57 protein-coding genes and 1 pseudogene are annotated in these 57,671 nt (G+C 41.9%); 22 read left to right on the top strand and 36 right to left on the bottom strand.

Annotation, left to right across the window (positions count from 1 at the left end):
* Positions 1–294: 294 nt before the first annotated feature.
* On the bottom strand, positions 295–954 hold the full coding sequence (locus tag ACYTXL_RS28765; protein WP_461927610.1) for an L-threonylcarbamoyladenylate synthase: 660 nt from the start codon (positions 952–954) through the stop codon (positions 295–297).
* Positions 955–1,018: 64 nt separating this feature from the next.
* Here ACYTXL_RS28765 and ACYTXL_RS28760 point away from each other — a divergent pair, with 64 nt between their 5' ends.
* Together ACYTXL_RS28760 and larC are read left to right on the top strand one after the other, a co-directional pair.
* On the top strand, positions 1,019–1,162 hold the full coding sequence (locus ACYTXL_RS28760; protein WP_461927609.1) for a hypothetical protein: 144 nt from the start codon (positions 1,019–1,021) through the stop codon (positions 1,160–1,162).
* Positions 1,163–1,230: 68 nt separating this feature from the next.
* Positions 1,231–2,514 (top strand): nickel pincer cofactor biosynthesis protein LarC, encoded by a 1,284-nt coding sequence (gene larC / locus ACYTXL_RS28755; RefSeq protein WP_461927608.1) that lies wholly within the window; start codon positions 1,231–1,233, stop codon positions 2,512–2,514.
* Between the two features lie 134 nt (positions 2,515–2,648).
* Here the strand turns inward: larC and ACYTXL_RS28750 are convergent, their stop codons facing one another.
* The 6 genes from ACYTXL_RS28750 to ACYTXL_RS28725 all read right to left on the bottom strand — a co-directional run bounded on the left by ACYTXL_RS28750 (position 2,649) and on the right by ACYTXL_RS28725 (position 6,851).
* The gene (locus ACYTXL_RS28750) at positions 2,649–3,092 is read right to left on the bottom strand and encodes a type II toxin-antitoxin system VapC family toxin (protein ID WP_461927607.1); all 444 of its coding nucleotides are present in this window, start codon (positions 3,090–3,092) and stop codon (positions 2,649–2,651) included.
* Positions 3,093–3,398 carry a hypothetical protein gene (locus ACYTXL_RS28745; RefSeq protein WP_461927606.1) on the bottom strand — a complete coding sequence of 102 codons (306 nt, stop codon included), beginning with the start codon at positions 3,396–3,398 and terminating at the stop codon, positions 3,093–3,095.
* A gap of 459 nt (positions 3,399–3,857) precedes the next feature.
* Positions 3,858–5,444 (bottom strand): NAD(P)H-hydrate dehydratase, encoded by a 1,587-nt coding sequence (locus tag ACYTXL_RS28740; protein ID WP_461927605.1) that lies wholly within the window; start codon positions 5,442–5,444, stop codon positions 3,858–3,860.
* 154 nt (positions 5,445–5,598) lie between these two features.
* On the bottom strand, positions 5,599–5,856 hold the full coding sequence (locus ACYTXL_RS28735; protein ID WP_461927604.1) for a hypothetical protein: 258 nt from the start codon (positions 5,854–5,856) through the stop codon (positions 5,599–5,601).
* A gap of 148 nt (positions 5,857–6,004) precedes the next feature.
* A complete protein-coding gene (locus tag ACYTXL_RS28730; RefSeq protein ID WP_461927603.1) occupies positions 6,005–6,367 on the bottom strand; it encodes a Panacea domain-containing protein in 363 nt (120 codons plus the stop codon).
* Positions 6,368–6,698: 331 nt separating this feature from the next.
* Positions 6,699–6,851, bottom strand: a complete 153-nt coding sequence (locus ACYTXL_RS28725; protein ID WP_461927602.1) for a ribbon-helix-helix domain-containing protein — start codon at positions 6,849–6,851, stop codon at positions 6,699–6,701.
* A 159-nt stretch (positions 6,852–7,010) separates the two neighbouring features.
* Here ACYTXL_RS28725 and ACYTXL_RS28720 point away from each other — a divergent pair, with 159 nt between their 5' ends.
* Entirely contained in the window at positions 7,011–7,622 is a 612-nt protein-coding gene (locus ACYTXL_RS28720; RefSeq protein ID WP_461927601.1) for a hypothetical protein, read from the top strand.
* Between the two features lie 155 nt (positions 7,623–7,777).
* Here ACYTXL_RS28720 and ACYTXL_RS28715 read toward each other — a convergent pair whose 3' ends face one another.
* Complete coding sequence (locus tag ACYTXL_RS28715) at positions 7,778–8,146, bottom strand: Dethiobiotin synthetase (RefSeq protein ID WP_461927600.1); 369 nt, start codon at positions 8,144–8,146, stop codon at positions 7,778–7,780.
* 209 nt (positions 8,147–8,355) lie between these two features.
* Between ACYTXL_RS28715 and ACYTXL_RS28710 the strand changes: the two genes are divergently transcribed.
* From ACYTXL_RS28710 to ACYTXL_RS28685, 6 genes are all read left to right on the top strand, one after another.
* The gene (locus ACYTXL_RS28710; RefSeq protein ID WP_461927599.1) at positions 8,356–8,592 is read left to right on the top strand and encodes a hypothetical protein; all 237 of its coding nucleotides are present in this window, start codon (positions 8,356–8,358) and stop codon (positions 8,590–8,592) included.
* Between the two features lie 81 nt (positions 8,593–8,673).
* Positions 8,674–8,847, top strand: a complete 174-nt coding sequence (locus tag ACYTXL_RS28705) for a hypothetical protein (protein WP_461927598.1) — start codon at positions 8,674–8,676, stop codon at positions 8,845–8,847.
* Between the two features lie 370 nt (positions 8,848–9,217).
* Entirely contained in the window at positions 9,218–9,463 is a 246-nt protein-coding gene (gene psaC, locus ACYTXL_RS28700; RefSeq protein ID WP_015196969.1) for a photosystem I iron-sulfur center protein PsaC, read from the top strand.
* 1,193 nt (positions 9,464–10,656) lie between these two features.
* Positions 10,657–12,540 (top strand): glutamine--fructose-6-phosphate transaminase (isomerizing), encoded by a 1,884-nt coding sequence (gene glmS / locus ACYTXL_RS28695; protein WP_461927597.1) that lies wholly within the window; start codon positions 10,657–10,659, stop codon positions 12,538–12,540.
* Positions 12,541–12,609: 69 nt separating this feature from the next.
* Positions 12,610–13,314 carry a DNA cytosine methyltransferase gene (locus ACYTXL_RS28690; RefSeq protein WP_461927596.1) on the top strand — a complete coding sequence of 235 codons (705 nt, stop codon included), beginning with the start codon at positions 12,610–12,612 and terminating at the stop codon, positions 13,312–13,314.
* A gap of 12 nt (positions 13,315–13,326) precedes the next feature.
* Positions 13,327–13,650 (top strand): DNA cytosine methyltransferase, encoded by a 324-nt coding sequence (locus ACYTXL_RS28685; protein WP_461927634.1) that lies wholly within the window; start codon positions 13,327–13,329, stop codon positions 13,648–13,650.
* Between the two features lie 14 nt (positions 13,651–13,664).
* On the opposite strand, the gene ACYTXL_RS28680 is transcribed toward ACYTXL_RS28685, so the two are convergent.
* The 5 genes from ACYTXL_RS28680 to ACYTXL_RS28660 form a co-directional block, all read right to left on the bottom strand.
* Positions 13,665–14,084, bottom strand: coding sequence for an MAE_28990/MAE_18760 family HEPN-like nuclease (locus ACYTXL_RS28680; RefSeq protein WP_461927633.1), 420 nt, complete (start codon positions 14,082–14,084; stop codon positions 13,665–13,667).
* A complete protein-coding gene (locus ACYTXL_RS28675) occupies positions 14,085–14,861 on the bottom strand; it encodes a DUF262 domain-containing protein (RefSeq protein WP_461927595.1) in 777 nt (258 codons plus the stop codon).
* A 411-nt stretch (positions 14,862–15,272) separates the two neighbouring features.
* Positions 15,273–16,193: a 50S ribosomal protein L11 methyltransferase gene (gene prmA, locus ACYTXL_RS28670; RefSeq protein ID WP_461927594.1), complete on the bottom strand. Its 921-nt coding sequence runs from the start codon at positions 16,191–16,193 to the stop codon at positions 15,273–15,275.
* A 315-nt stretch (positions 16,194–16,508) separates the two neighbouring features.
* Positions 16,509–18,089: a phosphoglycerate dehydrogenase gene (gene serA / locus ACYTXL_RS28665; RefSeq protein ID WP_461927593.1), complete on the bottom strand. Its 1,581-nt coding sequence runs from the start codon at positions 18,087–18,089 to the stop codon at positions 16,509–16,511.
* Between the two features lie 746 nt (positions 18,090–18,835).
* A complete protein-coding gene (locus ACYTXL_RS28660; RefSeq protein WP_461927632.1) occupies positions 18,836–19,849 on the bottom strand; it encodes an IS701 family transposase in 1,014 nt (337 codons plus the stop codon).
* 355 nt (positions 19,850–20,204) lie between these two features.
* On the opposite strand from ACYTXL_RS28660, the gene ACYTXL_RS28655 reads away from it, so the two are divergent.
* Entirely contained in the window at positions 20,205–21,530 is a 1,326-nt protein-coding gene (locus tag ACYTXL_RS28655) for a PRC-barrel domain-containing protein (RefSeq protein ID WP_461927592.1), read from the top strand.
* On the top strand, positions 21,455–21,829 hold the full coding sequence (locus ACYTXL_RS28650) for a hypothetical protein (RefSeq protein ID WP_461927591.1): 375 nt from the start codon (positions 21,455–21,457) through the stop codon (positions 21,827–21,829). The genes ACYTXL_RS28655 and ACYTXL_RS28650 overlap by 76 nt, the downstream gene beginning before the upstream one ends.
* 623 nt (positions 21,830–22,452) lie before the next feature.
* On the opposite strand, the gene ACYTXL_RS28645 is transcribed toward ACYTXL_RS28650, so the two are convergent.
* From ACYTXL_RS28645 to ACYTXL_RS28630, 4 genes are all read right to left on the bottom strand, one after another.
* A complete protein-coding gene (locus ACYTXL_RS28645) occupies positions 22,453–23,307 on the bottom strand; it encodes an HIT family protein (RefSeq protein WP_461927590.1) in 855 nt (284 codons plus the stop codon).
* A gap of 137 nt (positions 23,308–23,444) precedes the next feature.
* Positions 23,445–24,170, bottom strand: a complete 726-nt coding sequence (locus ACYTXL_RS28640) for a Uma2 family endonuclease (RefSeq protein WP_461927589.1) — start codon at positions 24,168–24,170, stop codon at positions 23,445–23,447.
* Between the two features lie 138 nt (positions 24,171–24,308).
* Positions 24,309–25,121, bottom strand: a complete 813-nt coding sequence (locus ACYTXL_RS28635) for a type 1 glutamine amidotransferase (RefSeq protein WP_461927588.1) — start codon at positions 25,119–25,121, stop codon at positions 24,309–24,311.
* Positions 25,122–25,448: 327 nt separating this feature from the next.
* On the bottom strand, positions 25,449–26,786 hold the full coding sequence (locus ACYTXL_RS28630) for a MurT ligase domain-containing protein (protein WP_461927587.1): 1,338 nt from the start codon (positions 26,784–26,786) through the stop codon (positions 25,449–25,451).
* Between the two features lie 449 nt (positions 26,787–27,235).
* Here ACYTXL_RS28630 and ACYTXL_RS28625 point away from each other — a divergent pair, with 449 nt between their 5' ends.
* From ACYTXL_RS28625 to ACYTXL_RS28615, 3 genes are all read left to right on the top strand, one after another.
* On the top strand, positions 27,236–27,823 hold the full coding sequence (locus tag ACYTXL_RS28625) for a thylakoid membrane photosystem I accumulation factor (RefSeq protein ID WP_461927586.1): 588 nt from the start codon (positions 27,236–27,238) through the stop codon (positions 27,821–27,823).
* A gap of 139 nt (positions 27,824–27,962) precedes the next feature.
* Positions 27,963–28,175 (top strand): hypothetical protein, encoded by a 213-nt coding sequence (locus ACYTXL_RS28620; protein ID WP_461927585.1) that lies wholly within the window; start codon positions 27,963–27,965, stop codon positions 28,173–28,175.
* Positions 28,176–28,194: 19 nt separating this feature from the next.
* Complete coding sequence (locus ACYTXL_RS28615) at positions 28,195–28,803, top strand: hypothetical protein (protein WP_461927584.1); 609 nt, start codon at positions 28,195–28,197, stop codon at positions 28,801–28,803.
* Positions 28,804–29,030: 227 nt separating this feature from the next.
* On the opposite strand, the gene ACYTXL_RS28610 is transcribed toward ACYTXL_RS28615, so the two are convergent.
* The 4 genes from ACYTXL_RS28610 to ACYTXL_RS28595 all read right to left on the bottom strand — a co-directional run bounded on the left by ACYTXL_RS28610 (position 29,031) and on the right by ACYTXL_RS28595 (position 36,442).
* Complete coding sequence (locus tag ACYTXL_RS28610; RefSeq protein WP_461927583.1) at positions 29,031–33,275, bottom strand: PAS domain S-box protein; 4,245 nt, start codon at positions 33,273–33,275, stop codon at positions 29,031–29,033.
* Positions 33,276–33,713: 438 nt separating this feature from the next.
* Positions 33,714–34,895: an 8-amino-7-oxononanoate synthase gene (gene bioF / locus ACYTXL_RS28605; RefSeq protein WP_461927631.1), complete on the bottom strand. Its 1,182-nt coding sequence runs from the start codon at positions 34,893–34,895 to the stop codon at positions 33,714–33,716.
* Positions 34,896–35,078: 183 nt separating this feature from the next.
* Positions 35,079–36,098, bottom strand: coding sequence for an aldo/keto reductase (locus ACYTXL_RS28600; protein ID WP_461927582.1), 1,020 nt, complete (start codon positions 36,096–36,098; stop codon positions 35,079–35,081).
* Between the two features lie 119 nt (positions 36,099–36,217).
* Positions 36,218–36,442 (bottom strand): hypothetical protein, encoded by a 225-nt coding sequence (locus ACYTXL_RS28595; protein ID WP_292795692.1) that lies wholly within the window; start codon positions 36,440–36,442, stop codon positions 36,218–36,220.
* Between the two features lie 195 nt (positions 36,443–36,637).
* On the opposite strand from ACYTXL_RS28595, the gene ACYTXL_RS28590 reads away from it, so the two are divergent.
* Positions 36,638–37,438, top strand: coding sequence for a histidine kinase (locus ACYTXL_RS28590; protein ID WP_461927581.1), 801 nt, complete (start codon positions 36,638–36,640; stop codon positions 37,436–37,438).
* 208 nt (positions 37,439–37,646) lie between these two features.
* Here ACYTXL_RS28590 and ACYTXL_RS28585 read toward each other — a convergent pair whose 3' ends face one another.
* The 4 genes from ACYTXL_RS28585 to ACYTXL_RS28570 all read right to left on the bottom strand — a co-directional run bounded on the left by ACYTXL_RS28585 (position 37,647) and on the right by ACYTXL_RS28570 (position 41,225).
* Positions 37,647–37,838, bottom strand: coding sequence for a YqaE/Pmp3 family membrane protein (locus tag ACYTXL_RS28585; protein WP_461927580.1), 192 nt, complete (start codon positions 37,836–37,838; stop codon positions 37,647–37,649).
* Positions 37,839–37,965: 127 nt separating this feature from the next.
* On the bottom strand, positions 37,966–38,364 hold the full coding sequence (locus ACYTXL_RS28580) for a phage holin family protein (RefSeq protein WP_461927579.1): 399 nt from the start codon (positions 38,362–38,364) through the stop codon (positions 37,966–37,968).
* Positions 38,365–38,710: 346 nt separating this feature from the next.
* On the bottom strand, positions 38,711–39,052 hold the full coding sequence (locus ACYTXL_RS28575) for a 2Fe-2S iron-sulfur cluster-binding protein (RefSeq protein WP_461927578.1): 342 nt from the start codon (positions 39,050–39,052) through the stop codon (positions 38,711–38,713).
* A 13-nt stretch (positions 39,053–39,065) separates the two neighbouring features.
* Complete coding sequence (locus ACYTXL_RS28570; RefSeq protein ID WP_461927577.1) at positions 39,066–41,225, bottom strand: Tex family protein; 2,160 nt, start codon at positions 41,223–41,225, stop codon at positions 39,066–39,068.
* A gap of 608 nt (positions 41,226–41,833) precedes the next feature.
* Between ACYTXL_RS28570 and ACYTXL_RS28565 the strand changes: the two genes are divergently transcribed.
* From ACYTXL_RS28565 to ACYTXL_RS28545, 5 genes are all read left to right on the top strand, one after another.
* On the top strand, positions 41,834–42,088 hold the full coding sequence (locus tag ACYTXL_RS28565; RefSeq protein WP_461927576.1) for a hypothetical protein: 255 nt from the start codon (positions 41,834–41,836) through the stop codon (positions 42,086–42,088).
* Positions 42,089–43,054: 966 nt separating this feature from the next.
* Positions 43,055–43,432: a glycosyltransferase family protein gene (locus ACYTXL_RS28560; protein WP_461927575.1), complete on the top strand. Its 378-nt coding sequence runs from the start codon at positions 43,055–43,057 to the stop codon at positions 43,430–43,432.
* Positions 43,433–43,650: 218 nt separating this feature from the next.
* Entirely contained in the window at positions 43,651–45,123 is a 1,473-nt protein-coding gene (locus ACYTXL_RS28555) for a TldD/PmbA family protein (RefSeq protein WP_461927574.1), read from the top strand.
* 33 nt (positions 45,124–45,156) lie between these two features.
* Positions 45,157–45,516 carry a four helix bundle protein gene (locus ACYTXL_RS28550; protein WP_461927573.1) on the top strand — a complete coding sequence of 120 codons (360 nt, stop codon included), beginning with the start codon at positions 45,157–45,159 and terminating at the stop codon, positions 45,514–45,516.
* A 79-nt stretch (positions 45,517–45,595) separates the two neighbouring features.
* Positions 45,596–46,936 carry a TldD/PmbA family protein gene (locus ACYTXL_RS28545; RefSeq protein WP_461927572.1) on the top strand — a complete coding sequence of 447 codons (1,341 nt, stop codon included), beginning with the start codon at positions 45,596–45,598 and terminating at the stop codon, positions 46,934–46,936.
* 76 nt (positions 46,937–47,012) lie between these two features.
* Here the strand turns inward: ACYTXL_RS28545 and ACYTXL_RS28540 are convergent, their stop codons facing one another.
* From ACYTXL_RS28540 to ACYTXL_RS28530, 3 genes are all read right to left on the bottom strand, one after another.
* Positions 47,013–48,005, bottom strand: a complete 993-nt coding sequence (locus tag ACYTXL_RS28540) for a pentapeptide repeat-containing protein (RefSeq protein ID WP_461927571.1) — start codon at positions 48,003–48,005, stop codon at positions 47,013–47,015.
* A gap of 69 nt (positions 48,006–48,074) precedes the next feature.
* Entirely contained in the window at positions 48,075–48,959 is an 885-nt protein-coding gene (locus ACYTXL_RS28535) for a hypothetical protein (RefSeq protein ID WP_461927570.1), read from the bottom strand.
* Between the two features lie 335 nt (positions 48,960–49,294).
* Positions 49,295–49,453, bottom strand: coding sequence for a hypothetical protein (locus ACYTXL_RS28530; protein WP_461927569.1), 159 nt, complete (start codon positions 49,451–49,453; stop codon positions 49,295–49,297).
* Between the two features lie 101 nt (positions 49,454–49,554).
* Here ACYTXL_RS28530 and ACYTXL_RS28525 point away from each other — a divergent pair.
* Positions 49,555–49,839: pseudogene (locus tag ACYTXL_RS28525) on the top strand (metallopeptidase TldD-related protein); the annotation flags it as partial.
* A gap of 70 nt (positions 49,840–49,909) precedes the next feature.
* Here ACYTXL_RS28525 and ACYTXL_RS28520 read toward each other — a convergent pair.
* The 4 genes from ACYTXL_RS28520 to mgtE form a co-directional block, all read right to left on the bottom strand.
* Positions 49,910–50,350: a pentapeptide repeat-containing protein gene (locus tag ACYTXL_RS28520; RefSeq protein ID WP_461927568.1), complete on the bottom strand. Its 441-nt coding sequence runs from the start codon at positions 50,348–50,350 to the stop codon at positions 49,910–49,912.
* Between the two features lie 169 nt (positions 50,351–50,519).
* Positions 50,520–51,572, bottom strand: coding sequence for an aspartate carbamoyltransferase catalytic subunit (locus tag ACYTXL_RS28515; protein WP_461927567.1), 1,053 nt, complete (start codon positions 51,570–51,572; stop codon positions 50,520–50,522).
* A gap of 177 nt (positions 51,573–51,749) precedes the next feature.
* A complete protein-coding gene (locus ACYTXL_RS28510; protein ID WP_461927566.1) occupies positions 51,750–52,391 on the bottom strand; it encodes an O-methyltransferase in 642 nt (213 codons plus the stop codon).
* A gap of 7 nt (positions 52,392–52,398) precedes the next feature.
* The gene (gene mgtE, locus ACYTXL_RS28505; RefSeq protein WP_461927565.1) at positions 52,399–53,751 is read right to left on the bottom strand and encodes a magnesium transporter; all 1,353 of its coding nucleotides are present in this window, start codon (positions 53,749–53,751) and stop codon (positions 52,399–52,401) included.
* A gap of 682 nt (positions 53,752–54,433) precedes the next feature.
* Here mgtE and ACYTXL_RS28500 point away from each other — a divergent pair.
* Complete coding sequence (locus ACYTXL_RS28500) at positions 54,434–55,090, top strand: PEP-CTERM sorting domain-containing protein (RefSeq protein ID WP_461927564.1); 657 nt, start codon at positions 54,434–54,436, stop codon at positions 55,088–55,090.
* A gap of 161 nt (positions 55,091–55,251) precedes the next feature.
* Here the strand turns inward: ACYTXL_RS28500 and nblB are convergent, their stop codons facing one another.
* From nblB to mutT, 4 genes are all read right to left on the bottom strand, one after another.
* Complete coding sequence (gene nblB, locus ACYTXL_RS28495) at positions 55,252–55,917, bottom strand: phycobilisome degradation protein NblB (protein WP_461927563.1); 666 nt, start codon at positions 55,915–55,917, stop codon at positions 55,252–55,254.
* 93 nt (positions 55,918–56,010) lie between these two features.
* Positions 56,011–56,475: a CBS domain-containing protein gene (locus tag ACYTXL_RS28490; protein WP_461927562.1), complete on the bottom strand. Its 465-nt coding sequence runs from the start codon at positions 56,473–56,475 to the stop codon at positions 56,011–56,013.
* A 72-nt stretch (positions 56,476–56,547) separates the two neighbouring features.
* Positions 56,548–56,772, bottom strand: a complete 225-nt coding sequence (locus ACYTXL_RS28485) for a hypothetical protein (protein ID WP_461927561.1) — start codon at positions 56,770–56,772, stop codon at positions 56,548–56,550.
* Entirely contained in the window at positions 56,762–57,193 is a 432-nt protein-coding gene (mutT, locus tag ACYTXL_RS28480; protein WP_461927630.1) for an 8-oxo-dGTP diphosphatase MutT, read from the bottom strand. The genes ACYTXL_RS28485 and mutT overlap by 11 nt, the downstream gene beginning before the upstream one ends.
* Positions 57,194–57,671: the final 478 nt, after the last annotated feature.

Here is a 57,671-nt window from a genome sequence, read left to right as displayed (position 1 = left end):
GCTCATATCTAAAGGTCATATATAAAACTGTAGGAAATACGAAAGAGTTACAGTTATGGCAATGTGTCGGTTTTTTTCACAAGCCACTAGATTGAGGCTGGGACACGAGTACCCGCCATTTTCTCAAAGTTGTCAAATACCTTGCTGTGTCAACTGTTGCCACCATTTTGTTATATCCACTGCTTCACCAAACAGCCCGTCGTAGACATCGCCTTTAAATATGACAATTTCAAAACTGGAGTTGTTTTGATCACAATTTCTGAAACAAAGAGGTACGCCTGTGAAGTGGAATTCTTATACCCATGCTGCTGCGGCTTCCCAACCTAAACCCCTCCGTATCATTACTGCTTCGTCTCCGGTCATATCCAAGATGGTAGAGACTTCATATGTAGGTTCCTCGCCAGTGTCTACAATTATGTCTACCAACTTGTCCAAACGGTCAAATAGCTCTACCCGCGACAGAATAGTTTCTGGAACTATCGGAATCATGCCATTATCTGATTCATCTGGTGGCAAATGTGCTGAAGTAGAAATAATCGGATTGCCTAACGCTGCCAGCAACTCCAAACACATAGTATGGTTTGGTACTCTAATTCCAGTAGTTTTCCGTTTGGGGCTTTGCACCAATCGCGGTACTAACTTAGTCGCTGGGAGCAAAAACGTGTATGGACCTGGAATCAGCCGCTTCATAATTCGATAGCCTGTGTCACTTACGAAGGCATAAGTTGCCACATTTGAAAGCGAGGGACATAAAAATGTCAGTGGTTTATCATTTGCTAGCTGTTTAATTTGCCGCACTCGTTCTACCGCCGATTTAGCATTCAAATCACAACCGATCGCATAGACTGTATCAGTAGGGTAAAGCATGACTGCGCCACTTAAAAGCGCCGACTTTATTTCCTCTATTCGGCGAATTTGAGGATTATCCGGATGAACTAAGAAAATTTTTGCCATAGGACGGGGAGTGGAGGATGAGGGAGATGAGGGAGATGAGGGGGACAAGGAGAATAACCTACCTATGCCCAATGCCCAATACTTCTCTAGGAGAGGCTGCGCCAACGACGTCGCTCAGTACAAGTGCCCAATGCCCAATACTTCTCTAGGAGAGGCTGCGCCAACGACGTCGCTCAGTACAAGTGCCCAATGCCCAATACTTCTCTAGGAGAGGCTGCGCCAACGACGTCGCTCAGTACAAGTGCCCAATGACTAATAATTAATGACTAATAACTAATGACTAAAATAGCTTATCTTCAATGTCCGACAGGAATTTCTGGTGATATGTGCCTCGGTGCTTTGGTAAGTTTGGGTGTTCCTGTGGAGTATTTAATTGAAAAACTCAATGGGTTGGGTATTGAACAGGAATATCAGTTAAGGGCAGAGTTTGTCCAACGTAATGGTCAACAGGCGACTAAAGTTCATGTGGATTTAGTAGAGGATCACTATCACCACGATCGCGAACACAGTCACGATCGCACACGCCATCTGCCAGAGATAGAGCGGATGATTCTCAAAGCGGGGTTGCCATCACGGGCAGAAGCTTGGAGTTTGGCGGTATTCCGGCAGCTAGCAGTCGCAGAAGGGGCGGTGCATGGTATTTCCCCTGAAAAAGTTCATTTTCATGAGGTGGGTGCTGTAGATGCGATCGTCGATATCGTGGGTACTTGCCTGGGGTTGGATTGGTTGGGGATTGAGAGCAATCAGGAAGGATGGCCTTTACTTTACTGCTCGGCGTTCCCGACTGGTGGCGGCACTGTTCGGGCTGCACATGGTCAGATGGCAGTACCAGTACCAGCAGTATTAAAGCTGTGGGAAATGCGGGGTTGTCCAGTTTATAGTAATGGCATTGAACGAGAACTGGTGACACCAACCGGAGCCGCGATCGCCACTACTTTGGCAAGAGATTTTGGTTCACCACCGGCGATCGCTATTAAGCAGATAGGACTAGGAGCAGGAACCATAAATTTACCCATTCCCAATATTCTACGCCTCTGGTTGGGCGAAAGCGCAAGTTTACAGTCTAATTTCAGTGATTCTGAAGATAGCAGCCAAAATTTAGAAACCATCTCAGTATTAGAAACCCAAGTTGATGATTTAAATCCGCAAGCGATCGGCTATGTGTTTGAGGCGTTGTTTGCGGCTGGTGCGCTGGATGTTTTTACCCAAGCGATCGGCATGAAAAAGTCCCGTCTAGGGATTTTGCTGACTGTGATTTGTCATCCAGAAAATTTACTCAGTTGTGAAGCGGTTTTATTTAGCGAAACCACTACTTTGGGTATTCGGCGAACAACTCAGCAACGCGCCATTTTACAACGGGAAATTCAACAAGTGGAAATTGAATATGGCAAAGTGCGTGTCAAAATAGCATGGAAGGGACAATCACTAGAAAAAGTTATTGCTAATGTGCAGCCAGAATATGAAGATTGTGCAGACTTAGCCCGAAAACATCATATTCCCTGGCGCGAAATTCAACGGCTGGCGCTACAGCGTTGGTATTTAGAAAATCAAGACTACTAAGCTGCTTTTTATCTCCTCGTAAATCTTTGACTGGGGCAGCGATTCAGAAGATTATTAGTCGTGCTGAATTCCATAAATAAAAACCTCATTTATAGATGATTACTTGTATACAAGTAATCATCTATGGGTGTAATTTAAGGTGAGATCGCAGTTGGATTAGCAGCAGTAATTTCTGAGTAACGGGCAAAATCACTAATATTAAATGTAAGAATATGGGTTAACCCATGCACCAGCATTGCTGCAACTAGTCGCGCATCGTGTACGTTGACTCCTCTAATCCCATAAGCAACCACCAGCCTTTCCCATTCCTGGTAAATTGCCTGTGTATCTAGTAATAATGGGAACAACACCTTTAAACGGTTTACTTCTGTTTGTGTTTCTGCCACACTACGCCCTAAGCCATTTCGCTCGGTTGGGCGTGTGTAGACGTTCCAAAATTCAATCAAGTTTTGTGGTACGATGTGTAACCGTTCACCGCGACTGCTTAACGTGCTGATAGCCTTGGCTGCATCCGGGTTCATCGGATGGTTAAGGTCTACACTCCTTAATAGAACATTGGTATCTACAAGGTACGGCACTTAACCTCGCTCTCCATAAATACTTTCTCGGCTAATGGCTTCATCTTCTAGTGTTGGGAGGTTAAGCCCTCGGTGACTCTCCACCCACTCAGTAAATGCTGCTAGCCACTCTTGAGGGCTTGCAGTTTCATAGAAAGGGCGTTCCCTTGATGGTTGCACGAGTTGCTCAAGCATGGTATCCAAGTGAGGTTTAATCTCTTCTGGAGTCCGGTTGGAAATCTTCGCCAACAACTGGATAATTGTCTCAATATCTTGACTATGGGCTTGTTCTAAATCACTCACAACAGATTTTGGTTGACTGTTCATAGCTTAAACATCATCTAATTCAACCTGAGTTCGATATAAAAAACAAGACTGAAAAGTAGACACAGTAAACTTTGTAGCAATACAAGCCTGTGTTGCTTTTATGTCAATAAGATTCAATAAATGAGAATATGTGTGGATTAAGACATTCTCCTTACTTAAAGAAAGGATAATGAATTCGTCACTAATTCATTATCCTCTCTTTTATCGCTATTCATGCCTCCAGTAACCTTATTGAAAATTATTTACATTATTTTGACAACCAGAGTCTTTCCACAAGGGCTACTGTGTCTAATTTTCAGTCTTATTTTTTACGTTGAAATCAGGTCTATGTACTTATTTTTTGCGGTAGCGTTTGAAAACCCTGTGAACAGTTAATCTCTTAATTTTCAGCTTACTGATAAATTCCTGCCCTGGAAGCGCACTTGAGACTTGTCTACAATTTAATAAACTAAAAACCGTTTAATTACTTAGAGCTTTGATTAAATATTGTGTCAATGTAAACGCATCTACACCCAATTCGGTGCGTTCTTGGGCGGCTATTATACCCGCTTGTGAATGCCACCAAGCGGCAGTTGCCACAATATCTTCTATGGGAATATGTTTAGTTGCTGCTTGTGCCAACAATCCACCCAGTAGCCCAGTTAATACATCGCCGCTACCGCCACGCGCTAAGGCTGGTGTACTTTCAGGAACAATCCAAACGGCACCTTCAGGGTTTGCGATCGCAGTTCTCGCCCCTTTGAACAACACTACCGCCCCACTTTGCGCTGCTGCTTGCCGTACTGCTTTCACCCTGTCATGTTTGGCATCGGCGACATCAGCAAACAATCGCTGGAATTCGCCAGTGTGAGGTGTGAGTACGGTTACTGCTTGACGTTTTTTTAATGTGGCGATCGCTCCCATTTGTGCCAAGATATTTAAACCATCGGCATCGAGAATTAAAGGGCGTTCGCTGGCGATCACTTCTTGGACAATCGGAGTGGCATCTCGTGTTAAACCGGGGCCACAAGCGATCGCATTAAAGGAACTCAGATCGGTTTTTTCTGGTAGTTGTAATTGGGCGATGGCTCCGGTTTGCGTCTCTGGACAACCAACAATCAGCGCTTCTGGCAAGTGTGACACCAAAAGGGGTTTTAGAGATTCGGGTACAGCGATCGAAAGCATCCCCACACCACTAGCCCTAGCACCTAAACCAGTTAAAATTGCTCCACCTGCATAGCGCCGCGAACCGCAAATCAGCAGTAAATGTCCTTCCTGATATTTGTGGGTAACTGGTGGACGGGGTAGGGGTAAAGTCGCAAGTGCCGTTGCTGGTGTAATACGTTTAATCCTGGGTGTATCTTTTAGAACAGCTTCTACATCAGCTAAAGAAATATCAAAATCGATTAACTCAGCTTTGCCGAGATATTCCAACGCCTGATCTTGCAAGAAAGCTAGTTTCCATAAACCCAAGCAAAAAGTGTGGGTGGCGCGAATCGCAGTTCCTAATACTTCGCCTGTGTCGGTGTGTAAACCTGAACCTAAATCGATGCTATAAATCGGCACAGATAATTCGTTTAACTGATTAATTGCAGAAGCGATGGGATCAGTAAGGTTTCTTTCTAAACCATACCCAAATAACCCATCAATCAACAAATCAGAATTTGGTAGTTGCTCAATTGTTTGATAAATTGGGATGCCCAAACTCTGGGCATATTGCAAGTGCTGCGAAGTTAATTCTTTGAGCTTAGAGAAAGGAGAATAAATCCAAACCTCATACCCGCGAAAGTATAATTCACGGGCTACTACTAAAACATCCCCGCCATTATGACCGGGGCCGACAAGAATTCCGATACGCGGATTTAGGGAGGGGGAGAGTAATTTTGAATTCTTTCCCCTTTGTCCAAGGTTCGGGTAAATATCTTGAATGCGACGGGCAATTAATCCCGCGACCTTTTCCATCAAAGCTGCTACAGGCATTCCCGCCGCAAAGATCCGTTCTTCAATATCGCGCATCTGCCCAGCAGTCACTACCACTTGCGAAATTTTTTCTTGCCTGTTCTGCATCAGTGCTGAGTTATGAGTTTTAGGTTAACTGAAACTTTAGCAGATTTCAAATAACCTCAAGCAGCCTAACGACCAAACTGCGATCGCTAAAAGATTTATAACAGGTGTTTTGTGAGATGAAAGTGCGTAAAGTAATTAAGGTGGCGATCGCTCCTTAATTTTTTGCGGAGTACAGCAGATGATCTGGGTCTAGCCAAACAATGTAGAAAATCTCGTTAATAAAGAATCCATGTTCATTTGAGGAGATGGAAAACTGATATGGTATATCAACTAATTGTTCTTCATTCGGCAAACCAAATCCCCTCTCGCTGGTATCTTCCCACTTGATGGGATGACATCTGAGAGTACTGCTACGATTCACTAACAACTCTTGAGCCGTTAGGCTAGATAGAGCTTTTAACCGATCAAGCAAGGTCAGCCACTAGATTACTTCTTTTTCCCTACAAGAAAACTTGTTGTGGGCATCTTGATAGTATTTAAAGGAAAAGCTGATGCCTTGAGGTGGCTTCAGCTTTGTTGGTCTAATACCTGATGTGTCGTCTTTGGCAACCTCAGTCTTCTTAATCCTTTTCTTCGGCACGAGATCCGTAGTACTCCTTCATCCACTGTTTCTGAATAACTTCGTTGGAAGGTTCATCAGGTGGTAAATTTCCTCTAGCCAAATTCCAGGGTGCTTCGGCATGAGTCATCTGCTCTAATTCATAAGCATCGCAGGCAAAGTACTCTTGTGCAACCTCATCTAGAAACTTTTGAACCTCTTGGGGTAATTCCGGGTTAGCATCCTCTAAAATTGGTTGCCATCCTAAAAGCTTATACTTCTGGTACAACGCAGGTATCACAGGCCCATGTATCCAGGCTTGAAAATCCTTTTGGAATAAAGGAGTGTCATTGAGTGCAAGATGCCAAGCCTGAGCATAGTACACAAGCTTTTGCAGCTTTAGATTACTTATAAAAGAGCCTGTATCATTTGCTAACCAGATAAAGTAATCTGCTACGTTAAAACATGACAACACTATAACCACCCCTTTCAATCTGCTAGATAATAGCTAGCCTTCATTCGCTCTCATACATCAGCTTACAGAGTTATTATGGCAAGAGCTATGAAGAATTTCCGGCTTCTATCTTATAGTTCAATTGTACTACTTACCGATTCATTCCTAAGCCTTTTTTGCTTCCTTCAACTGTGTTAAAAGCTGATTCACAAAAGTTTCACCATCAATTCTTTCTCCCCTTTCAAGTGATGCTATCCCTTCATCAATCTTGGTGCGGCCATTCTTGAGCGGAAAGAGTCTCTTCTGCTAAAAGGCACAATGCAGTTTGAATTACTTCATCAACCCTGTTAAATCTACCTGTGGCTAGCAAAGCTTGAATTATCTGTTTTTCCTGTGGAGTGAACGTAATGCTCATAACGATTCCATTCCTTGGCTTTTTCTATGATAGAGCGTTGATAAGTAAGATCCTTAATGTCTGAAGTTGGGTTGAGGTTTGAAGTAATCCTCCTGAAAACGGGAAGACTATGGTTACTTCACTAATGGGGAAATTTCCATGAAAGTCCTGAATAGGAAAATGCTCAAAAAATCTCTGCTTAACTGTCTAATTTTGCCTTTTTCTCTAGCAACTGGGCTGTGCGTGGGAACACTTTTTGATTCCAAAGTTAATGCTTTACCAGGGCAAAGTACAGAGGAAGTAGGCGCCTGGATTAAAGCACATCCCACACTCCGTCCCAGGAGTGGGGAGCAATTATTTGTGCAAAAGACTGATACAGCTGCTCAACGATTCAGTTTTCAAGCGTCGGTATTGCCTCCCGGTAGGATAGAATTTTCTAAAGACCGTGGCAGAATTCGTACTGAGCGCATTGCCATGTATGATGCCATTAACGGTATGACATTTGCGCGTCTCCAGGAATCCTTGCGGGTGATTTATGGCTTGGAGATTTATCAAGACTACGATCGCGCCCAAGTCGTGTATCAGTATCCCAACCAAAGCGTAATTAACTCGGCACGTTTTGCCGAAACTCCGATTCGAGAAGCTTTAAAGGGAGAATTACGAGTAGGCGATCGCTATGTCTATTGGGTGGAAATCGCCCAACCGAAGACTGGCAAAGCTTTTACTGGTCAAATGACGATTTTGCTCAAAACTGACCTAGACAAGTTAGAAAGGGAACTGCAAAGTCGTTAATGGGCACTTGTACTGAGCGAAGTCGTTGGCGTAGCCTCTCGTAGAGAAGTATTGGGCATTTCCCTTGTTTTCCTTGTCTCCCTCATCCCCATCATCTCCCTTGTCTCCCTCCTCCCCCTCATCTCTTCTCGTTTAAAAATTACTGAATTGGTGTTCTACAACTTCCCCAACCCTACAGGCGCTAGGGTTTGCCATATACCCGAAAAGATACTTTCAGATGCTAAGGAAATTCGTAGCAAATCTTCTTTCAGTAGTGGCGGCCAATCAACCCCGGCTTTACACCCTGCGGTAAACAGCTGTTGCGCTTTAATGCTTAACTGATAAAGGGCTAAAGCCAGTTCTCGGTCTAGGCTTTTTGCATCTTTGAGGGCTTCAAACACCACTTTCAATGCCAACAAAATCGAGGTGATCTGACCAGGTATCGGGGGTTTCCCGTGTTTCATACGCATTAACAGCGCATCTGGGTTTTCCTCGGTTATGATTGTCTGATTTATGAGGAGTTTCCGAGCTGTTTCGTAATTCATGTAGTCAGTTTAACGTACATTTTGCTTCGGTATGAATACTTAATTAAAAGCTCATAAAACTAGCTTATGGTTATTTATAGCAATCTCATTTGATTTGTGAAAAGATCGGCGTGGGGAAAATGATTGGGAATTTGCGATGCTCTACCTTAACCAGATAGACTCAATATAATATCTTGGAAAAATATACCTTGCTGGGAATCAGAAGCAAAATGATATCACCGAATTTAGAAGAAATTGAGCGCTCCGTCCGTGCCTTGTCTGTGGAAGAACAACTTTGGCTACTAGAAAGGATTGCTCGACAAATCCGAGAAACGGAGTATACAAAAGATAAATTGGCTGATCCCAAAAATCCCGAAGAACAACTGGGAGTGATGGTTAGTGAGCCAAAGATTCCAACCGAAATTGCTGCTAAAAATGATGAGTTTGCGATTTCGGAAATCCTCTGATATCTAAAAGTAAAAATTATAAGATTGTCAGAATTAAAAAGTCAAATATACAAGTTATTGGTGAGCGATCGCTTACGATAATTGCTGAGTGCGATCGCTCATTCACTACAAAATGACCTCACACTCCGCCCACCAGTTCCAGACGATATAGTAGACCGGATGACCGGGCTACTGAAAACAGACACAACACCACTAACCGATGCGGAAGTGGAGATAATTTTAGAAGAAGGCTTGGTGGACAAATACCTGAAATGAAGGTATTGCTAGATACTAACATCATTCTAGAACCAGAAGCATTTGTAGAAGATGCCAGAGCTTTATTAGAAGCCATTGCACAGCAACGATAGATAACTTTCCCATCTAATCTTTTGAATTGACTTTTCTTGCAAATGACTTTACAATTCACCCCCATTATGGTAAGCGACTGGGGTAAATACGCTGCGATGATGTTGCTGATTAATAAGTCAATAGGGACGATCTCGCAAAAACAATTGATCAAGGGTGTTCATTACATTGTTTGAAGTTATGTAGCCTTTTGATTACGGCCTATCAACCACTGCGGTAAACTGTGCGTTGATTATGATTCTTTCGCAGAGAAGAACACTCGAAAGGAGCGGTTTTTTCAATGTCTCATGCCGTAAAAATCTACGATACCTGCATTGGCTGCACCCAATGCGTCCGCGCTTGCCCTACTGATGTACTGGAGATGGTTCCTTGGGATGGCTGCAAAGCTGCTCAAATTGCCTCTTCGCCCCGTACAGAAGACTGTGTGGGCTGTAAGCGCTGCGAAACCGCTTGTCCCACCGACTTTTTGAGCATCCGGGTTTACCTGGGCGCTGAAACAACTCGCAGTATGGGTCTAGCTTACTAAAAAGCTCAGTGCTAAATCACTGAACTGCTGATCGCTATGTGGATCTACTGTCCAACCTTTCTTTCCAGAACGGTTGCCTTGTCCCCCTTGGACACAAGGGAGAGGCGTAAGCCTTTGCGCCTGTCGGCAGTGATATAGACCATCAAAGAAAGCCTCCGATTAGAGTTCTCCGTGAGTCCTGAGTCTTGAGGCAAAAGAAGCAAATCAAAAAAACAATTTCTTGATTCTTCACTCAGCGAGAAGTTCAAATCGGCGGTTTCCGTCGATCTGAACTTCTTGCAAAGGCAGACGCCAAGGGCGAACGGTGACTCGGAACTCAGAACTCAGTCCTGAAGAATTTTAAAGTTTCTTAACGTGTCGCGGAAGTCCCCACCTTCTGGTGCGTCCGCTACGCGAACAATGTACTCATAAGGTGGGGATAGGGAGCGGGGGGTGTTCGCGAACAGCCTCACGAAATGAGGATTGCATAGGCGTATTGTTTTTTTGCGTCAGCAAAAACAAATACGCTTATGGATGACGAATCCTACTTGTTTTTCTGATAGAATTACTTGGTCTTGACCATCAATGCCATAAGCGAAAACCAAGCTGCATAGGTATATGTTGCAAGAGAACCCTTCCCTACGCAACGCTACGCGAACGATTTCGCTCAGGGTAAAAGATTTGGGTCTTGGGAACCAGGACTTCTGCCCTTGGAGGGAATGTCAGACTTTCTAGAACTACAGAGTTCTGGAGGCTATTCCCGATGAATTGGGAAGTTCCGTCCGTCTTACGGCGGAGTAGTTCACTAAACCGCGTCTATCTTGAAACCTGTAGTTCTTCGGTGATGAAAAAAATTTTCCCTCATCCCCCAACCTCTTCTCCCATATCTGGGAGAAGGGGAACCAGAATTTCAATGTCCCTCTTCCAGATATGGGAGAGGGATTTAGGGAGAAGGCGAAAACTACGGTTCTCAACTTACAGCAGATTTCAACGAAAGTGAGGTACACAACGATTCGTCTCAAAGCCAAGTATAAAGCCTGTTTGACTTCTGAATTCTGATTTCTGAATTTTGCTGTAGATGAAGTTTAGAAAGCATCTTTAGTAATACCTAGTGGCGGAGGGAGTAAATTACTCCCTTTTTTCTTTGCAAAAGGTCGAATTTGTGCTAGGAACTATACTGGATTTAATCATCCTGAAAAAAAGTGGTGTGAACAATGTGTGGAATCGTTGGATATATAGGCACTCAAGCGGCGACAGACATCTTATTAGCTGGGCTGGAAAAACTAGAGTACAGGGGCTACGATTCTGCTGGAATCGCCACTATTTGGGAAGGTAAGGTTAATTGTGTGCGGGCAAAGGGCAAACTCCATAACCTGCGTTCTAAACTGGAACAAATAGAAACCCCTAGCCAAATTGGTATTGGTCACACACGCTGGGCAACTCATGGTAAACCAGAAGAGTACAACGCCCATCCCCACATGGATACGGCAAAACGAGTGGCGGTGGTGCAAAATGGCATTATCGAAAATTACCGCGAGTTGCGCGAGGAACTCAAAGGAAAAGGACACCAGTTTCTTTCTGAAACCGATACAGAAGTAATTCCCCATCTCATAGCCGAATTTTTAAAGAGTCTTCCCCCCTCATCTCTCTCATCTCCCTTCCTAGAGGCAATTCGCCAAGCTGTTAACCACTTACATGGGGCATTTGCGATCGCAGTTATTTCTGCTGACTACCCCGATGAATTGATTGTTGTCCGCCAACAAGCACCTTTGGTAATTGGTTTTGGGCAAGGGGAGTTCTTTTGTGCGTCTGACACGCTAGCGATCGCTTCCTACACCCGTGCAGTGCTACCTTTGGAAAATGGCGAAATTGCCCGCCTCACACCTTTGGGCGTTGAGATTTACAATTTTGCTGGCGACAGGTTGAAAAAACAACCCCGGCTGCTCAACTTCAATCCTGGAATGGTAGAAAAGCAGGGATTCAAACACTTTATGCTCAAAGAAATCCATGAGCAACCAGGGGTAGTAAGAGCTAGTTTAGAAGCATACTTTAATAATCTTGGAGAATCTACCGAATCGCCAATCAATCTTGGTTTACCTGCGGATTTATACAACGATTTAGAACAAATTCAGATCGTCGCCTGTGGTACCAGTTGGCACGCAGCATTAATCGGAAAATATTTAATTGAACAACTAGCAGGAATTTCAACTCAGGTACATTACGCTTCTGAGTATCGTTATGCACCATCACCCGTGACGCCTAATACGTTGATCATTGCCGTTACCCAATCAGGTGAAACCGCCGATACCCTAGCAGCTTTGGCGATGGAAAAAGAACGTCGTCAAGGGAAAGAACCCAAATATCAAGCGCGACTACTGGGTATTACTAATCGCCCCGAAAGCAGCCTTGGTCATCTGGTATCGCATATCATCAGTACCCTAGCGGGAATTGAAATTGGGGTAGCGGCGACGAAAACTTTTACTGCCCAACTGATGGCGTTTTATGCTTTGGCATTGGATTTAGCAGCTCGTCGTCAGACAGTTTCAAAAGATATTTTAGAGAAAATTATTAACGGGTTGCGGCAGATTCCCAAAGAAATTGAAGCAACTTTGGAAACTCAGGAACGTTTAACTGAACAGTTAGCCCACGAATTCGCCGAAACCCAAGATTTTATTTTTCTGGGAAGGGGAATTAACTTTCCGATTGCTTTAGAAGGGGCGTTGAAATTAAAAGAAATCAGCTATATTCACGCCGAAGGCTATCCGGCTGGAGAGATGAAACATGGCCCAATCGCTCTATTAGATGCGAAAGTACCAGTAGTTGCGATCGCAATCCCTGGTAGTGTTTACGAAAAAGTTATTTCTAATGCCCAGGAAGCCAAAGCTAGAGATTCTCAGTTAATTGGCGTGACTCCCGTCAACGATGGCGAAGTTGCGGAAATCTTTAACGATCTTCTTCCTGTCTCTGATGTGGACGAATTACTTTCTCCCCTCCTCACAGTAGTTCCTTTACAATTGTTGGCTTATCATATTGCCGCCCGTCGCGGTTTGGATGTCGATCAGCCGAGGAATTTGGCCAAAAGTGTTACTGTAGAATAATTTCTACTATCAAAGTACAAATGAGCTAGTCTAGCTAGTCGGGCTATATATGGCAAGAAGAGGAAGTAAATGGCTAGCAGTATCTCTACAGTAGACCTGTTTTGTGGTGCTGGAGGACTAACTCATGGGTTTGAGCAAGCAGGTCTTCCAGTCAAAGCTGGATATGATATTGATCAAGCTTGTAAATTTCCATACGAGCACAATAACAAAGCAAAATTTATACTGCAAGATGTAGAATATCTTAGCGGTTCTGATCTGGCAAAGCATTTTTCTGGTAGCAGTATTAGGATTTTAGTAGGATGTGCCCCTTGTCAACCATTTTCAAGTTATTCAAGACGTTATAACGATAGAGAATCAAAGTGGAAGCTATGCCGTGATTTTGCTCGTCTGGTGCAAGAATGTGAACCAGAGATTATTTCAATGGAAAATGTGCTTCAGTTAAAACATCATCAAGTATTTCATGAATTTATCGAGAAATTAGAAAATTTAAACTATTTCTTGGAATCTTATGAAATTAACTGTCTAAATTATGGAATCCCTCAATCTCGAAAGCGATTAGTTTTACTAGCTTCAAAATTTGGCAAAGTTAACTTAATTCCACCAACACATGATGCAGAAAGATACGAAACAGTAAGAAAAGCTATTGAACATCTTGAACCACTTTCTGCGGGTCAAAAATCTAAGATAGACCGACTCCATCTATGCAGTAAGCTATCTAATCTGAATCTTCATCGTATTCGTGCTTCAAAACCTGGAGGAACTTGGCGAGATTAGCCTAGAGAATTAATTGCAGAATGCCACACTAAAAAGAGTGGTAAAACTTATCCTGCGGTCTATGGTCGGATGGAATGGGATCGACCTAGCCCGACTATCACTACACAGTGTTTTGGATTTGGTAACGGTCGTTTTGGACATCCTGAACAAGATAGGGCTATATCTCTTAGGGAAGCAGCATTACTACAAAGTTTTCCAGCAAATTACGAGTTTGCTCCTTCTGATGAGGCTTTAGGGCTAAGTCATATAGGGCGATTGATTGGAAATGCTGTTCCAGTTAAACTAGGCGAAGTTATCGCTCAAAGTATTTTGGCACACATTCAGGAAGTAAATTAGATATATTTACAGACTTAAGCCAGATACTTCCTTTCAACTAAGTAATCTTCAATGTTCTGCAATATCTGTTTGAGATACTCTATTACCTCCTTTTCAACCTGTAGAAGTTCTCGAATTGATATATTTTTACCAACTTCTGCAAATGATTTATTTCCGTGTGCTAAGTCATTTCGATTTCGCATAACATTATTTAATTTCTCACCATGCTTTGTTTTGGAGTAGTCAGTATCATAAGAAAATCCATACCTTCTTGCTGTTTTTGTAATTTCATCTCTATCAACATTGCCTGAGAATAATTCTTTACTATTAAATCCAGCTTTAATAATATCAAGAGAAATATCTGTTATTTGAGAATGGATATTATCTGGGGAGCGATTTTCAAAATTATAGAGTACTATTTTCTTAATTTCAGTGCTAACGGAATCAAAAGAAATTCATTTATTAAGGAAAGTATTAACTTGCCTGTCAAAATTTTTGTAGTTATTTAGGTATGCGAAAAAACGTAACACAAATTCCTCTGGCTCACGTTTATTAACAAGTGCTTCTGAGAATGGAGATAGTTTGCGAAATTTAGAATATTTAGCAAGCTCTTCAAGAAGATTAACAAATGGCCCTGGGGATATGCCTCTACGCTTCTCCATATCATTGAGTTCCACGCTACCTGTATTGATCCGTTCAAACAGATCCCTTCGTGTTTCTTCATCAGCTTTATCAGTGAGCACAATCATGCGGAGAGTAGCTCTGTTAAAACGTCTCTGTCTGGCAAGTGGCAAATCTTTGAATTTGAATTCGTTAAGTTTCTTTAGCTTTTCTAGCCCACATAGCTTGAGGTCATTATTAAGAAATCTATCTAAAGTACGAATACGTTGAATACCATCAACAATTTCCCATCGAGCTTCATCATCATGATCATCTTTCGGTGGCAAATCAGCAACAAAAATATATGGGATGGGTAGTCCTAACATAATAGATTCAATAAACTTTGACTGCCGAGATTCTTCCCAAATCATCTCCCGTTGATAGTCGGGTATATACAACTCATTCATGTCCTCATCTAGCCCATCTCTGTATTTCTGGAAAAGGACTTCCACTGGATACTCTTTTGTGTCATAGTCAACTATTTTTTGTTTTTCACGAATTTCTGCTTCTGCTCCTTCTCTTTGCTCATCCGTGATCTCTGGTTCTGGTGGTATATTTGGGGCTTTTGCCATCTTGCTCTCCAATTGGGATAGAGTAGATTTATCAGAGTAGGAAAGGCTTAGAAATTTATTCTATCACCTGGCATATTAACTCACGTATGAAATCATTCTGATTCTCTACTTTTGCCTGTACTATAGGCTTGTTGGAGCAAAGTTGAGAGTGAGTATGTTAACAAATGCGATTCTTCCATCGCTAGTTTCAAAAGTCAATATTGGGTAATCTATATATGATGTCACTTAAGCATTAGTTGATTATTTATACTTAAGTCTAATAGTGTTAAAGGTAAGCAAACTTCCGCCGACTTGTATTAGTACAGCACGGCGTAAATAAGCCACCCATTTGTAATCTCTGAAACCCTTACTAAAACGGAATTACGAATTACGAATTACGAATTACGCGAAGCGGTACTAGTATCCACTAGGTTAAGAACGCCGGACATTCAAGCAACACCATTCTTTTCGTTTCCACAGGGTAGCAACGATCCAACCATTTTGTTCTAAAGCGTCAGCAACAGCTTTAGATTGTTCTAGTAAAATACCACTAAAGATCGCCCAAGTCTCAGGTTTAGCGATCGCACTCATTTCTGGAACCAATTCAATAATCACGTCAGCCAAAATATTGCAAACGATACCGTCAACTGGTTGAGAAACCAGTTTTGTCAAAACGTCTACACTTCCCAGTGCAGGTAGTAAACGTTCTGGGCTAATGTCGTTCAGGGTGCGATTGCTAATAGTTGATTGCACCGCCAAAGGGTCATTATCCACTGCATAGACTTTCTCGGCTCCCAGTAGCAGCGCCCCAATGGAAAGGATACCAGAACCACAGCCAATATCCGCAATTACCAGATGTTCATGTTTACCACTATTAGCCACAAAAGATTGAGAAACTCCACTCAGCCGCATTTCTAAAGATTCCAAACATAGCTGAGTGGTAGCATGGTTGCCCGTACCAAATGCTACACCAGGGTCAAGACGAATCACTAACCGTTCTGTTATTTCTGGTAATGGTAGCCAAGCGGGGTTGATGAGGAAGCGATCGCCTATTTCCTGCGGATGCCAATATTGTTTCCAGCTAGTCGCCCAATCTTCCTCATCGATTAACTGCCATTGCAGGGAGGGAGATGAAACTCCTACACAGAGAGCATCTTGACGCAGCCACAGTGACAGCGCTGCTAAATCTAGTAGGTGTGTTTGAATTGTTGGCAAGTAAGCTCTTACTAAAGATGAATTTCCTTTGTTTTCACTAGCTGTACCACGACAGCCAAAATCTTCCAGTCGCCAAAAGATCGAATCTTCTAGGTCTGGTTCACATAAAATCTGTAGTTCCCACCAAGTGTTTGCCATATAATTTTAGATTTTAGATTTTAGATTTTAGATTAGGGATTTGGTAACGGTTAATGATCAATAGACCTCTTGCAAAAGTCCCTAACACCCCACCCCCAGCCCCTCCCCGCAGGCTCTTAGGGGAGAATTTGACGTAAGTCAAAGGCGGGGTGGGGTTCTTTTTTTGATTTATGCAAGAAGTCTAATGTGAAAAATAATGAGCAATTAGCCATTACCAATCCAAAATCCAAAATCGTTCGACTGAGCGACTTGCCTTGAGCGTTTGCGTAGCGTCTCGTAGAGAAGCCGAAAGGAGCCGAAGTCCGAAATCTAAAATTAGAGAGTTACTGTGTACGCGTCCCGAATGCCAGGGACTTTTATAATCTCATCCAAAATGCCCTCAGGTAAAGGATCATCTATACTCAGAGCCATTACAGCATCACCACGGACGATTTTACGACCTACTTGCATACTGGCAATATTCACATTAAAACTGCCGAGTAGGGAACCAAGTTTGCCGATAATCCCCGGCATATCGCGGTGCAGGGTAAACAACATATATTTGCTGGGTGGGACGTTAATCGGGAAACCATCAACGTCGGTGAGGTGGATTTCCCGCTCACCTAACAACGCGCCTGTGACAGAATGAGTACCTAAAGTACCTGTGGCTTCTAGATGAAGCGTTCCGGCATAGTCTCGAATCGAAGCATCGCGGGTTTCAATCACCCGAATTCCGCGTTCTTTGGCTTCTATGCTGGCATTTACGTAATTTACTCGTTCCCGCAAAGCTTGGTAAAGTAATCCTTTCAAGGCAGCGACTACCAAAGGCTGACTTTTGTTGGTCGCTAGTTCGCCTTGCAGTCGCACAGTGAGTGTTTCCACCCGTCCGCCAGCTAGCTGTCCCACTAGATTACCTAGAGTTTCTGCTAATTGCATATAGGGTTTGAGTTCTTCCAACACATCGGGGCCGAGTCCGGGAATGTTGACGGCCGAACGTGCTGGTAGTCCTAAAAGTACATCCCGAATTTGTTCGGCAACATCAATGGCCACATTTACTTGAGCTTCCGTGGTCGAGGCTCCTAAATGGGGGGTGAGGATGATTTCTTTACCGAGCGATCGCAACTCAGATTCACCCAGTGGTTCTGACTCGAATACATCCAAGGCTGCACCCCCGATTGTACCAGCTTTCAGAGCTGCTGCTAAAGCTACTTCATCAATGATCCCACCACGAGCGCAGTTGATAATCCGGGCTGTGGGTTTCATTTTTGCCAGAGTTGTGGCATTGATTAAGTGCGTAGTTTCTGGGGTTTTGGGGATGTGTAAGGTGATATAGTCTGCTTGCCGGAAGAGTAAATCTAGCTCCACCAACTGACAGCCAAGCTGTTCGGCTCGGTCTGTAGAAATAAAAGGGTCATAAGCTAGGAGTTTCATCCCCATTGCCTTAGCTACAGAGGCAACATGGGAGCCAATTTTACCCAAACCGACAACACCGAGAGTTTTTTTGTAGACTTCCGCGCCCACAAAGCTATTGCGATCCCATGCACCGCGTTTCACCGAAGCGTTAGCATCAGGGATGTGGCGAGACAAAGCCAAAATCATCGCTAGCGCATGTTCGGCGGCGGCAATTGTGTTTCCCTCTGGAGAATTGACTACCACAATTCCCCGGCGTGTGGCAGCAGGAACATCTACATTATCCACACCCACACCAGCACGACCGATGATTTTTAGCTGAGTGCCGGCTTCAATGATTTCTTGGGTGACGCGTGTACCAGAGCGAATCATCAGCGCGTCATACTCACCAATAATTTGGAGCAGTTCTGCTGGTTTTAGACCTAGTTTGACATCAACAGTAGCAACTTGCGAAAGAATGTCAATTCCAGCTTGGTCAATTGAATCGGAGACAAGAACCTTAGACATGATTATTTCATTTAAAGCTACAGGTTTTGCTGCACAAGACTTTTTAGTTTAGTCTTTATCTGTCGCAATTCAGCAAAAATTATTCGTTTGAATATCGACTTAACCTTAACTTACACTATATGGTGCTGGTATCAAAGCATGATTTGCTTTCGGTGGGTACTGCCTCCTAAGTATTTGAACATGAGTGGCTATTTGCACCACCCTGTCGCTAAATATAAAGCATTAATAGCACTAAGCAGCTATATACAGCAGATTTCAAGTTGGTGAGGTACAAAAATACCCCACCCGTGCTGTCGCTTACCCTCCCCTTGCTAAGGCTAGGGTATATACCCTCCTTAAAATTATTTTTTTACAAAGAATAGTACGCAAGTATTTTAACTAAAATTATCTTTTAAGTAATTCAATAAGATTGAAGCTAAAAATAAAAATATTTATTTCCAAAGTTCGCCTCAAAAATTTGAGAATAACTAGTGTAAGAATCTATCTTTAGAAATATATCTTTTGGTTCTATTTCTTTTTGAAGAACAAGGTAAACGAAAGCAGATGCCGATAAATAAATATACAAATTAAATTAATAATGATGTAAATAATCTTGTATGATATTTACAGTAAGGTCAACGATAAAAAACAACAATTAAAAATAAAAATGCCTAGACTCATAGGACAGCGCTCTAATATTGGAGCAAATCAGGACTTACGCAACTGGCACAAGCAATGGTGCGCGAAGCGCACCGAGCGCCCAAAAACTACACAAAAGACATAGCAATATCTGGACGTTTTAGTTGCCAAATTAAATAATTAGAAAGCAAATTTTGCTTGAGCTTGTAAATAGTTTCACCTGTTTGATAAGCTAAACTTTTCAGTCTTAGCCAAACTAACATAGCGCAAGCAATATGATTTCTTTGAAGACGAGCTTTACGACATTGACATGATTCAATGCCAGTTAGTTGCTTTATTTCTCTATGAAACTCCTCTATTTTCCAGCGGATTTTACACACCTGTTGTGTAACATCAGTAGAACTTTGAGATAAATCGTTGGTTGCGACATAATCCGTTCTATCGGTAGAGATAGTAACCCGGAAGAGTTTCACTTTTTTCTCACCAGGGAATCCTTTAATCTTTATTATTTTACCACATTCTAAATCTTCATTACTCCATTCTAAAGATTCAATATTTTTATATTTTTCTTTACCAAAACTATCATCTACTAAACGATTAATCTTCAAAGGACAATAATAAATTTTATCTAGACTATCTATATAAAGCATTAAATTATTGACCGCATACCAAGTATCCATTAAAACTGTATCGAAAGGTAGAAGCTTTTGGTATACAAGCCCTTGCAGCATATTTTTCACATGGTCAATCTTGCTTAAACCATCATTGTCTGGATTGAAAATACGATAATCTATTACCCAGAAATTGAGAGTTTTAGGATTAACATATATGCAATTTACTATTCCTATCTCTCTAATAACGCCATGTTCATTACCACTATACTGCCTTCGTATTATTTCTATTTCCTCCGAAAATCTTTTATCTAAAACTGTATCATCAAATATAATATAAGCATCCTCGTCAGGGACAATTATATCTTTGACATTATCCCAAAGTAAACGAGGAGTTAATTTTTCATTCTTTAAATAATAATTTATTTTATCATGACTAATATTTGACAAATGTTCTGCTAGATTAGTCATTGTATAGTTAATTTGGCTGCTCAGTAAATATTGGCAATAATTAAGTTTAGTAAATTTCATCACTAACCAACTTTTTGATGCACTTTTATCAATTTTCTCATAAAATTTTGAACAACAAGATACATCATTGATTATTGTTACTAATTTGAGCAAGGCCAATCAAACACATTCTCGCTAATTGAATACGTATGTACTACTAGCTAGCGATCGCACTGTGCCAGTTGCGTAAGTCCTGCAAATATTGCCGTTTTTGTGATCATAGTCGCCACATTTGGGGTACTTCTTGAATACATTGGCGTGATTCATCTAGTTCCCGGCTTTGGACGAGAAGGGCGATATTTTCAGCTTAAAAGTGAAGCCACCAACGAACAAGTAATTCAATAACAAAATCAATAAGAATGCGAGGGATAGATAAATGCGTAAAGGTAGTGATGTTATCGATAAAGTGGTCGTCACCTACGACACAGGTAAAAAAATTGTCCGAATTATAGATTTAATTTTTGATCAGAAACACAATCAACTTTTGGGTTTTCTAGTTGCAGAAAAGGGACTGTTTCGAGATGCAAAAGTGATTCCACTACAAGAGGTACAAGCGATTGGTTCAGATGCGATCGTAGTTAACTCGAAAGAATCTGTTGTTAAGGCACGTCGTGTCCCTGTAATTAAAGAGATTCTGCACCAGAATATTGTCCTGAGAAAAAAGAGAATTCTGACTACTGAGGGACTCGACCTCGGTGGATTGGTCGATTTGTTCTTTGACGAGCATAGTGGACTGGTGGAAGGATACGAAGTTTCTGGCGGTGTATTTGCCGATGCTTACTCGGGGCGATCGTTCGTTCCTGTTGGCGAAGCACTGAAAATTGGTTATGATGTTGCCTTTGTACCTCCAGAAACTGCTCAAATAATGGAAGAACAGGTCGGTGGTATCCGAGGAACCGTTCAGGCAACTGGAGATAGATTGCAGGACTCGGCCCAGACTACCAACCGCAGACTGCAAACACCAGCTCAAACCGTGAATGAACAGCTGCAAAGCTCCGTAGAGAGTGTGAACCGGGGGCTACACTCAGCAAGCCAAAATGCAGGTGAGCAATTCCAAGCCGTAAGTGATGCTACTAGCAGCAAACTGCAAGACCTCAATCGAGATGCAACAGCCTCCTTGACAAACAATTTGGTTGACCCTGCCGAGCAAAAGGTATATGTCATTGGCAAGCATATTGAGCGGGATGTGCTGACTCCAGACGGAAATGTACTGCTACTAGAGGGGCAAGAAGTGACGCTAGTGGATGCAGAAACGGCCGATCGTATGGGTATCCTTGATGAACTCTATCGAGCTACAGGTGGCAGTCTGACTGCCAACATCAGCCGCAATTTGCAAGCAGCAACAGAATCTACTAGCAATCGTATTGGGAGCGTAACTCGCAGGAGTGGTGCGAAGGTGCGTGACTCGGTTGATTCGCTGGCAGCGCATCTGGCGATCCAGCAGGCAAGAGGACGCAGAGTCGTGCAAACAGTCCGTGCTGACGATGGCTTAATTATTGCGGCATCTGGGCAGATTGTGACGGAATCCCTGCTTGATCGTGCCCAGACTTACGGTAAAGAAGCAGAATTGCTGAACGCTGTCGGTCTGAGTCCGGCAACCGCAGTCCGTTCTAGCGCCAGTGACAGATGGCTAAAAAACAAAGTTCAACTGGGCAATCAAGCATCGCTCAAGAGAATCTCAACACTTTCTGGCAAGCCTTGAAAGCGAAGGCAGAAAAGTTACAAGGACGCAGCACACGGGCAATGAAAAAGCAACGGATTGAACAAGCGCTGGATCGTCCAGTTACCCGTGTCATTCTTGACCCAGAAGATAACGTGATACTTAATGTCGGTGAATTGATTACCCATTGCGCCGTCAGTCAATCTGAAAAAAGTGGAGTTCTGAATATCTTACTAAGTTCGGTCTATACTAAGGAGCTAGAAATCTCTGATAAGGAGTTACGTGCTTCAGAATATGGAATGGCAGCCTTGGCACTTCATGGTAATGGGCGATCGCACTAATAATATATGTAAACTCTTGAAAATCTCGAACTTTCAACCAAAGACGACACGATTCGTGTTTCGGCCCTTCGCACCCACCACGGGCAAATAATTCACTACGAACACAAACGCGATCGCTGTCATCGAGATGAGAATAATCAGCTTCAAGCTTGGGAGAGCGATCGCCTGCAAATCCTAGCTTACACTTTACTCATAAAACTAATCTTAGCTAAAGATAAGTAAGTGGGCGAGAATAAATCAAAGTAGGTTAAGTAATGTAAAAAATATTGAGATTAGTTTGTAGTGAGGACTTTAGTCCTCTTATGAGGGCTGGAGCCGCTCCCTACAAACCTTTAATTATTTACGCCGCTCTACTTAAGGCAATACGAATAACCTCTTGCCGTGTACACTTTTTCAGCTTGATATCGCGTCATATGTGCATCATCGAATAGCCCATCGTAGACATTGCTAGCGGATAAATCGCTATAATATCTGGTTAGCTAAATATCTTTTGAGTTTTGGGCAAACCAGCCATGTTAGAGTACAACTTGCCAAGGTACTTGCCCTCAGCCGAGGAATTACCAGATTCTGATGAAACGCCTGTGGATAATGTTTTTCTACCAAAAGCTGTCAGTAAAGAAAAACTATTGCTTTTTAGGAATAACGTTTCTGATTCCACTTTTTGCGCCAACACTATCACCTTTGTAACGAGGGATGATATGAATGCTGGCGTGCATAATATGTTGACCGGCGGCTCGATTGATATTCATTCCTATATTAAAACCATCAGGTTCAAATTCTGCTTTGAGAATTGCTTGTACTTTGTTCACCATAAACCAGCAAGCAGATTGCTCTTTCAATGGTAGTTCAAAATAACTGCTAACATGACGTTTGGGAATAATCAAAATATGTCCTTTACTTATAGGGTAGCCATCAAAAATTGCATAAGCAGTTGCGGATTCAGTTAATAGTTTGAGGCTTTTATGGGGATTACAGAATATACAATAATTAGATGAATTTCGCTGATGATTATAGTGAATATACTCATATAATTCCCGATGTTGATCTAAACAAACTGAAGGAAAGGGAAGTTTGACAATACATTGATATGTCGGTTTTTTATGGACATAATGTTCTCTAAACCCTTCTTTTTTAAGATCCCTTCTTACAGCATAATAAGCTTTACCACCTGGTTTTAATAAGTGTGATATTTCCATAAGAACATTAGTTTGTTCTTCAGTAAATAAGACATTTAAAACATAAAAGCAAATTATTGTATCAAATTTATTATCAGGATATTCTGGGAAATAATAAGGGTCATATCCTGTAATATCACAACCTTTTTGGCGCAATATTTTAACATCATTACCAAAGCCACAACCAAAGTCTAGTATTTTGCCTTGTAGAAGGTTTTGATTTAATAAAAACTGTGCAGGAAATGACAGATAACTTCTTTCGATCGCAGTCAGATGGGTGAACTGATTTTTTTGCTGTTTCATGGAATTTTGGTGCTGATGTCCCCAATTTATTATTCCCAGCATTCCTTGAGGTTATGCGATGTCTACGATGGTTACTGAGCTTGCCGTACTACTTCGTGGAAGCAAGCTACGCGCAGCGTCTCGTAGAGAAGTACAAGCTACGCTGGAGCATCAGGGTCAACACCTAGCTCACGTAACTTAGCTGCTAATATATCAGCACGTTGGCGTTCTTGTTCAGCTTGTTCGCTACTCCACAACAGCAAATTTCCTTCTCTATCCCACCAGCGCAGCCAATTCATCGTTTGGCATAATCTTTCACCCTGCCAAATTCCGAGAAATAACTCTAACTCAGGAATCCAAAAGCGTCCATTGGTATCTGCTTGCGGCAAAATATATTCTCCATTTTGCAAACACCGTAGTTCTAAACTAGGCTCATAGGGATCGTAGGTTACGTAGGTTGGAACTTGGAGAATCTTTTCGTAATAATAGAGTTTACCGTAGGGTGGAGTTGAGCGGACTGAGAGTTCTCCACCTTCTGTGTCTGAGAGAAATTCCATCACTACAGCCACAGCAGCCCCTTCTAAATTCGGGGTATAGCTGCGGCGAACTACATTTGGTCCTACAGACTGCACTTGAGGTACGTAAAACCAATCAGGGGCTTTAACGACAATTTTTTTGTTGACTGTGGCTACAAGTCCAAAATTAGAGCCAATCAGTATCTGGGGTTGGATGCATCCTGTGCTTCCCAAAGCATCGGTAAGCGCAGCACCGATCGCGGGTTGTTGAATATTTTCCACTGGATCGTCAGGTAAAATGAAGTCGGCTGGAAGTGCTTCCCAAGTAACAGTTGGTTCTTTTTGGATGGCGTTAACTTGTAGAACCATAAAACTACTCCTAAATGATATTAGTTATTCTAAACAAATCTTCAGCCAGCCCAGACACCCGCTCATTTCTCAAAAACTACGCCAGTGCTGATGATGGAAATGTGCGGCGTGCAGCCATCAAAGCATTAGTCAGCAATTTCAAAGATGACCCCCCGTCCCTAAACTCACTTTCAACCGCTTAAACATCGCTTCCCGTGCTTGGACAGCAAGATTATCATCTAAAGGTTGCAAGCTAATTTCCTGCTGATACTTTAGCCGCAGCGCTGTTTGAATTAACCAATCGGCGACAAAAGGATTTTTGGGTAATAATGGTCCGTGGGAATAAGTAGCAATCGCATTCTGATAAAATGCTCCTTCTGTCCCATCTTCACCATTATTTCCCAAGCCATACACCACGCGCCCCAATGCTTCCACTTTTCCCAGTTTGGTACGTCCGCCGTGATTTTCAAAGCCTACTAAATATGGTGTACTACCCGTCATCTCTTGCAAATCTCGCGCTAGGCGTGAAGCTGTAACTTCAATTACCAAGTTACCAATACAGCGCTTAATATTTTCACCAGGATGGACGGAAACTAAATCGAGTATTCCCAAACCATCAATTCGTTGTCCTAATCCTGGTTCATAATAATGTCCAAGTAATTGGGGTGAACCACAGGTAAAAACTCCCGGTGTTCCATTTTCGATTTTCTCACGCATAGCGTCGGCTTTGACACCTTGCAAATCACGCATAACAATTTCTTGTTGGCGGTCTTGTGCGCCACCACCAACTATGATATCTACAGCTTTAATATCTGCGGCTGTGGCATTTTGATCCAAGGGTAACACTTTAACATCGTATCCCCGCCACTGAGCGCGACGTTCTATAGTAATTACATTACCGCGATCGCCATAGGTACTCATCAGCGTCGGATAAAGCCAACCTATTGTGATTTCCAATTGTTGATAACTCATAAATAACTCTTGATTAATAACTAATAGTTTTTAAGCTATAGCGGTTCTCAGTTGACTGAGGTACAAGAACCCCACCCCCAACCCCCTCCCTGCAAGCAAGGAGGGGGCTATGATGTACCTTATGTGATTAGGAAACGCTATAAACCACATCTAGTTTGCATAATCTGAAATTGTACATTTATTGTGGGGTGGGCGACACGAGCGCCCAAAATATGCAAGTTAAATGTGGAACAGCTGCTCACCTTAGGGTGAAATCACTCTGTGCATATCCAGACTTGGAGGAGTAATTTCTGTTTGGGTTAGCATATCGACTCCCCACTCCCAAATTTAAAGAATTTTCCGCCCAGTCAAAATTTCTCGCACTTCTAACATGGCTGAATAGGTGGGCAGAATGTGCAAAGTTTCATTCTCTGGTGTATGCTCTAATGCAGTAGCGATCGCTTGTCGCAAATCTTCTTCGACAATTAAATTTAACTTACTCTGAAGGGACTTTTCGCTGTAACGTAGACGTAGAGCCAAATCGTAGACGCGATCGCCACTCACTACTAAAGTCCCTCCCCGTTCGACTAATTTCTCCGTATCCACGTCCCAAATCCAGGATACATCAGTGCCATCGGGCGTGCGATCGTTCAATACCAGCAGTGTGGTTTTATCTGTGCTTTCAGTAACTACGCGAATGGTTTCATTGGTTCCCACTGGATTTTTTGATAACAATATCCGCACGCGTTTACCATTAATTACTAAATCTTCTGCGCGACCAAACGCCGCTTGGAAATTGTTAATACTATCTCTGATTGTTGCTTGATCAATTCCCAACTCAATAGCCGCAGTAGCAGCCGCTAAAGTATTATATTTGTTGTACAAACCAACTAGAATTTGCGACCATTTACTACTTTCGAGAGTCGGTTTACTTTTAGTAAAACCACACTTGGGACAAGTAAAATCTCCCAAATGAGACAAATAAACACCTTTGTAATCTAGAGAATGTCCACATTTGGGACAATAAATAGAATCAACTGCGTGAGGAATTGCTTCTAAATAATGTTCAGGCTCATTTAAGCCAAAGAATAACACCCGTTGGGGTAACTGCTGACCGAGGTTAGATAAAGTTGGGTCATCAGCATTGGGAATTACCACCGTTTCTGTTGGTAACGTAGAAATAACTTTTGTCCAACGCTTACTAATTGTGTCTACTTCCCCATACCTATCGAGTTGGTCGCGGAACAAGTTTAAACAGAGAATAATTCGCGGTTGGAGTGGCGTTAATACTCTTGGTACAATATTTTCATCAACTTCTAAAATCGCGTAATCAACATCTAGTGTGCCTAGTAAATTAGTGCTTTCTAATAGCGCACTCATCAAGCCATTTTCGAGATTTGCACCTGTAGAATTATGAGCGATGCGATAACCCTTGCGTTCTAGTATTGTGCATAAAAGCAGCGCTGTAGTGGTTTTGCCGTTAGTACCAGCAATTAAAATCACCCCGTTTTTAACTTGCTGACTCAATAATTCTAAAAGGCGGGGTTGAATGCGACGAGCGATCGCACCTGGTAACACACTAGCAGCACCCAAACGCAAAAATTGTACAATAAACGTTACACTTTTTGCCACTGACACCGCGAAACCCAATCGCAGCCTATCTATGAATTGTATTTTGTTTTCCACATCTATACCCTAGTCTTCTGGCGGTTGCTAATTGAAAGTATTTAATTGCAAATTTAATCTTGTGAGTTTACCGAATCCTGGCTGAAAAAGCCAGCCATACCAATTTTGGATTTGGGACTTCGACTTCTCTGCGAGACCCTTCTCTACGAGACGCTGCGCGAACGGCAAGCTCAGGGCATCGCGCTACGCGAACCTCAGTCCTTCCCTGCGGGACGCTACGCGAACGACAAGGCTCAGGAAACATCGAACGATTTTGGATGGTTGAGCCTTACGGTTGCGCTACTTTACCTCTGCTTTGATTTTTGCGTAGCGATACCAGCCACTTGCGAGAGATAATCTCAGTAGGCGTTATCTTAAAAAATAGTGTGTGGGCGTAATTACATATCCAGCCCAGTTTGCCGAATTCAGCACAAACTCACAACAACTAGTAACTTGCAAGGTTCCTTTTGATGAATAGCACAAAGTTTCTTTTTTTACATAAACAAATTACTGGCTGGCGAAGGTTGTTATCCAAAAGCTTATTATTGCTTGCAAGTCTTTTCATTATAAGTATGCAACCTGCGTATGCCAGTCTCAATAATGATTTATATGATGGCAACATCTTTGTCATTTATGCTGGCAATGGTTCTTTGGTTCCTCCCAGACAGACACTAGCACAGGCTTTAGCGGAACATAAACCTATATTTTTGGCATTTTATTTGGATGACACCAGCGATTCCAAAAGATATGCCATTTCCATTTCACGGGTACAGGAATTCTATGGTCGGGTAGCAGAGATTATGCCTATTAATGTAGATACTATCCCGCTTAAACAGACCTATGACCCTACAGAACCAGGATATTACTATTCTGGGGGTGTTCCTCAAGTCGTGGTGTTTAATAAATCAGGTGAAGTAGTTTTGAATAAGAAGGGTCAAGTAGCTTTTGAAGATATAGACGATGAATTTCGCAAAATATTTGATTTGGTACCACGCACGGAAACAACAAAGCTAAAGCGGCGAGCCTTCAATGAGTTCAGTAGTGAGTTAGCGAAGTAAGTTCTGGGGTAGACCAAATTGGTCTGCTCTAATTTTTAGTGCTATCTGTTACTACATTTCGTCCAATGCCAAAGCATAATATTTAAATGTCTGTGTTAACAGATTAGAAAGTTAATCCATAGTCTATAGTCCGTAACAAATGACTAATGACCAATACTTCTCTACCAGAGGCTTCGCCAACGGCAACGCTACTTCGACCCTTCTCTACGAGACCCTTCTCTACGAGACGCTACGCGAACGGCAAGCTCAGGGCATCGCGCTACGCGTAGCTTGCTTCCACGAAGTGGTACGGCAAAGCTCAGGGCAACGCGCCGCTCAGTACAAGTCAGTACAAGTGACTAATGACCAATGAGTAACTAGAGTGTATTCTGATGTCAAAGGTTTACACCACCCAGGAGCTAATTCAAATTTTGGCAGATGAACGCCAAGCCTGCCTGAATGGAAAACGTCTAAAATTAGAAATAACTGTCTCTGGCAATCCTCTAATTGACCAGTTTCTCAGAACTGATGGGCTACAACGGTTCACTGCCTATCAAGATTTCAAAACTGCAATTCATGACTATCAGAGGGAAAATCAAGTTTCAGGTATTATCTGGCGGGAGGTAAGAGTCAAAGGGAAAAACTTGAACTATCCCGAAGTAGACACTGAGTTAATCGCTCTCAACAGTGACTTAGAGATATTAAAAGCTGCTAAAAATTCTATCCTAGAATTTTGGTATGAAGTATCTATAGAGATGGATTTATACTTGAGTTTCAATAATAGTAAACAATATCAACAAATTGTCACATCTGATGTTGAGAGAATTGTTCAAAGAACAGAATGGGCAAGTTTGTGTAAGTGGGAAAATTCTAGCTTTTTGGAAATGATTTTGCAGCTAGGATGGGGTAAACCAGAAGAAGCTTATTATAAACGAGGAAGACCGCGATCGGGTAGTGAATATATTCATGCTGTCAATCCTGGTAATCGCCCTATTGGTTGACAAAATAATTCATAATTCATAATTCATAATTAAAGAGACTTTACAGAGCCGCCCACGGAATTTTTAATTTAGTGGTCAACAAGATAGTGGAGACTTAAGTCAATACGCTTGGGTTAAGGCTAATAGGACTTACACACGTACAAATTGATCATGATGTGTATTAAGGAAAATAGGTTGTTTTAGGCTTCAAATGATTAAATTCCATACTCTTTTTGTGGTGTTCTGTACTAAATTCCAGGTTGATTGGGCGCGAGCAGATTGACGATCGCTGTAGCTAATTCCACAGGATCGACGGGTTTAGGTAGGTGTTTTTGAAATCCTGCGGCCATTGCTTGGTTATAATTAATTTCTCCAGCATAAGCAGTCAAAGCGATCGCAGGAATTTGTCCGCCTTGCTCTGGTGGTAATTTTCTCACCTCACCCAGCAGCATATAGCCATCCATTAAGGGCATTCCAATATCGCTTAACAGGATATGTGGCTTTGATTGGGCTAATGTTTCCAGCGCTTGGGCAGCTGACTCAACTGCTGTTACAGTTGCGCCATATTGTTCTAGCGCAAAGCTAAAAAACTCTCGCACATCAGGTTGATCGTCTACAAATAGGATTTGCACTCCAGCCAGTAATGTGTCCTCAGTGGTGAGTTCTGGTTGAGAAGGCTCACTACTGCTGACTCGCAACTCAGAATTTTTTAGCAAAGGTAGTCTGACTGTAAAGGTAGCCCCCTGTCCTTCTCCCCGACTCTCTGCCTGAACTGTACCACCGTGAAGTTCTACTAGATGACGCACAATTGCCAGTCCTAATCCTAGTCCCCCAAATACTCTGGTTGTCTTGGCATCTGCTTGCCGGAAGTAATCAAATACGTAGGGCAAAAATTCCGGGTTAATTCCTTTACCTGTATCAATCACCTGGATTTGGGCATCTAACCCAACTTGCTCTAGACGCACTTCTACTTGGCCTTCTGTGGGTGTGAATTTAACGGCATTGGAGAGGAGATTCCACATCACTTGTTGCAAGCGATCGCCATCACCCAGAACTTTGCCGAGATCATGACTTAGCACCGTTTTTATTTCAATTGACTTGGCTTCTCCTGCTAAACGCACTGTTTCTAGTGCAGATGCGATCGCTACTTTCAAATCTACTGCATAGAGATTTAACCTGACTTTCCCTTGCAAAATCCGCGAAACATCAAGTAAATCTCCAATCAGTTGGGTTTGTAACTTGGCATTGCGCTCGATTGTTTCCAATGCCCGGATTCTAGTGGCATCGTCGAACTTGCGGGTTCTGAGTAATTTTGCCCATCCTAAAATCGGATTTAGGGGAGTTCTGAGTTCATGGGAAAGGACGGCGAGGAATTCATCTTTAATCCGGTTGGCTGTCTCAGCTTGTGCCCTTGCAGTCTTTTCGGCTTCGTAAAGTTGAGCGCGAGCGATCGCTTGACCACATTGTTGTCCCAGTGTCAATATAAATCCCCGGTATTCTTCGTTAAATATTTGGACAGTGGCAAAGCTTAATCCCAGCGCCCCAATTACTTTGCCTTCTGCAATCAAGGGAATGGAAGCCCAGGCATTATTTCCTGTAAGAGCCATTCGACTTGCTAAGTTCGGATATTTAGCAATCATCGCTGCTAAATTTTCTAAAAAAATCGGCGTTCTTGTTCTGACTGTTTCCGCTATCTGGTTAGGTGCAGTGATCGGAAAATTTGCCCAGGCATCGATGAATGATTGCGGATAGCCAATTGCTTGCACAACTTTTAGGGTAGTACCTCCCTCAGTCAGTAAGACAACGGAACCAGCAGTAGCTGACAAAGCGGCAATCCCTTGATTCACCACCACATCAGCCACCTGTTCAGGAGTTAGCGCTTCCGAAAGAGCAGCAGTTATTCTTTGTAAAAGTACCGTGCGATTGACAGATATTTCAGTTTCCTGATAGAGTCTGGCGTTGTCGATAGCTGTCGCCGCCCGTCGAGCAATATCCTCTGCTAAAGCCAAGTCTGTCTGTTTGTAGTGTCGAGCTGACTCGGCTGTGAAAAAAGAGATTGCTCCAAATAATTGCCCACGAGAACGAACTGGAATCACCATTAGAGAACGAATACCCAAGCTTCGCAGCAATTGCAGATGTTCTTCGTCTTTAGCCATCTGGATAAGATGAGAGTCAGATAATTCGGGATAAAAGATAGATATTCCTAGCTGTAACTGCTGTAGCAGCTTTTTAGCTCGGCTTTTGGGTGGATAACGCCGTCGGATTTCCTCTAAAGTATCTAGTTTTGTGGGATCGGCAATTGCGATCGCAATTTGTTTACTTGACCAATCTTCGCGGAAAACATCTACAATACACCAGTCAGCTAAGGTAGGAACTGCGATATTAGCCACACTTTCCAAGGTGATTTCATAATCCAATGAGGCCGCTAGTAAGGTGCTGGCTTCGACTAAAAAGTTTTGAGTCGTTTCAACTCGTTTGCGATCGCTAATATCCTCAATAATCCCTAATGCATACTTTGGTTGTCCCTTCGCATCCCAAACTCCTGATATAGTTAAGTTTACCCAAACAATCGAACCATCTTTGCGGATGTAGCGCTTCTCCAAAGAATAACCACTAATTTCTTTTGCGAAAACCCGCCCAGCATTCTCCCAATCAAGTTCTAAGTCGTCAGGGTGGGTAATTTCCTGAAAGTTCATCTGGATTAACTCTTCATAGCTGTATCCAGTAATTTCACACAGAGCCGGATTAATTTGCAGAAATTGTCCATCCAATGCTACTAGAGAAATGCCCACGGCTGCTTGGTTGAACATTGCCCGGAACCTTTCTTCGCTTTCCTGCAATGCAAGTGAAGTTTGCTTTGCTGCTGTCACATCTGCCAAAATAATCCCAATTCCTACCGTTTCACTCATTGCATTGTTGACGGGGTAATAGTTGCCCAGCCAGTAGCTGTAACATCCTGGTTGTCCCCTGATCTCACTGCTGATTTCCATATTCAGCAGGGGTTCTCCAGTATCCAACACGCGCTGTAACTGTAGCTTCAACTCAGCCGCTAAAGATAACGGCACTTCCCCAAATTGGCGTCCTAGATGCTCTTCTATGGTCAAACCGTTAATGTCAGCGAAAACTTGATTAATTCGGATATATCGCAGTTCCCGATCCAAAAAGCATACAGCAACCGGAGCAGCTCCGAGTAGCGCATCTAGAAGAGATAAAGATTCGCCATAATGGACTAAAGCCTGCTGCATATCTTGATAAAGTCGGGCATTTTCCACTGCTAAGGCAGCACGATGGCTAATATCTGTTGCTAAAGTTAAGTCAGAGCGATCGTAGCGATGGTCTGATTCTGCGGTGACAAAGGAGATACAGCCGAGTAGTCGTTGGTGTGCAATTAAAGGCACAATTATCAAAGACTTGATCCCCAATTCTCGAATCAGTTCTAAGTGTTCCTGATTCTGAGTAGTCCCCACCAATAGCGAGTCAGATACTTCTGAAATTAATTCTGCTTGCCGAGTTTGCAGTACCTTAGCGATGAGATTTGCACCGTTGCGATCGGTGATATACTGCTCAAGTTTACGCGCCAATTCTACTTTAGGTGGGTCTACATGGGCAATGGGTAAGCGGCGAATGGAACCATCTTCATTTAAAATATCAACGCTACACCAATCACCAAGCTGAGGAACTGAGATTTTAGCGATCTGTTGTAAAGTCTGTTCATAATCTAGCGAAGTAGAGAGTACACTACTAAATTCGGCGATATAGCGGAGTCTTTCCTCAGTCTGCTTGCGCTCAGTAATATTCACACCTATACACGTAATACCCTGAATGTTATTGTCTGCATCCTTTAGCGGTTCAACTAGCAAATCATAGTAACGGTCTTTTCCAGATATTGTTAGATAAACCTCTTCACGGGTTGCAACACCAGTTTCTAGTGCCTTCAGCTTAATTGCCCTCAATTGCTCGGTTACTAAAGCTGGAAATAATTGATCATCAGACTTACCTAAGATTTCCTCAGTAGTATCTAAACCTTGAGGATGATGAATCCACTGATATCGCAAATCGCGATCTTGCTGAAAGACGACGATATCTGAACTACTTAACGCTAATTGAAATCGCTCCTCACTAACTCTCAGCTTTTGAAGATTTTCATCAGCTTGTCTTTTAGCAGTCTTTAAGGCATCACATAGGATACTAAAGAGCAATCCTTGGAATGCAAACAACCCAATTGGCACACAATTGGATATGTCAAAATTCAGTTCATTAACTGGGGGGAGAAAGAAGTAATCGCTCAGTAACGCAGACAAGGAAGTTGCTAACAGCCCTGACTTCAAACCACCATACCAAGCACTCACCATTACAGCGCTTAAAAACAGCAGGAAAGGACTTGCACTGCTTAACCAGGGGTTTGGCATCAACATTATTATCGCTAATGCAACTACGACAATTAAGAAAACAATGCTATAACGCAGTAATTGGGAAGAATGAATATGGGGCATGAAAATGTCTAGGAACAACCAATACTTATTGCAGAGACTCTACATACCGTAAGCTAGTTCGCTAATTTTAGTAACTTATCCCCAGATAGATTTTTATTTAGTTTGAAAAACCTCTTTTGCTAGAAGCTAATTGTTCAATAATATAGTAGGAAAATAAAAAATTATCGTGAATTTTATATATAGCAATCCTGTTTGATTTGTAAAGATTGAAAGCCACCCATCTCGACTTATCAAAGAAGTCGGGGATGTTGTTTAAGATTGCTATAAGTAAGTGGGCGAAGATAAACCAAACTATGTTAATTAAATAAAAATATTAAAATTTGCTTGTAAAGAGGGCTTCAGCCCTCTCTACGAGACGCTACGCGTAGATTGCTTCCCCAAAGGGTGTACACTATAAACCTTTAATTATTTACGCCTACCTACTTAGAATCTCAGGAGTTAACAGATATGCTTCAGCACTGCTACCAATTTTTCAATATGTGCTGCTTCATGAGTTGCCATTAAAGATATTCTGATCCGACTTGTGGGCACTGTGGGGGGACGAATTGCTGGGGCAAAAATGCCAGCATCTCTTAGCTGTTTTCCAGCTTTGAGGGCATCTGTCGCACTAGGCAATTGAAAACATAATATAGGTGATTCCGAAGGCAGTAATTTTAGATTAGGTAACTGTTGTTGCAGTAAATTTTTCAAGTAATCTACATTTTCCCACAATTGGGCACGGCGTTGCGGTTCTTGTTGCACTATCTTGATTGCTGCTAAGGCCGCCGCCGTATCAGCAGGTGAAAGCCCAGTGGTGTAAATCCAAGTGGATGCGCGGTTTCGCAAAAAGTCAATTAAGGCGCTACTTGCAGCTACATACCCGCCTAAACTACCCAAAGCTTTACTCAAGGTGCCAACTTGAACTAACTGCTTTCCTGTACACCCAAAATGTTCCACACACCCAGCGCCAGTTTTTCCTAGTACCCCAGTGGCATGAGCTTCATCAACTAACAGCATACAGCTAAATTCATCAGCGAGATCCAACAGTCGGGGCAACGGACATAAATCGCCATCCATGCTGAAGACGCTATCAGTCAGAATCAAACAGCGTCGGTAGTTGTGCCGTTGTTGACTCAAGTGAGTTTTTAATACTGCAAGATCACAATGCGGATATTCCACAACTGCTGCACCGCTAAGAATCGCCCCATTTTTCAGACTGGAATGATTGTATTGGTCAGATAAAATTAAATCACGCTTGCCAACGATCGCGGTAATTGCGCCCAAATTTGCTAGATACCCAGAACTAAATACCAAGGCATCTTCTGTTTGTTTGGTAGATGCGATCGCCTCTTCTAAATCTCTGTGTAATTCTCTATGCCCACTGAGTAATCTAGAACCAGTACTACCAGTGCCAAAATCGGCGATCGCAGCAGTTGCGGCTGCCTTCAACCTCTGATCTCCCGCAAGTCCTAAATAGTCATTGCTGGCAAAATTAATTACCTCTTGCCCAGCTAAAACCACCGTTGCACCAGGACGACTCTGGATTGTTTGTACTGAACGATACCAGTCTGCCCGATGAATAGTTGCTAAGGATTGTTCTAGCCAAGCATAAGGGTCAGTAGGGAGTGGGGAGTGGGGAATCGCTTTCAAGGGTAGTATTTAAAAGGGTGCGTTATGTGGACGAAGCTCTGAGCTTGGTGAATGAAGCTCTGAGTTTGGTGAATGCTTTTGCCTAGTCCGTCCATCCCGGCAATAAACACACCGATTTGGTCGCTGGTTTCCTGCAGTTCCTAAAGGCTTACCCTATTCCTAAAGGCTTAGTTATTATCGCCGATATTCGTCGCCACAATCGCCGATCAGCTGATACAAATCCCGTGATTGCCGAGATACTGCATTGATGCGATCGCGATCGTCAGCATCTAAACTAAAACTAAATACTTTGGCGTTATCTTCTATATGTTCAGATGCACCAAGCCTTGCACCAACTATCACACCTCCCACAGTTGGCTGATCTAAGATGTAACGTACTGCTACGTTAGAAATACTTACCCCATGCTTATTCGCAATTTCCTTCAAGATAGCCAGCAACTCTTGAAATAATTGCCAACCACCCCAACCATCCAGCATATTTTTATATTTTTTCAAACTAGCTGTACCTAGATCAAATCCTCGCGGTTCCGGTTTCCCCAAATAGTTTTCTGATAACAAACCGCCGCATAGTGTACCGTAAGTAAAAAGTTTTATGTCATGCTGTTGACAAAACTCCACCATATTAACTTCGGGACGGCGGTCAATCAGGGAAAACTGCACTTGGTTAGAAACAATTTTGATGCCTGCTTCGGTAATAATCTTCAAGTGTTCAGTGTCAAAATTAGTTAAACCTAGATGCTTAATTTTACCCTCAGTCTGAAGTTCTGCCAGATATTTCAGGGCATCTAGATAATTTTTATCCTGATATTCCCACCAGTGGAATTGCATCAAATCTAAGGATTGTACATTCATCCTTCTCAGGGAAATATGAATATTTTCCTCGACGAGTTTTTTCGTCATTTTACCTGGACGAGGCACCCATTTTGTAAAGGCTTGTACCTGAGATAAAGCATCTTTCCCACGAGTATCAATTAGTTCACAGCGAAACTCACCAATAAAATCTTCTGCAGGTCCATAATGGTCTGCTAAATCCCAAGTGGTAAAGCCTGCATCTAAATATTTGAACATCATCTCAATGGCAGCTTGGGGATTTATCCGTCCGTGTCCGCCGGAGACTTGCCACATCCCATTTAATATGCGGCAGATGTTTAAATCGGGAGTAAATTGGAGACGACTAGTTTTGGGTAAGTTCATTTTCAAGTTTAGGAGTGGGAAGTTAGGAATTAGGAGTTAGGAGTGAGAAGAGTAGTTGTTTGACTCCACCTTTCCCGATTTTGACATACTCGTTGCAGATATAAGTGTCATAACCAATACTACAGGGATTCAAAGTCAGTTGTAAATCCAGTAAAATTTGCACAATCTTCTTGAAAAGCTTCTGCATCACTCACATCCTCAATTTTATAAGACATGATCCGTGTGCCATCTGGCATTTTTTTGGAACCGATCAATTCACCTTGATATTTCTCTGCGATCGCTTTAAATTCAGTACCATAATGCTTCCAGGCATCAGATGAACAAGTAATATTTACTCGCCACATATCTTACTCTCTATTACTACCAACAAATATTAATCATCTCACAAATGCCCGACATATTACACATCACCTCTTTGGGGCTGTTATTTTCTATCTAAAGGAAGTGCCTAGCCGAATCAGACTACGCCATAATATGGGTGTAGGAACATTTCTAGAAACTTTTATCCATCCAAATTAGTTAAATCCCAAGAGTTGAAAATGCCTAACAATATCAAACAACAAATTCAAGCCGATTTGCAACAAGCTAAAGAAACCGGACAATTAAGAACTGATCGGATTCGAGAAATTGTGAAATCCGCAGTTTCTCAAGTAGCTTCTGAGTTTAAACAAGGTTCGGGTGAACTTCGTAGCCTTGTTAGAGATGCAGTTTCGGCTGTAGTTGAAAACTTCCAAGAAAAAGGTAGTGAACTTAAAGATGAAGTGACAGCTTCCATTGAAGGAGCGCTAGAAGGAATTAATAGTCAAAGACACGAAAGCATTGCGAAAACTCAGACAGATATCAAGCGGCTCCAGGCTCAACTGGATGGTGAGGAAGAGCAACTCCAACAAGAAGTTGATGTAATCTTGGCAGAGATTGAAGAGACAGGTAAGGAAAAACCTGCTAGTACCAAAACTGCAATTGATTCTGCTGTCAATGCTATTAAAGATAGTGAAGAAGTCGGATTGTTAAAGAAGCGTTACGCGCAACTGCAAGCGCAGGTAGCCCTTGTCCGAGCTAACTTAGCTGCACGTCATGGCGGACGTTCTCTAGAGGTTCAAGATTATCTAGACGAGGCTAAACACTGGTATGATAAAGCTCGTCCTCAAGCTGAATCTATAGCTGCACAGGTAGGAGAAAAGCGATCGCAACTAGAAGAGCAACTAGGTGAAGCTGGTACATCTGTAGCCAGGAAAGAGCGCCAAATCAAACAAACCTTAAGACAGTTACTCTTAACGGCTGCTGACTTGTTCAAAGATAAGGACTCTGCTGATAAAAAGCGGGATACTATTAATAAATAGACTGTTTTGGTATTTAATAGATTTAGAAAAGTAGGGTGGGCAATTTCCACCCTATTTTGTTGGAGAATAAAAATTTAATTACAGTAGGGGCACAGCATTGCTGCGCCCCTATCAAATCCTTGTATTACCCCAGTAATTATAAAAATCATAAATGGGTAATAGTTGCACTACAATTACCATTACCCATTACCAGAATTAATCTTACGTATTAGTAAGTACGTCCCTCTTGATTAAGTTGTTCTTCATGCTTGGCAATAACCCAAATTGCATGAATACTACCAGGTATCCAACCTAGAGCTGTCAGCAAAATGTTAATAAATAAAGTTGGGCCAACTCCAACTGTCAGGAATACGCCTAAAGGAGGCACTAACAAACCTAGAAGAAAACGCACTAATTTCATGATGTTACAACTTGGTGATTTTGTTTACTGACATTGTTTTGAATATGCCGAATCAGGAAATCCACCATCGGATATTCTATTTGGAGTAGAGACATGACGAAATTGCTATTTTTACTCCCTTTAATACTTATCTAGAAGGTAATTCACCTTGGCTTGTTACATCACTACTGCTGGTTAAAAGATTTTTTTCAACAAAGTAGTTGTTGATAAAGGTGTTAGCAAAAGATAGAATTACCGGCCCCAGAAGAAAACCAATAATACCACTAACAGAGAAGCCGGGAACTAGCACTGATGCTAACCAGAAACAAAAACCGTTGACGATGAGCGAAAATGCTCCAAATGAGAGAAAGTTAAGTGGTAGAGAAAGAGTAGATAGAACTGGTTTAAATGAGCCGTTAATTAGACCAATTACTAAACCGGCAATCAAAGCTGCGGGAAAATTAGCAATATTAACGCCTGGAACAAGCAAATCAACAATCAACAGGCTCAAAGCTGTAGCAAGGGCGGTTAATAATGATGTCAACATTTTTTTGACCTAATAACTAAAGATTTATTGTTTGTAACTTCTGATCTCATCTTTATCTATCTGCTAGGTTTTAACCTCTCTTGCAAGATAGAATTTGCTTCTACCGTTAGGTCGATCATTGAGAAATCTATAGCGGTTATAATATTAATGCAAAACTTGTAAGTCCCATGATGCGATCGCTTCTCTGTTGAGTTGAATACAGACCTAACCCCCAACCCCTTCCCTACTAGCGTTGGAGAGTAAAATTCAAAGCCTCTCTCCTTTTAGGAGAGAGGTTAAAGTCTATTGCATAGAAACGAAAAGCACCTGACGAATTTAAGATTAATTTAATGTCACAGGGCAAAAATCACTGAGATTTTCCCAACTCAGGCTGATAGTAAAGGGCTGATTTATATAAGACTTGTTCTTGATGGGTTTCTAAAGTGCAATCAGACAAAGGGTAACTTACACAAGTAACAACATAACCAGCCTGTATTTCAGTTGGACGCAGAAATTTTTGCTCATTTTGATCAACTTTACCGCTAATGAGTTTGGCGACATAAGCAGAACATTCGCCTTGCTTGCACCCAGATGGTAGGCGGATACCAGCTTCTTCTGCTATATCCAGAATATATTGATCAACTGGTACTTGAATGGTGCGATCTAACCCAATTATAGGATTGATGAATCGAACTTGATAAACTGCCATCTGCTGTTTTTAATTATTGTTTAACTGCTTTCATCGACAAACTAATCCGCTTGAGTTTATCGTCGATTTCTAACACCTGCACTTTTACTACTTGTCCGACTTTGACAACTTTGTTGGGATCGTCTACAAATCTATCAGCAAGTTGGGATATATGCACCAAGCCATCTTGATGTACGCCAATATCGACAAACGCACCGAAGTTAGCGACATTCGTCACGATTCCCTCTAGTTCCATTCCCACCTTTAAGTCTCTGATTTCCTTAATTCCTTCTCTGAAGGTGGCATACTTAAACTCAGCACGAGGATCTCTACCTGGTTTTTCTAGTTCGCTGAGGATGTCGCGTAGTGTAGGTTCGCCGACGCTATCGGTAACGTATTTCTTCAGGTTGGTCTTTTTGAGTTTTTCGGCAATTTGTGTCACCTGATTTAATGGCACATTTAGATCAGATGCGATCGCTTCTACTACAGAATAACTCTCTGGATGCACTGCTGTATTATCTAATGGGTTGTCACCACTGCGAATCCGCAGAAAACCTGCTGCTTGTTCAAAAGCTTTCGGCCCCAACTTCGCAACTTTCAAAAGTTGTCGGCGATTTTTAAAGGCTCCATACTGGTTACGATAGGCGATAATGTTATTGGCAACTGTTGCCGTAATCCCAGAGACGGAAGTCAGAAGTTCTTTGGATGCGGTGTTTAAATCTACGCCGACATAGTTCACACAGCTTTCTACAGTGTCATCCAATTTCTTTTTCAACAACTTCTGATCGACATCGTGCTGATATTGTCCCACACCAATGGATTTGGGATCGATTTTCACCAGTTCTGCTAAGGGGTCTTGCAAACGGCGACCGATGCTAATCGCGCCGCGCACAGTAATATCTAAATCGGGAAATTCCTCCAGCGCCACAGTACTCGCAGAATATATAGATGCGCCAGACTCATTTACCATGACCTTAACTGGTTTGCGTTCTATGGTTTGTAATACTTGCGTGACAAATTCCTCTGTCTCGCGGGACGCTGTACCGTTACCGATGGCGATTAACTCAATTTTGTACTTTTCAATCAGATTTTTGACAGTTTGTGCTGCTTTGAGTCGTTGTTCAGCCGCTTGGTGGGGAAATATCGCCTGATATTCCAAAAATTTCCCAGTTTGGTCGAGGACTGCAACTTTACACCCAGTTCTAAATCCAGGGTCTATCGCCAGCGTTGGTTTCATCCCGGCTGGTGCAGATAGCAGCAACTCCCGCAGATTAGTTTCAAATGTCTTAATTGATTCTATATCTGCATAAACTTTATTTTCAGAAATTACCTCTCCTATTAGAGAGACTTTCATCAAACGGTTGAATGCATCCTTCAACATCGCTTGATAAAAATCCCGAATTGTGCGAACTTTGGTTTGAATTTCTTTTGACTCAAGATAGTAAAGCACCGTATCCTCATCAAAAGCAATTTCAAAGCTTAATATTTTCTCAGTTTCACCCCGACACAACGCCAGCATATTGTGGGCTGCAATATTTTTTACCCTGATTTGATAGTTCCGGTACATCTCAAATTTGGTTGTACCTTCGGGATAATCATCTTTAATACGAGAGACAAATACCCCTTCTTCTAGGAGATAGTCGCGGATATATGCGCGTAACTCAGCTTTTTCAGCTACTTCTTCCGCCAAAATATCAGCAGCACCTTTAAGCGCTTCTGCTGCTGTTTTTACTCCCTTGGTTTCCGAAATATACTTAGCCGCTTCTTCCTCCAGGGAAGCCGTTACAGCATTTTTAACATTTAGCGACTTGATAAACTCCGCCAGTGGTTCGAGTCCTTTTTCTCTGGCGATGGTGGCGCGGGTGCGTCGCTTTGATCGATAGGGTAAGTATAAATCCTCAAGTTCGGTTTTTTGTAAGCAGGATGAGATTTTGGTTTTGAGTTCATCTGTAAGTTTACCTTGTTGAGCGATCGCACTTAAGATCACCGATTTTCGTTCTTCCAGTTCTGTTAAATAAGTATATCGTTCCGCCAGGTCACGTAGTTGCACTTCATTCATCTCATCGGTGCGCTCTTTACGGTAACGTGCAATAAAGGGAATTGTTGCACCCTCCGCCAAAAGTTCCAGCGCGTTTTGCACCTGATGCGGTTTGAGGTTTATTTCAGTTGCGAGTAATTGAGGAATGTTCAGCATTGGGTGTCTAAAATGAAAATGCTACTACTAAAGGTAATATGCTAGATCGTGATCCTGCCGCAAGGCCAAAGTTTTAAGCTAATTTACCAGACGATTGTTCACCTGTTGCATTTGGCGAAGTAAACAAAACCCACCTACGCAAGTTTTAAATCCGATTAATCCGTGTAGGTAACCGATAGTTTGTATACCATAGCACAGCTATGCTGATGTCAGTTCGGTGGTTCAGATGGCATTCGTCTAATTAGTCGAATCAAAAAACCTTTAAGAGGTTTTACTAGGCTTTCACCTCTTCCTCTCCGACTCGGAGAGGGAAAGACTTGAACTAAAGTTTAAGGCAGGGAGAGGTTTGTCGAACTCACCCTCAGGAACGTGGATTAAATAAAATGCAAAACTTCATCCTCTCTCTAGCTTCCCTCTCCTTTATAAGGAGAGGGATTGAGGGTGAGGTAAGATTCCAATTGGTGTAATATACAACGTTGCATAATCTTCACTTTATATAATATTTATTTCAAACGACTGTTGTGATTAAAACCTGATTGGATGTAGAATTAACCACAATTCCAATTTGTTTTATAAGCACAACAGTTTTTTGTTCAGAGGTTACTAAAATGCCTTTGTTTTTCTTGATACCACTGTGTACTGCTTTAGCAACTGGCTACTTATTTAAAAAGAGTACTGATGAAATCGCATATCTTGCAGGTGTATTTGCAGCTATTAGCTTGATTTTAAGTCTAGTATTAGCACCCTGGCAGATTCAGTTTGGATTGTTAATCATTGTCTTAATTATTACCAACAGACTTTTGCAGGAAAATGAGTCCAAACAAACTGAAGCTACACGAAAACAACTTAGAGAAATTAAATAATACAAACTACCACGAACTAATTTTTTCTCAACTTTAAACTGTTGGAAATTATCAGATACCTAACGCAGTAATGTCTTTAAAAACGGAACTTGGTAATTTTTTATGGGAAATTCTTCGGTGTGAGTATGGTATTGACCACTTTAGACTCGCTTTTTAAATGGAACTGCAAGCTTATTGACCAAAAAGTGCTTCATAAATGTGCAAATTCTTAAAAATAAAAATTCATCTAGAGAAAAGTTTCGATTTGATGAAGTTTCTGCTTAAAAATATTTTTTTTAATGAAGTTTTGATGAAGTGTGGCGATAAATTTGCAACACGCTTTTCTCGTGGTATTCTAGGAGGTGATTACATATAACAATAAAGTTAAAGTAAATCTTTAGTGAAAATTATATGTAATTAAGAACAGTCAAGTCAAAGATAATACTAAATAATGTAAAAACATCTTTAATCAGATGCAATCAATATTAACTCCGAGTTGAACAGCCAACGCTAGTTTATATTAACCGTTGTGTTGTGAAAGCTACCTTTGCACATTCAGTAAAACTACCCATAAACGTGTAAAGGAGAATACTGTAGACTGATTTATCTATAGTATGATTTGCGCAGACAAGCAGACTTCTCTTATTTCTTGTATTGCCATTTCCAAAAAAAGCACGTATATACACTCGATTTTAGTACAAACTTTTCTGAATCGGCTTAGTTAGTAGCCGAGGTTACAGATATATCTGTGAGCCGTAAAAATTCTGGCAGTCCATTTTTATTCCCTTAGCTCGAACTGTTGAATATGCGGGTCGAATCTGAGTTTAGTATCAGGAATGGCAAACTGCTCAACTTTGTGCAGAGCAAATTTGTGACAAAGCCCTCAACCTTCATTACATCTGTATCCACTATGACTTAGATATTGCGATCGCATCTAGATATCGAAAAGGCTCTAAAGTCATAGGCTTATCAAAATTTAGAGAGCTGATGAGTTACGGAGCCAGCTGGCTTTTTAGAATTGCAGCCCGTGTCCCAGGTGTAAGAGACTACACTTGTGGTTACAGGCTATATAACCGTACTTTCGTGACTAAACTGGATATGTGTTATGGGGACAATCTATTTACTGAAAGTGGATTTGCTTGCATGATAGATTTACTGTTGAAAGCCAAAGTGCTAAAACCAAAAATCGCAGAAATTCCAATGGTTTTGAGATATGACCAAAAGCCCACTGCCAGTAAAATGAAAATTCTTATAACTATTACTCGAATTCTAAAGCTGTTGTTTAAGAATCTATCATCCACACCGCCAACTTTCAATCAGCAAGAAACAGCAAGAATTCCACTGAAAATAGGAAATTGTAAATAGACCTGAGAAGGAATGTTTGCTCATTATCTGCGTCTAAAATATTACATCCAGTTTCGTTACTTACAATATTTCACTGATGCTTAAGGGAGAGTGAGTTTCCCAGGTGAGGAAACCCCTACTACTTAATTGCCGACTCTGGCTTTCGCTCATTTGTTAGACTGAACACACCACGATTTTTCAGTCAAATCTCTGAATTACGCCAGCAGACGAGGCTACTCATGCTTACAAGTACGTTACTTCTCTCGAATCAACTTCCTACCCTCCAATATTCCGCCACACCAGAGCGTTTCGATGAAACCTGGGAAGCCCCCCTGGCTACCCTCCTGGGACTAGGACGCGCGGCTGGTGCGGACTTCATCGAATTATTTTTAGAGCGTCGCAACTATATTAGTTGTCTTGCAGAAGATGACTCCATCACGAGTATTTCACCCAGTCTTTCTACAGGCGCGGGAGTCAGAGTATTTCGCGGCAAAGCTGACTGCTACGTTAGCACCAATGACCTTTCTTTTTCCGGTTTGAAAGCAGCCTTAGAAAAAGGTCTTTCTATCCTGGGATTGCAACTACCCACTCCAAAAGCTTTCATCCCAGAAATCAACCTGGAATTATTGAGAGATTACGCCACGAAAAGAGGTAAAGATGCCTGGCTACCAGCGTGTAGCTCCATCCGAGAAATGGGAGAAGTCCTCCTTGACGGTACTGCCAACCTGAAGCAAAAAGCTAGCCACGTTCAATCGCGCCGTGCTACCTATTTCCGGGATTGGCAAGAAGTTTTAATCGCCGCCAGTGATGGTACTTTTGCCCGTGACATTCGCCTTACACAGTCAGTCGGGTTTAACCTATTGTGTGCCGATGGTGCTAATCGTACCTCAATTGGCGATCGCGCGGGTAATACTAGCGATGCCAACTTCTTGAGAACTTGGGATTCTCAACAAGCCGCCGAAAAAATCGCCGAATCTGCTGGAAAAATGCTTTACGCAGATTACGTAGAATCGGGTACTTACCCCATCATCATGGCCAATCACTTTGGCGGCGTAATCTTCCACGAAGCTTGCGGACACCTGCTAGAAACCACTCAAATTGAACGCAATACCACTCCCTTTGCTGACAAAAAAGGCGAAAAAATTGCCCACGAAAGTTTGACAGCCTGGGATGAAGGGCGCTCTGACAATGCCTTCGGGACAATTGACATGGATGACGAAGGTATGCCCGCTCAAAGAACCCTATTAATTGAAAAAGGCGTTCTGAAAAACTTCTTAGCAGATAGAACAGGTTCTGCACGCACCGGACACCCCAGAACTGGAAGTGGACGCCGCCAAAATTATACCTTTGCTGCTGCTAGCCGGATGCGTAATACTTATATTGATTCTGGCGAATACACCGTTGATGAATTATTTGCCTCTGTTGATAAAGGTATTTACTGTAAAAAGATGGGTGGTGGTAGCGTTGGTGCTACAGGGCAATTTAACTTTAGTGTTGATGAAGCTTATTTGATTGAAAATGGCAAAATCACCAAACCATTAAAGGGAGCAATTCTTATCGGTGAAGCGAAGGAAATTATGAACAAAATTTCCATGTGTTCTCAAGATTTGGAACTTGCACCAGGTTTTTGTGGCTCTGTCAGTGGCAGTATTTACACCACAGTTGGACAACCCCACATCAAAGTTGATTCTATTACCGTCGGTGGAAGATAAGAATTTTAGATTTTAGATTTTAGATTTTGGATTGTGAATGAGCAGGAGTTTAAGGCTAGAACAAAGCAGCTGGCATTACGAGTTATTCGTCTAGTTGAGCAGCTGCCACAAACTAGAATTACTGATGTCATTGGTAAACAGTTATTACGTTCTGCAACTTCAGTTGGTGCTAATTATCGAGCAGCCTGTCGAGCTAAATCAACAGCTGATTTAATTGCCAAACTCGGTATCGTGGAAGAAGAAGCTGATGAAACGCTTTACTGCTTAGAACTTCTTATTGAATCGGGATTAATGACAGCAGAAAAACTAAAAAGCCTAATGCAAGAAGCTACCGAAATTCTAGCTATGACTGTTGCCTCAATAAAAACACTACGAGAAAAATATAAGTCATAACATCCAAAATCCAAAATCTAATATCCAAAATAAAATTGCTTCCAATCCAAAATCTAATATCCAAAATCCAAAATTGAGTATGCCGAATATCAATGAGATTGCAAATTCCGCCAAGGACAATGCTGATAAGCTTGGTATTAAGAAATTCGACATTTATGGCTCAACAGTAGATGATACTAGCGTGCAAGTAGACCAAGGTGAGCCAAAACAAGTCAAAGCTTCAAATCGCTCTGGTGTTACTGTTCGTGTCTGGAATGAAGATAATACAATGGGTGTCACCAGCACCACAGATGTCGATGCCAAGGGACTGGAATTAGCTTTGAAAACTGCCTACGAAGCCAGTTTCTTTGGTGTTAAAGAAAATGTCCCTGATTTTAGTCCAGAGGCTACTGTTTCTATTCCAAATAAACCTCAGGATAAGACACCCCAAGCACCTGTTGCTGAACTCATAGAAAGATTGTTGGTAGCTGAAAAAGAATTACTGGCAGCTCATCCAGCAATTAAAGGTGTGCCTTATAATGGGCTATCGCAAAGAGATATTGACAGGTTTTATCTAAATAGTGACGGTGCAGTGAGAAATGAATCTCATTCCTTAGCATCAGTTTATCTTTACACCAAAACGGACGAAGAAGGGAAAAAACCACGCAGTGCAGGCGCTTTTAGAATCAACCAAAGTTTATATAATCTAGACATTAATGGTTGCATCAAAGAAACCGCCGATAAAACTATCAGTCACTTGAACTATGAAAAAATCAAGACTGGTAAATATCGAGTTGTTTTCTCTGCGGAAGCTTTCTTAAGTCTGTTGGGTGCTTTTTCAAACTTATTTAACGCCCAAAGTATTTTGGACAATCAAAGCCTATCTACTCCTGATGATTTAGGTAAGCAAATTGCTTCTCCTCTACTTTCAGTTTTTGATGATGCACTGCACCCAGCTAACGTAGGTGCAGAAAGTTTTGATGGTGAAGGAACTCCTACTCGTCAGATTTCGCTAATTGAAAATGGTGTTTTAACAAGCTTTCTCCACAGTGCAGGCACTGCTAAAAGGTTAAATACCCAGCCAACAGGTAATGCTAGTATTGGTGCAAAAGTCAGCGTTAGTCCTAATTTTTATCACGTTTTTACAACAGTAACTTCTGAGCAGGAGTTGAGCTTAGAAACTGCTGAAAATGTGATTTTTATCGATGATTTACAAGCTCTCCATGCAGGAGTTAAATCTTTACAAGGTTCGTTTTCTTTGCCGTTTGATGGTTGGCTAGTTAATAAGGGTGTCAGGACGAGTATTGAGTCAGCAACTGTTGCTGGCGATTTCTTGGAACTCTTAAAGTCAATTATTTATGTAGAAAAAGAGGCAGAGTTAACGCCAGGGGGAGTTTGTCCCAAAATCTGGGTTAATGAACTGTCGATTACTGGTGAATAAAACTTAGTACTTGGGCAATACCTACCATTATAAAATAGTGGGTATTGCCCCTACTCAGGTAGGAAATGCCATATTTTTAGTCGTTAATTGTTCCATCAGGCATTACTGCCCCACGCAAATCTGCACCCGTAAGATTTGTACTACTCATTTCTGCTCTGATCAAATTTGCCTTACTTAAATTGGCACCAGTCAAGTCTGTCCTCGCAAGATAGGCATCAACCAAGTCTGCTTCAGTCAGGTTAGCCCCACGCAGGTTAGCCCGACTTAAATCAACTCTATTTAGCCTTGCAAAACTCAGGTTTGCTCCACTCATCTGGCATCTAGTCAGTTTAGCATCTGGCATAATTGCACCATATAAGTTAACACCTGTAAGTTCGGCATCTATCAGATTTGACCGTTCCAGTCTAGCGTTCATCAGGTTAGCATCTTTCAAATTAGCACCCCCGATGTTAGTATCTGCCAGAGATGCATTATACAAAATCGCTTCACTTAGGTTGGCATCACTCAAATCGGCATAACGTAGGGTTGCCTCACTCAAGTTAGCACCACTCAGATTAACTTTAGATAAGTCTACACCAGTTAAATCAGTGCCTCGGAGGTCAGCCTTATGGAGGTTAGCACCCCGTAGACTAGCAGAGTATATTCTTTTCTCTTCTCGCAGGTTAGCACCACGCAGACACGCACCTGTTAAATTCGCACCACTCAAATCTGCACCACGCAAATCGGCATTCATCAAGTTAGTATCGAGCATATACGCCAAAGTTAAATTGGCATTACGCAAATCAGCACCCTGCAAAGTTGCACCATGTAAATTAGCATCGTGCAAGTTGGCACTGATCAAACTTGCCTGATTCAGATTCGCGCCACTTAACTTTGTACAAACTAGATTTGCCTGATTCAGAATTCCCCGATTTAGATAGCTAAAAATTAGGATGGCATTACGCAAATCTGCCTTATTCAAATCTATACCAATCAAGTCTGCACCAAACAAATTTACCCCATTTAAGTTTGCCTCAATAAATCTTGTTTCTCCATTCTGATATCGCTTAAGAAGTTCATTGGCATCCATATTTTTTCTATTTAAATTATCACAATCTTTCCAAATTTTCCCGTGTTCAACAATGGTCAAAAATTGCGATTATTCTTTGGTAGGAGCTACTATAAATTGACAGGTATTATTGTCATCCTTGAGTGCAATTTTCTGATGAGGATTAACTGGTGTTCTCGTTTCTGGAGATGAATTGCTGTTAAACGGTTGATATCGGTTGTCGCTAGATGAGATATTGTTATATAAACCTCGCATAGATTGGATGATTGCACTAGCTGCTTGAATATTTTCATCCGGCTTGCCTAGAGATATAACAGCACTATTTAGTTGAGATTCAAGCTCTCTGATAGTTGGACAAGTATCAAATAATCTCAGCAATAAATCATCAAGTTTTTCAGCCTTCAGTTTCAACCAGTCTTCTTCATTGAAAGCAAACTTTTTGTAAAGCGCAGAAAATAAAACTATTTTAGCCCTAAGCGGGTTAGTATACTTCATAATATTTTGCCGTAAATCAAACTGATTATATTGATGTTTAATTTGACTGTTTGGATCTATATAATTTGATGAAATTTGTCCAGGATTATAAAATATCTGTTCATCTTGATTAGATTGATTTAATAGTATTCCTGTCGATTCCTCTTGATTAGGTTGATTTAATAATATTCCTGTTGATTCATCAGGCGTTATATATAGCTTCTGCATCGCCTGAGAAATGACACTGGCGATTAGGGCGTATTCCGTTTGTTTATTAAGGGTTTTTACAACTTTAGATAAAGTATAATTTAAGTTATTTATAGTTGGATTCAATCTGGATAATTCTTGAATTAATTCTTGTAAGTTAAACCTATCTAGCGTCTCTGGATCATTCTCCCAAATATTTTTACAAGCAGAGTATATTAATTTTTTAATCCGTTTTGAGTTTTCATGCTGTTCTAAATCTTTACTTACTGCATCAAGGCTAAATATAGTTTTCATCGGTAAATCTCCGGCACAGGTATCAAATAGTAAAAAATGATAGAACTAGCTCTTTCAAGGTGACTCGTAAAATCTCTTTTTCTCTGAGTTATCTCTGTGTATTAGGTGATTTATTTAACCGCATAAGCACAGTGTAAAGTCTGAGGGCACGAAACCTCCCATTAGACACCTCACCCTCAATGCCTCTCCTTATAAAGGAGAGGGGAGCTAGAGACAGGATGAAGTTTGCATTTTATTTAATCCACGTTCCTTAGAGAGGAATTGATTTTTGAGAAGTTCTAGTTGCTTTGAAAGGGCTGGTCTTATGTTATACCTTTTTTATCTAGCTTGTGTAGTCATGTCGAATCACTTTGCTGATGATTGGCGTTGCTGATTGGGGCTGGCACAACAGCCGAATCCTGATGGTCATTGCCTGTCACCGAAACAGTGCTGAGTAAAAAAGTAAAATTACAGCAGTTTTCGTCTATTTGAACCACAAATGTCATAGGAAACATTGCTCATTGGTGTAACTTAGGCCAAAACCCTTTTCAAACCTCATTGCAGCTTTGCCGCAAGTCTTGAGGCGGAGCCTCCCATTAGACATTCCCAGTCAACTTCTGAGCAGGAGGTGAGCTTAGAAACTGCTGAAAATGTGATTTTTATCGATGATTTACAAGCTCTCCATGCTGGAGTTAAATCTTTACAAGGTTCGTTTTCTTTGCCGTTTGATGGTTGGCTAGTTAACAAGGGTATCAGGACGAGTATTGAGTGAGCAACTGTTGCTGGCGATTTTTTAAAACTCTTAAAGTCAATTATTTGTGTAGAAAAAGAGGCGGAATTAACACCAGGGGGAATTTGCCCAAAAATCTGGGTTAATGAACTGTCGATTACTGGTGAATAAAACTTAAGAAGTGCAGAGTTAGGAGTTGAATATAACTCTTAACTCATCACTTTGAAATTTTTACTCACCATTAGTATTCACCACCGACGCTAATGGCAGTGTTAAATACATGAGCACCGCTTAAATCAATCCCAGCTAAAACAGCGCCATCTACGTCAGTATTATATAAACGGGAATTACTCAAATTAACGTTGGTCAGATTGGCATTATTTAAGATAGTATCGCTGACGAATGCTTCTGTGAGATTAGCAGACTTCAAATTAGCACCCGTTAAATCCGCACCTTCTAAGTTAGCACCTTGGAGATTAGCCCCTTTTAAATTTGCATTTCTTAGGTCAACACCTATCAGATGAGCGCCTTTGAGGTTTGCACCTGCTAAATTACATCCCAAACATTCTCTAGTTTCCAGCAAACGCCGGACAGGGGCGGAGTTTTCTGCTTTGACGGGAATGGGAGCAGCTAAAGATAGCGTGCTGAGTATGGCTGCTGCCGTCAAAAAAATTCGTTTCATATTTACCTCCGACACTTCTAGAAATCATTAAATTTTTAACTTCTACGATACCAGTGTGCCAAGATTACAGAATTCTGTCCTCATGCGATCGGAGGAATATATAATTTCTATGAGATTAGGTATTTTTCCGTAAGGTAGTCCGATAGAACTAATATTAAAAGAGATTATATTAAGCCTTACCGCTACCTAATAGGTACAGCAGCGCCATCCGAACGGCGACACCACTAGTAACTTGCGATTGAATGAGACTAAATTCCGGGTCATCCATCAAATCTGAACTAATTTCAACACCACGATTAACTGGACCTGGATGCAAAACTTTGACGTTAGGTTTACAAAGTTGCAGCTTTGTGCGTGTAATGCCAAATAGCTGATGATATTCTCGCAAACTTGGCAGCAAATGAGCCGTCATCCGTTCCTTTTGCAGGCGCAAAGTCATCACAAAATCGGCATTCTGTAAAGCTGGTTCTAGTTGCCAGTGGAGAAAAAGTTGGGGAGTAGGAAGTGGAGAGTGGGGAGTAGGGGATGAGGAGATAACAAACTCCTGACTCCTGACTTCTGCCTCCTCAAAGATATACTCAGCAAATAATTTGGGTAAGAGGGTTGGTGGTGCTGCCAGATGCACTTGGGCGCCACTGGCAATTAAACTCCAAATATTTGATCGCGCCACGCGAGAATGGAGAATATCCCCAACAATGGCAATCTTTTTACCCTTTAAAAGTTCTAATCTGGGACTAGCTGGGTCAATTAGAGTACAAATGGTAAATAAGTCTAGCAGCGCTTGGGAAGGATGCTCATGTTGACCATCACCAGCATTGAGGATACTAACTCGTACACCTAGACGATCCATTTCAGCCGCGATCGCATTCGGTACTCCTGCCTCTTGATGGCGGACTACCATAATATCAGTTCCCATAGCTAAATAGGTCTTCGCCGTGTCGAGAATTGTCTCTCCCTTAGTCATAGAGGAAGTTGCTGCGGCGAAGTTCAGCGTATCTGCACTTAAGCGTTTGGCAGCGATCTCAAAACTGCTACGAGTCCGGGTAGAAGGTTCAAAAAATAAATTCGCCACCACCTGTCCCTGCAAGGTTGGCACTTTCTTTGTCCGCCGTGATAGCACCTCTTGAAAACTGGCAGCAGTTTGCAAAACTGTATCATATTCAGTGGTAGTGAAGTCAGCTAGGGAAAGAATGTGATGACGATTCCAGGCGGTAGTAGGCATAAATAGAAATTAGTTTCCTGCATAGAGATACGAGCGGTCGCGTCTCTTCAGCTTTTTCATTTACAGATGCAGAGGAAATGATATCACCTGTCTTCTATTAAATTAGCTACTTGTTCTTTCTAGCATCAAGGATTTATGTAGCGCTTGTCAATTGGATAAGGTATTACAGAAATCTCCTTAATTGTTGCCCATCTCCCCCGAAAAAAATCGCTCTCTTGACAATCCTGCCTCTGTCTGCCCTCTAACTTTCGCTGCAATTACTAACCCTGTAGACCAGTTAATTTTTGAAAGCGTCAAATCGCTCCTGGATTCTAAATTTGAAATGAGTTGGCTAGCTTTTGAAGCCTGATCCTCAGACCACATGACTTGAGGCAACATATCATCAATAACATACAAGCCACCCAACTTAAGCAAATTGAGCGTATCCTCAAGGCAGCTATATTTTCCTACCCATGCATCAGCGAATATAAAATCAAACCTTTGAGCAGCTATTTTACCTAAAAAAATCGTCGCGTCCTCTGCATGGAAAACGACTCTCCGATCCTGACCTAAATACTTTCTGGCAACAGCTATCACTTTGTCATCTTGGTCAACTGAGATCAGCTTGGATTCGCGATCCATACCGTTCAAAAGCCAAGCAGCAGACACACCAGTTCCTGTGCCCAGTTCAAGAAACATACCAGCAGGTTTGCTCGCAGCAAGTGTTCTTAGAAAAGAACCTGTCAGTGAGTCTGAAGCCATACGAAAATTTAGGGCTTCAGACTCTGCCTGAATGTGCTTTAAAACGTTAGGATACTTTAGATTTTCTTGGTCTTTCATACGTCCATTAAGCTGGTAAATGGAAAACGTTTAAAGCTAGAGAAATTAGGCTGAGGAACGTTAAAAACCCAATTGTATCTAGCATTGTAGTCACCAAGGGACCACTAACTAAGGCAGGATCAAGTTTCAAGCGTTTCAAACCCATTGGCAGTAAAGTGCCGAGTGTAACAGCCACAATTGTATTAGTTGCCATTACCATTCCAGCAATTAAAGCCACCCATCGCTCTTGGGGTCGCGCCCAAATTAAGGAAAGCAGTATCATGGTCATGGCTAAAGCGAGAGCTGTACCTAAACCAGCTAGAAGTTCCTTGCGGAGAATTTTCAAGGTATCTTTGGGTGTTACCTCTCCCACTCCCAAGCCGCGAATTGTTACCGTTAATGATTGGATACCAACAGTACCACCAGTATTAGAAAAAATTGGCATGATTACTGCTAGAACTGGCACTGCGGCAATTACAGATTGGAAAGGCGCGATCGCACTGGCGGCACCAATATATAGTGCCATGATACCCAATAGCCAAGGCAAGCGGTTGCGGATGGTGAGTAAGGGAGAGGATAAAGCTGCTTCATCACCACTGACACCCCCCAGTTTTTGGATATCTTCTGTGGCTTCCTCTTCCAAAATATCCATCACATCATCAATGGTGACAATGCCTACCAATCGGTCTTCCCGATCAACCACGGGGATAGCGATTAGGTCATAGCGCTGCATGATTCGCGCCACTTCTTCTTGAGGGGTTTCAGTTGTCACCTTAATGACGCGATCGCTAGCAATATCTTTGATGAAAACATCGGGAAAGGTAAACAGCAATTGGCGCAGTGAAACTACTCTCACCAGCGTCCGGTTATCATCCGTGACGTAGGCGTAGTAAATCGTCTCCTTGTCTTCATCCTGACGGCGGATCTTGCTCAAGGCTTCACCGACAGTCAATCCTTGGCGCAACCGGACATATTCGGTTGTCATCACCCGCCCCGCAGTACCTTCTGGATAGCCGAGAATCGTTGCTGTTGCTTGCCTTTCTTCTTGACTCAGTTCTTGTAATAGCCGTTTGATGACTCCAGCCGGTAGTTCATCAAACAATTCTGCCCGTTCGTCGGGACTCATCTCTTCTACAAGTTGCACTACCTGGACGTCATGCAGAGAATTAATTAGTTCTTCCTGCACCTCTGTGGGCAGATATTCAAATACATCAATTGCCTGACCTTTGTTGAGTAAACGGAATGCGATCGCCCGTTGTTGTTCAGGCAATTGTGTAATGTATTCTCCCACATCCACCGGTTGTAAGCAATTTAAATCCCATTTCAACTGGTTTAAATCGGTAGTATCAGCGAGCAAATCACGAATATCTTGTGTGAGCATGAGATATATCTCCTAGGTCTCCCCCGCGCTGGGAGACTTCCTCGCCAGTTCAGAGGAGGTTGATACTGCCATCTGGTGGACTATAGCCCATAAAATTTCAACAATTCAATATCGATATCTAATTCAAGGCATCGTTATTCATCATCCTAACCTGGAATAGCTCTCTTCATGAGATACTGAATGCTAATATTCAGTATCTGTGATATTCCTGACTAACTTATACCAATTTATTAAGTGTAACTTCATAAATTGGTATAAGCTTAAGTATTAAAATTCATCTTTATATTAATTATACGGAAATGACCTTTCTTAAAGTCAGAGCTAAACTGTCGCGTCTGTAATTTTCCATAGCATTACAAAGTTACCAATGGTTCCAGACCCTAAAAAGTGTAAGTTCTACGCGCGACAGCTTATTGCCAACAATTTAAACGCTATGAAATAAAAGATATACGAAGCGCAGATATGTAGGGAATTAAAATTTCATGAAGGATAGTAATGCATTAAAGATGTGATGAAGTCCACTCAGTAAATATTGCAGGGTCTAAACCTATGTGATTTGATGAAGATAATCAGTGGATCACGCAAATTTTGCTTTCACTGACAGTCTTTTCCATAAATTACTGAGATTAAAAGTAAAGCAATTGCTCTGATTCAGTGTTATTACTAGGAGCCTCAAACAACAATGATTAGTTTTAAATCTAAATTACTAAACGCTACTCTGGCTGCTACTTTTGCAATCCCCTTGGCTACTGCTGGGATGTTTACATCTGTTGGTTCAGCTCAAGCTGCAACCCTGAATGGGAGTATTAGTCTTCATGGTACATCTATCGTTCTTAATGATGGAATCAATCCAGCTAGTACTAGTATTAAATTTACCAATGTTGATGGTGTTAGTGATCCTAGCGGTGATTTTACAGCCTTCTCACCAATTTTATCAGGCACAGGTATTAGCATTGAAACTCTAAATTTAACCAAGATAGCTAATGTAACAGCCACAACAGCTACATACTCTACAGGCATTTACACTCCATTCATTAATTTCGGATCACGAACCCTGGATGGTATTACTGCCGTTCTTACCTTTGACCTAGATGATTCTGTAGTTACCAGAATTCCATTTTCTAGTAATACTATCTTGGACTTCGCGGGGATTACGGGGAAATTTAATTTTAATGGACAAACTATTGCGAATGGCGCTCTGAGCGCTTCTGTTTCTGGGACTTCAAGCAGTTACGAGTTAAGTCTTGCCACTGTTCCTGAGCCAACCACAATGCTAGGCTTGGGTGCGGTAGGTGCAGTAATGGCTATGTCTCGCCGACGCAAAAGTGTAGTTCAATAGACTTATCCTAAACATAAAAAAGTTACTTTTAGCAACTAAAAGTAACTCTAATTTATTTATTCGATCTGGCTGGAATGCAAAATTTTACCAGCCAGGTCGAATTTTTTTATACTATCAGACAAATCGATATTAAAGGTGAATTTTCTTAACCTGAGATAGACTTAAACTGATTGCAAAGAACTTTTGGCTTCATTAGCGATCGCATCTACTTCATCATTAGTCAAAGTTTCTAATATAGATTTGGCTTCTGCACTACCCAAACGAGCCAAGGCTTGTACAAGTCTGTAACGAATTTGCCAATCTGGATTGGTAGCATAGGGAGCCAACAGGGGAACTGCTTGTAAATCTCCCAAATCACCCAAAGAACTAATAGCAGCAGTTTGGACTAATTCGTTTTCGGATGAGAGTGCCTCTTTGAGTAGTTCAAAGGCTCGGGGATCGCCTAACTCCCCTAACGTCGCAATGATACTGAATTGTATTAGCCATTCACCGGTTGTATGATAAAGCAGCTGCAAATCTTCAAAAGCTTCACGTAACTTCAGAGCGCCCAAACAGTCAGCTGCTGCTGCTTGGACATCTACTTCGGAGTCATGAAGCAAGCGATCGCGCAAGATATCCAAGGATAATTGTAAATCTTGCGTTCCGAGCGTATCCATTTGACTCACTGCTGAGTAACGAACACGGGAATTGCGATCGCCAATAGCACTTTGAATTAATTCAAAGCCGATTGCAGGTTCCAGTTGGCGGATTTGATTGACTGCACGTAAGCGATCGCCTAAATCCTCAGAACTGAGCAATTGCTTAACAGACTCCGGAGTAATACTCATTTAGTTATCCTTGATTTTAAAACGTGTAAAAAATAATCATTAGTCAACACTCAAGGGTCAAAAAACTCTTGAGTGTTGACTAATGACAACTGACTAATCTTGACTTGCAGCCATTGCCCGAATAATATCACCACGAGTCAGGATACCAATTACTTGACTTGCGCCCTCAAGTACTGGCAAGCGGTGAACGCTGTGATCGTGCATGATTGTAGCTGCTTGTGCTAAAGTTTTATCAGGGGAAATACTGATCGGGTTTTTACTCATCACCTCCCCAACGGTTTGCCCTAGTGCCTTATGCAAGTCACGATCATAAGTAGCAGGATTTTGTAAATAGATAACGCTATCAAGAAACATAATGTACGCAGGTGGAGCAACACCAGTTTCTTGCCACATCAAATCGGTTTCCGAGATAATGCCCACCAATTTACCGACATCATCCACAACAGGTAGTCCGCTAATGTGGCGTTCTGCGAGAATTTGGATAGCTTCCTTCAGTGGAGTTTCTACCCGAACCACAATTGGATCGCGGCTCATCACATCAGCAACGGTTTTAGGCATTTGTTTGACTGACACCTTTAATCAAAGTCCCTGCGCCTATTGTAGAAAATTGTGTGACTCAACCTGATGCAATTAATAGATTGTTACGGTATTGGGCACTTGTACTGAGCGAAGTCGTTGGCGCAGTCTCTCGTAGAGAAGCATTGAGCACTTGTACTGACTTGTACTGAGCGGCGTCGTTGGCGCAGCCTCTCGTAGAGAAGTAGCGAAGCCGTTGGCGCAGCCTCTCATAGAGAAGTATTGGGCATTGGGTATTGGAAAAATTCTCCCTTGTCCCCCTTGTTTTCTAACTCCCAACTCCCCACTTCCTACTCCCTTTCAAGGCAGCAATAATTTGAATATTTGCTTTCGGAAAAGTAAACTGCTCCAGTTCTTCCAAAGTTACCCAGCGAATTTCATCGGATTCCAAAGGTTGGGGAACACCTGTAACATGGCGGCAATGATGTACTGTCAGGGTAACGCGCAAGTCTGTATAAGTGTGGTCAATAGTAATCAGATGCTCTCGCACTTCAATTACTATTCCCAGTTCTTCGGAAATTTCCCGTTGAATACACTCGCTGATAGTTTCACCAGGCTCAATTTTACCACCAGGAAATTCCCATAAACCACCCATCATTCCTTTTGGACGACGGCGATCGATTAAAATTTGCTCTTGGTCATTCCAAATTACTGCAACACCAATGATTTTATGGGGTGGAAAAAAACTGGTTTCACTCATAATTGATTGTGCAAATCGGGAGTAGGGCAAGAATTCCTGACTCTTGACTAATAACAAAACTCGGCAGACTGGTTTGAACTCTGCCGAGTTTGTATTTATTGCGAAGGTCATCTACCTCTGTTATACCAAATTATATGAGTTCAGAGATAACCAAATCCAAAAACTCCGCGTTACTGTGCGCCAAAGTCCGCCTTCCTACCCTGCGGGAAAGCGAAGCCCCTATGCGTTTAAATTTCAACCTTAATTTGTCACTATTTAGGATTTTTTAAAAAGATTGAGCTGATGCATAATTGGCAATTAGAGACAAATATTTCGTAGAAGCTTATTTTAAATTCGCATCGCCATGACTGTGACTAGCTCTCAGTCCAACAATATAGAATTTCGTGACATACTCCACACACTCCCAATGAGGGTGAGTGTGGGCATCTGGGCGACTCCTCTAGGAGGACATTAACTGAAGCTCTAGAGCCACTATGCC

The organism is Nostoc sp., from assembly GCF_054880495.1.
Note: the sequence above shows the minus strand (reverse complement) of the source record. Positions and strands in the feature narration are given on the sequence as shown.

What these genes read in the sequence shown, in the direction of transcription:
- ACYTXL_RS28765 (WP_461927610.1), bottom strand. Translation starts at nt 954, where the DNA reads ATGGCAAAAATTTTCTTAGTTCATCCGGATAATCCTCAAATTCGCCGA.
- ACYTXL_RS28760 (WP_461927609.1), top strand. Translation starts at nt 1,019, where the DNA reads ATGCCCAATGCCCAATACTTCTCTAGGAGAGGCTGCGCCAACGACGTC.
- larC (WP_461927608.1), top strand. Translation starts at nt 1,231, where the DNA reads ATGACTAAAATAGCTTATCTTCAATGTCCGACAGGAATTTCTGGTGAT.
- ACYTXL_RS28745 (WP_461927606.1), bottom strand. Translation starts at nt 3,398, where the DNA reads ATGAACAGTCAACCAAAATCTGTTGTGAGTGATTTAGAACAAGCCCAT.
- ACYTXL_RS28740 (WP_461927605.1), bottom strand. Translation starts at nt 5,444, where the DNA reads ATGCAGAACAGGCAAGAAAAAATTTCGCAAGTGGTAGTGACTGCTGGG.
- ACYTXL_RS28725 (WP_461927602.1), bottom strand. Translation starts at nt 6,851, where the DNA reads ATGAGCATTACGTTCACTCCACAGGAAAAACAGATAATTCAAGCTTTG.
- ACYTXL_RS28720 (WP_461927601.1), top strand. Translation starts at nt 7,011, where the DNA reads ATGCTCAAAAAATCTCTGCTTAACTGTCTAATTTTGCCTTTTTCTCTA.
- ACYTXL_RS28715 (WP_461927600.1), bottom strand. Translation starts at nt 8,146, where the DNA reads ATGAATTACGAAACAGCTCGGAAACTCCTCATAAATCAGACAATCATA.
- ACYTXL_RS28710 (WP_461927599.1), top strand. Translation starts at nt 8,356, where the DNA reads ATGATATCACCGAATTTAGAAGAAATTGAGCGCTCCGTCCGTGCCTTG.
- psaC (WP_015196969.1), top strand. Translation starts at nt 9,218, where the DNA reads ATGTCTCATGCCGTAAAAATCTACGATACCTGCATTGGCTGCACCCAA.
- glmS (WP_461927597.1), top strand. Translation starts at nt 10,657, where the DNA reads ATGTGTGGAATCGTTGGATATATAGGCACTCAAGCGGCGACAGACATC.
- ACYTXL_RS28690 (WP_461927596.1), top strand. Translation starts at nt 12,610, where the DNA reads ATGGCTAGCAGTATCTCTACAGTAGACCTGTTTTGTGGTGCTGGAGGA.
- ACYTXL_RS28675 (WP_461927595.1), bottom strand. Translation starts at nt 14,861, where the DNA reads ATGGCAAAAGCCCCAAATATACCACCAGAACCAGAGATCACGGATGAG.
- prmA (WP_461927594.1), bottom strand. Translation starts at nt 16,193, where the DNA reads ATGGCAAACACTTGGTGGGAACTACAGATTTTATGTGAACCAGACCTA.
- serA (WP_461927593.1), bottom strand. Translation starts at nt 18,089, where the DNA reads ATGTCTAAGGTTCTTGTCTCCGATTCAATTGACCAAGCTGGAATTGAC.
- ACYTXL_RS28660 (WP_461927632.1), bottom strand. Translation starts at nt 19,849, where the DNA reads ATGAAATTTACTAAACTTAATTATTGCCAATATTTACTGAGCAGCCAA.
- ACYTXL_RS28655 (WP_461927592.1), top strand. Translation starts at nt 20,205, where the DNA reads ATGCGTAAAGGTAGTGATGTTATCGATAAAGTGGTCGTCACCTACGAC.
- ACYTXL_RS28650 (WP_461927591.1), top strand. Translation starts at nt 21,455, where the DNA reads ATGGCTAAAAAACAAAGTTCAACTGGGCAATCAAGCATCGCTCAAGAG.
- ACYTXL_RS28645 (WP_461927590.1), bottom strand. Translation starts at nt 23,307, where the DNA reads ATGAAACAGCAAAAAAATCAGTTCACCCATCTGACTGCGATCGAAAGA.
- ACYTXL_RS28640 (WP_461927589.1), bottom strand. Translation starts at nt 24,170, where the DNA reads ATGGTTCTACAAGTTAACGCCATCCAAAAAGAACCAACTGTTACTTGG.
- ACYTXL_RS28635 (WP_461927588.1), bottom strand. Translation starts at nt 25,121, where the DNA reads ATGAGTTATCAACAATTGGAAATCACAATAGGTTGGCTTTATCCGACG.
- ACYTXL_RS28625 (WP_461927586.1), top strand. Translation starts at nt 27,236, where the DNA reads ATGAATAGCACAAAGTTTCTTTTTTTACATAAACAAATTACTGGCTGG.
- ACYTXL_RS28620 (WP_461927585.1), top strand. Translation starts at nt 27,963, where the DNA reads ATGACTAATGACCAATACTTCTCTACCAGAGGCTTCGCCAACGGCAAC.
- ACYTXL_RS28615 (WP_461927584.1), top strand. Translation starts at nt 28,195, where the DNA reads ATGTCAAAGGTTTACACCACCCAGGAGCTAATTCAAATTTTGGCAGAT.
- ACYTXL_RS28610 (WP_461927583.1), bottom strand. Translation starts at nt 33,275, where the DNA reads ATGCCCCATATTCATTCTTCCCAATTACTGCGTTATAGCATTGTTTTC.
- ACYTXL_RS28600 (WP_461927582.1), bottom strand. Translation starts at nt 36,098, where the DNA reads ATGAACTTACCCAAAACTAGTCGTCTCCAATTTACTCCCGATTTAAAC.
- ACYTXL_RS28595 (WP_292795692.1), bottom strand. Translation starts at nt 36,442, where the DNA reads ATGTGGCGAGTAAATATTACTTGTTCATCTGATGCCTGGAAGCATTAT.
- ACYTXL_RS28590 (WP_461927581.1), top strand. Translation starts at nt 36,638, where the DNA reads ATGCCTAACAATATCAAACAACAAATTCAAGCCGATTTGCAACAAGCT.
- ACYTXL_RS28585 (WP_461927580.1), bottom strand. Translation starts at nt 37,838, where the DNA reads ATGAAATTAGTGCGTTTTCTTCTAGGTTTGTTAGTGCCTCCTTTAGGC.
- ACYTXL_RS28580 (WP_461927579.1), bottom strand. Translation starts at nt 38,364, where the DNA reads ATGTTGACATCATTATTAACCGCCCTTGCTACAGCTTTGAGCCTGTTG.
- ACYTXL_RS28575 (WP_461927578.1), bottom strand. Translation starts at nt 39,052, where the DNA reads ATGGCAGTTTATCAAGTTCGATTCATCAATCCTATAATTGGGTTAGAT.
- ACYTXL_RS28570 (WP_461927577.1), bottom strand. Translation starts at nt 41,225, where the DNA reads ATGCTGAACATTCCTCAATTACTCGCAACTGAAATAAACCTCAAACCG.
- ACYTXL_RS28565 (WP_461927576.1), top strand. Translation starts at nt 41,834, where the DNA reads ATGCCTTTGTTTTTCTTGATACCACTGTGTACTGCTTTAGCAACTGGC.
- ACYTXL_RS28560 (WP_461927575.1), top strand. Translation starts at nt 43,055, where the DNA reads ATGAGTTACGGAGCCAGCTGGCTTTTTAGAATTGCAGCCCGTGTCCCA.
- ACYTXL_RS28555 (WP_461927574.1), top strand. Translation starts at nt 43,651, where the DNA reads ATGCTTACAAGTACGTTACTTCTCTCGAATCAACTTCCTACCCTCCAA.
- ACYTXL_RS28545 (WP_461927572.1), top strand. Translation starts at nt 45,596, where the DNA reads ATGCCGAATATCAATGAGATTGCAAATTCCGCCAAGGACAATGCTGAT.
- ACYTXL_RS28540 (WP_461927571.1), bottom strand. Translation starts at nt 48,005, where the DNA reads ATGGATGCCAATGAACTTCTTAAGCGATATCAGAATGGAGAAACAAGA.
- ACYTXL_RS28535 (WP_461927570.1), bottom strand. Translation starts at nt 48,959, where the DNA reads ATGAAAACTATATTTAGCCTTGATGCAGTAAGTAAAGATTTAGAACAG.
- ACYTXL_RS28530 (WP_461927569.1), bottom strand. Translation starts at nt 49,453, where the DNA reads ATGTTTCCTATGACATTTGTGGTTCAAATAGACGAAAACTGCTGTAAT.
- ACYTXL_RS28520 (WP_461927568.1), bottom strand. Translation starts at nt 50,350, where the DNA reads ATGAAACGAATTTTTTTGACGGCAGCAGCCATACTCAGCACGCTATCT.
- ACYTXL_RS28515 (WP_461927567.1), bottom strand. Translation starts at nt 51,572, where the DNA reads ATGCCTACTACCGCCTGGAATCGTCATCACATTCTTTCCCTAGCTGAC.
- ACYTXL_RS28510 (WP_461927566.1), bottom strand. Translation starts at nt 52,391, where the DNA reads ATGAAAGACCAAGAAAATCTAAAGTATCCTAACGTTTTAAAGCACATT.
- mgtE (WP_461927565.1), bottom strand. Translation starts at nt 53,751, where the DNA reads ATGCTCACACAAGATATTCGTGATTTGCTCGCTGATACTACCGATTTA.
- ACYTXL_RS28500 (WP_461927564.1), top strand. Translation starts at nt 54,434, where the DNA reads ATGATTAGTTTTAAATCTAAATTACTAAACGCTACTCTGGCTGCTACT.
- nblB (WP_461927563.1), bottom strand. Translation starts at nt 55,917, where the DNA reads ATGAGTATTACTCCGGAGTCTGTTAAGCAATTGCTCAGTTCTGAGGAT.
- ACYTXL_RS28490 (WP_461927562.1), bottom strand. Translation starts at nt 56,475, where the DNA reads ATGCCTAAAACCGTTGCTGATGTGATGAGCCGCGATCCAATTGTGGTT.
- mutT (WP_461927630.1), bottom strand. Translation starts at nt 57,193, where the DNA reads ATGAGTGAAACCAGTTTTTTTCCACCCCATAAAATCATTGGTGTTGCA.